This window comes from Streptomyces sp. NRRL WC-3605, from assembly GCF_001509795.1.
Taxonomy (GTDB): domain Bacteria; phylum Actinomycetota; class Actinomycetes; order Streptomycetales; family Streptomycetaceae; genus Streptomyces; species Streptomyces viridochromogenes.
The window spans coordinates 279,184-336,854 of the sequence record NZ_LLZN01000001.1; the positions used below are offsets into that span (position 1 = coordinate 279,184).

44 protein-coding genes and 1 riboswitch (1 of these 45 running past the window's edge) are annotated in these 57,671 nt (G+C 73.2%); of the genes, 26 read left to right on the forward strand and 18 right to left on the reverse strand.

Translation table 11 applies throughout. The features are described from left to right. Positions 1–88 precede the first annotated feature (88 nt). The 6 genes from ADL34_RS01425 to ADL34_RS01450 all read left to right on the forward strand — a co-directional run bounded on the left by ADL34_RS01425 (position 89) and on the right by ADL34_RS01450 (position 11,191). Positions 89–2,596 (forward strand): protein kinase, encoded by a 2,508-nt coding sequence (locus ADL34_RS01425; RefSeq protein ID WP_062664402.1) that lies wholly within the window; start codon positions 89–91, stop codon positions 2,594–2,596. Between the two features lie 163 nt (positions 2,597–2,759). Beyond that, positions 2,760–4,415, forward strand: coding sequence for a serine/threonine-protein kinase (locus ADL34_RS01430; RefSeq protein ID WP_062663953.1), 1,656 nt, complete (start codon positions 2,760–2,762; stop codon positions 4,413–4,415). A gap of 111 nt (positions 4,416–4,526) precedes the next feature. Then, complete coding sequence (locus ADL34_RS01435; protein WP_079033964.1) at positions 4,527–5,723, forward strand: serine/threonine-protein kinase; 1,197 nt, start codon at positions 4,527–4,529, stop codon at positions 5,721–5,723. 80 nt (positions 5,724–5,803) lie between these two features. Next, a complete protein-coding gene (locus tag ADL34_RS01440; RefSeq protein WP_079033963.1) occupies positions 5,804–7,528 on the forward strand; it encodes a serine/threonine-protein kinase in 1,725 nt (574 codons plus the stop codon). 166 nt (positions 7,529–7,694) lie between these two features. Then, the gene (locus tag ADL34_RS01445; protein ID WP_062663950.1) at positions 7,695–9,308 is read left to right on the forward strand and encodes a succinic semialdehyde dehydrogenase; all 1,614 of its coding nucleotides are present in this window, start codon (positions 7,695–7,697) and stop codon (positions 9,306–9,308) included. Positions 9,309–9,382: 74 nt separating this feature from the next. After that, positions 9,383–11,191: a GMC oxidoreductase gene (locus tag ADL34_RS01450; RefSeq protein WP_062663948.1), complete on the forward strand. Its 1,809-nt coding sequence runs from the start codon at positions 9,383–9,385 to the stop codon at positions 11,189–11,191. Between the two features lie 81 nt (positions 11,192–11,272). Here ADL34_RS01450 and ADL34_RS01455 read toward each other — a convergent pair whose 3' ends face one another. After that, the gene (locus ADL34_RS01455; RefSeq protein ID WP_062663946.1) at positions 11,273–12,349 is read right to left on the reverse strand and encodes an LPXTG cell wall anchor domain-containing protein; all 1,077 of its coding nucleotides are present in this window, start codon (positions 12,347–12,349) and stop codon (positions 11,273–11,275) included. Positions 12,350–12,588: 239 nt separating this feature from the next. Between ADL34_RS01455 and ADL34_RS01460 the strand changes: the two genes are divergently transcribed. After that, positions 12,589–13,758, forward strand: a complete 1,170-nt coding sequence (locus ADL34_RS01460) for a hypothetical protein (protein WP_062663944.1) — start codon at positions 12,589–12,591, stop codon at positions 13,756–13,758. Positions 13,759–14,215: 457 nt separating this feature from the next. Here ADL34_RS01460 and ADL34_RS01465 read toward each other — a convergent pair whose 3' ends face one another. Further along, positions 14,216–14,512 carry a chorismate mutase gene (locus tag ADL34_RS01465; RefSeq protein ID WP_179199341.1) on the reverse strand — a complete coding sequence of 99 codons (297 nt, stop codon included), beginning with the start codon at positions 14,510–14,512 and terminating at the stop codon, positions 14,216–14,218. A gap of 316 nt (positions 14,513–14,828) precedes the next feature. Here ADL34_RS01465 and guaA point away from each other — a divergent pair, with 316 nt between their 5' ends. Beyond that, positions 14,829–16,406, forward strand: a complete 1,578-nt coding sequence (gene guaA / locus ADL34_RS01470) for a glutamine-hydrolyzing GMP synthase (protein ID WP_062663943.1) — start codon at positions 14,829–14,831, stop codon at positions 16,404–16,406. A gap of 9 nt (positions 16,407–16,415) precedes the next feature. Here the strand turns inward: guaA and ADL34_RS01475 are convergent, their stop codons facing one another. Continuing rightward, positions 16,416–16,889, reverse strand: a complete 474-nt coding sequence (locus tag ADL34_RS01475) for a pyridoxamine 5'-phosphate oxidase family protein (protein ID WP_062664397.1) — start codon at positions 16,887–16,889, stop codon at positions 16,416–16,418. 113 nt (positions 16,890–17,002) lie between these two features. Further along, positions 17,003–17,629: a hypothetical protein gene (locus ADL34_RS35990; RefSeq protein ID WP_062663941.1), complete on the reverse strand. Its 627-nt coding sequence runs from the start codon at positions 17,627–17,629 to the stop codon at positions 17,003–17,005. Between the two features lie 169 nt (positions 17,630–17,798). Between ADL34_RS35990 and ADL34_RS01485 the strand changes: the two genes are divergently transcribed. Next, positions 17,799–18,605 (forward strand): class II aldolase/adducin family protein, encoded by an 807-nt coding sequence (locus ADL34_RS01485; protein ID WP_062663939.1) that lies wholly within the window; start codon positions 17,799–17,801, stop codon positions 18,603–18,605. A gap of 21 nt (positions 18,606–18,626) precedes the next feature. On the opposite strand, the gene ADL34_RS01490 is transcribed toward ADL34_RS01485, so the two are convergent. Next, the gene (locus ADL34_RS01490; RefSeq protein ID WP_062663937.1) at positions 18,627–19,514 is read right to left on the reverse strand and encodes a DUF4429 domain-containing protein; all 888 of its coding nucleotides are present in this window, start codon (positions 19,512–19,514) and stop codon (positions 18,627–18,629) included. A 224-nt stretch (positions 19,515–19,738) separates the two neighbouring features. Here ADL34_RS01490 and ADL34_RS01495 point away from each other — a divergent pair, with 224 nt between their 5' ends. Both ADL34_RS01495 and ADL34_RS01500 read left to right on the forward strand, forming a co-directional pair. Then, the gene (locus tag ADL34_RS01495) at positions 19,739–21,019 is read left to right on the forward strand and encodes a hypothetical protein (protein WP_079033962.1); all 1,281 of its coding nucleotides are present in this window, start codon (positions 19,739–19,741) and stop codon (positions 21,017–21,019) included. A gap of 153 nt (positions 21,020–21,172) precedes the next feature. After that, on the forward strand, positions 21,173–21,679 hold the full coding sequence (locus tag ADL34_RS01500; protein ID WP_062663934.1) for a DoxX family protein: 507 nt from the start codon (positions 21,173–21,175) through the stop codon (positions 21,677–21,679). Between the two features lie 74 nt (positions 21,680–21,753). Here the strand turns inward: ADL34_RS01500 and ADL34_RS01505 are convergent, their stop codons facing one another. Beyond that, a complete protein-coding gene (locus tag ADL34_RS01505) occupies positions 21,754–21,975 on the reverse strand; it encodes a hypothetical protein (protein WP_062663932.1) in 222 nt (73 codons plus the stop codon). Then, positions 21,962–23,392, reverse strand: a complete 1,431-nt coding sequence (locus tag ADL34_RS01510; RefSeq protein WP_062663930.1) for a PspC domain-containing protein — start codon at positions 23,390–23,392, stop codon at positions 21,962–21,964. Before ADL34_RS01510 ends, ADL34_RS01505 begins: the two co-directional genes overlap by 14 nt. A gap of 178 nt (positions 23,393–23,570) precedes the next feature. On the opposite strand from ADL34_RS01510, the gene ADL34_RS01515 reads away from it, so the two are divergent. Together ADL34_RS01515 and ADL34_RS01520 are read left to right on the forward strand one after the other, a co-directional pair. Then, complete coding sequence (locus ADL34_RS01515) at positions 23,571–24,860, forward strand: ATP-binding protein (protein ID WP_062664395.1); 1,290 nt, start codon at positions 23,571–23,573, stop codon at positions 24,858–24,860. Further along, entirely contained in the window at positions 24,857–25,576 is a 720-nt protein-coding gene (locus ADL34_RS01520; protein ID WP_062663928.1) for a LuxR C-terminal-related transcriptional regulator, read from the forward strand. The genes ADL34_RS01515 and ADL34_RS01520 overlap by 4 nt, the downstream gene beginning before the upstream one ends. A 27-nt stretch (positions 25,577–25,603) precedes the next feature. On the opposite strand, the gene ADL34_RS01525 is transcribed toward ADL34_RS01520, so the two are convergent. Beyond that, complete coding sequence (locus ADL34_RS01525; RefSeq protein ID WP_062663926.1) at positions 25,604–26,662, reverse strand: C40 family peptidase; 1,059 nt, start codon at positions 26,660–26,662, stop codon at positions 25,604–25,606. 539 nt (positions 26,663–27,201) lie between these two features. On the opposite strand from ADL34_RS01525, the gene ADL34_RS01530 reads away from it, so the two are divergent. Beyond that, a complete protein-coding gene (locus tag ADL34_RS01530; protein WP_062663924.1) occupies positions 27,202–27,555 on the forward strand; it encodes a hypothetical protein in 354 nt (117 codons plus the stop codon). Here ADL34_RS01530 and ADL34_RS01535 read toward each other — a convergent pair. The 3 genes from ADL34_RS01535 to ADL34_RS01545 all read right to left on the reverse strand — a co-directional run bounded on the left by ADL34_RS01535 (position 27,533) and on the right by ADL34_RS01545 (position 30,488). Further along, a complete protein-coding gene (locus ADL34_RS01535; RefSeq protein ID WP_062663923.1) occupies positions 27,533–28,537 on the reverse strand; it encodes a tellurite resistance/C4-dicarboxylate transporter family protein in 1,005 nt (334 codons plus the stop codon). The two genes, ADL34_RS01530 and ADL34_RS01535, sit on opposite strands and share 23 nt — an antisense overlap. Before the next feature lie 192 nt (positions 28,538–28,729). After that, a complete protein-coding gene (locus ADL34_RS01540; protein WP_199835507.1) occupies positions 28,730–29,272 on the reverse strand; it encodes an MOSC domain-containing protein in 543 nt (180 codons plus the stop codon). A gap of 58 nt (positions 29,273–29,330) precedes the next feature. Beyond that, complete coding sequence (locus tag ADL34_RS01545; RefSeq protein ID WP_062663922.1) at positions 29,331–30,488, reverse strand: C40 family peptidase; 1,158 nt, start codon at positions 30,486–30,488, stop codon at positions 29,331–29,333. An 8-nt stretch (positions 30,489–30,496) separates the two neighbouring features. Further along, a riboswitch (cyclic di-AMP (ydaO/yuaA leader) is annotated at positions 30,497–30,656 on the reverse strand. Positions 30,657–30,999: 343 nt separating this feature from the next. Here ADL34_RS01545 and pcrA point away from each other — a divergent pair. After that, positions 31,000–33,483: a DNA helicase PcrA gene (gene pcrA / locus ADL34_RS01550; protein WP_062663921.1), complete on the forward strand. Its 2,484-nt coding sequence runs from the start codon at positions 31,000–31,002 to the stop codon at positions 33,481–33,483. A 103-nt stretch (positions 33,484–33,586) separates the two neighbouring features. Here the strand turns inward: pcrA and ADL34_RS01555 are convergent, their stop codons facing one another. Both ADL34_RS01555 and ADL34_RS01560 read right to left on the reverse strand, forming a co-directional pair. Then, entirely contained in the window at positions 33,587–35,110 is a 1,524-nt protein-coding gene (locus ADL34_RS01555; protein WP_234374919.1) for a M23 family metallopeptidase, read from the reverse strand. Positions 35,111–35,408: 298 nt separating this feature from the next. Further along, the gene (locus ADL34_RS01560) at positions 35,409–36,266 is read right to left on the reverse strand and encodes a lipase family alpha/beta hydrolase (protein ID WP_062663919.1); all 858 of its coding nucleotides are present in this window, start codon (positions 36,264–36,266) and stop codon (positions 35,409–35,411) included. 654 nt (positions 36,267–36,920) lie between these two features. On the opposite strand from ADL34_RS01560, the gene ADL34_RS01565 reads away from it, so the two are divergent. Then, entirely contained in the window at positions 36,921–37,337 is a 417-nt protein-coding gene (locus ADL34_RS01565) for a cobalamin B12-binding domain-containing protein (RefSeq protein ID WP_062663918.1), read from the forward strand. A 285-nt stretch (positions 37,338–37,622) separates the two neighbouring features. On the opposite strand, the gene ADL34_RS01570 is transcribed toward ADL34_RS01565, so the two are convergent. After that, entirely contained in the window at positions 37,623–39,236 is a 1,614-nt protein-coding gene (locus tag ADL34_RS01570; protein ID WP_199835511.1) for a DUF5691 domain-containing protein, read from the reverse strand. Between the two features lie 130 nt (positions 39,237–39,366). Then, complete coding sequence (locus tag ADL34_RS01575) at positions 39,367–40,722, reverse strand: SWIM zinc finger family protein (protein ID WP_062663914.1); 1,356 nt, start codon at positions 40,720–40,722, stop codon at positions 39,367–39,369. Positions 40,723–40,867: 145 nt separating this feature from the next. On the opposite strand from ADL34_RS01575, the gene ADL34_RS01580 reads away from it, so the two are divergent. From ADL34_RS01580 to sucD, 7 genes are all read left to right on the forward strand, one after another. Then, positions 40,868–41,998: an ATP-binding protein gene (locus ADL34_RS01580; RefSeq protein WP_062663912.1), complete on the forward strand. Its 1,131-nt coding sequence runs from the start codon at positions 40,868–40,870 to the stop codon at positions 41,996–41,998. A 269-nt stretch (positions 41,999–42,267) separates the two neighbouring features. Then, positions 42,268–44,673, forward strand: coding sequence for a DUF5682 family protein (locus ADL34_RS01585; protein WP_062663911.1), 2,406 nt, complete (start codon positions 42,268–42,270; stop codon positions 44,671–44,673). Next, complete coding sequence (locus ADL34_RS35995; RefSeq protein WP_159038881.1) at positions 44,670–44,837, forward strand: hypothetical protein; 168 nt, start codon at positions 44,670–44,672, stop codon at positions 44,835–44,837. The genes ADL34_RS01585 and ADL34_RS35995 overlap by 4 nt, the downstream gene beginning before the upstream one ends. Positions 44,838–45,076: 239 nt before the next feature. Next, positions 45,077–46,240, forward strand: a complete 1,164-nt coding sequence (locus tag ADL34_RS01590; protein WP_062664391.1) for a VWA domain-containing protein — start codon at positions 45,077–45,079, stop codon at positions 46,238–46,240. A gap of 206 nt (positions 46,241–46,446) precedes the next feature. Next, positions 46,447–47,397, forward strand: a complete 951-nt coding sequence (locus ADL34_RS01595; RefSeq protein ID WP_062663909.1) for a hypothetical protein — start codon at positions 46,447–46,449, stop codon at positions 47,395–47,397. Positions 47,398–48,202: 805 nt separating this feature from the next. Then, positions 48,203–49,384 carry an ADP-forming succinate--CoA ligase subunit beta gene (gene sucC, locus ADL34_RS01600; protein WP_062663907.1) on the forward strand — a complete coding sequence of 394 codons (1,182 nt, stop codon included), beginning with the start codon at positions 48,203–48,205 and terminating at the stop codon, positions 49,382–49,384. Between the two features lie 27 nt (positions 49,385–49,411). Beyond that, the gene (sucD, locus tag ADL34_RS01605) at positions 49,412–50,296 is read left to right on the forward strand and encodes a succinate--CoA ligase subunit alpha (RefSeq protein ID WP_062663905.1); all 885 of its coding nucleotides are present in this window, start codon (positions 49,412–49,414) and stop codon (positions 50,294–50,296) included. Between the two features lie 80 nt (positions 50,297–50,376). On the opposite strand, the gene ADL34_RS01610 is transcribed toward sucD, so the two are convergent. Next, positions 50,377–51,507: a helix-turn-helix domain-containing protein gene (locus ADL34_RS01610; RefSeq protein WP_062663903.1), complete on the reverse strand. Its 1,131-nt coding sequence runs from the start codon at positions 51,505–51,507 to the stop codon at positions 50,377–50,379. 113 nt (positions 51,508–51,620) lie between these two features. On the opposite strand from ADL34_RS01610, the gene ADL34_RS01615 reads away from it, so the two are divergent. Then, positions 51,621–53,666, forward strand: a complete 2,046-nt coding sequence (locus tag ADL34_RS01615) for a DUF6350 family protein (protein ID WP_324610551.1) — start codon at positions 51,621–51,623, stop codon at positions 53,664–53,666. 57 nt (positions 53,667–53,723) lie between these two features. On the opposite strand, the gene ADL34_RS01620 is transcribed toward ADL34_RS01615, so the two are convergent. Continuing rightward, positions 53,724–54,521, reverse strand: coding sequence for a hypothetical protein (locus ADL34_RS01620; RefSeq protein ID WP_062663901.1), 798 nt, complete (start codon positions 54,519–54,521; stop codon positions 53,724–53,726). A gap of 356 nt (positions 54,522–54,877) precedes the next feature. On the opposite strand from ADL34_RS01620, the gene purN reads away from it, so the two are divergent. Then, complete coding sequence (gene purN, locus ADL34_RS01625; RefSeq protein ID WP_062663899.1) at positions 54,878–55,507, forward strand: phosphoribosylglycinamide formyltransferase; 630 nt, start codon at positions 54,878–54,880, stop codon at positions 55,505–55,507. Then, positions 55,504–57,069, forward strand: a complete 1,566-nt coding sequence (gene purH, locus ADL34_RS01630) for a bifunctional phosphoribosylaminoimidazolecarboxamide formyltransferase/IMP cyclohydrolase (protein ID WP_062663897.1) — start codon at positions 55,504–55,506, stop codon at positions 57,067–57,069. Before purN ends, purH begins: the two co-directional genes overlap by 4 nt. A 49-nt stretch (positions 57,070–57,118) precedes the next feature. On the opposite strand, the gene ADL34_RS01635 is transcribed toward purH, so the two are convergent. Further along, positions 57,119–57,671: the 3' portion of an ALF repeat-containing protein gene (locus ADL34_RS01635; protein WP_062664389.1), read on the reverse strand. The gene runs 194 nt beyond the window's last position; the window shows 553 of its 747 coding nt (coding positions 195–747); its start codon lies off the right edge, out of view; its stop codon occupies positions 57,119–57,121.

A 57,671-nucleotide genomic window follows, 5' to 3' on the forward strand; every position in this document is an offset into this window, starting at 1 on the left:
GCTCGCGGACCGTACGCATCCATTCAGACGTCCGGAACGCGACACGAGACGAACGGAATTGACCGACCGGGCGGCCGGGGGAGGCAACGTGGACGACTACGCGGGCCGGGTGCTCGCCGGCCGCTACCGCCTGCCGCGGCCGCCCTCCGACACCTACGAACTCACCGAGAGCCGCGCCTTCGACACCTACAGCGGGCAGGAAGTCCTGGTCCGGCAGGTGCCGTTGCCCGAGGTCGTCGAGGCCGAGGTGCTCGACGCCGAAGGGCTGCCCGACGGTTTCACCGCCCGTGACGCGCGGGCCCGCGACACCGGCCGCCGGCCCGCCGACCCCGCCGTGCGCCGGGCGGTCGACGCCGCCCAGGCCGCGGCCCGCATCCCCGACCACCCCCGTCTGGACCAGGTCTTCGACGTGTTCGCCGAGGGCGGTTCGCTGTGGATAGTGAGCGAGCTGGTGGCGGCCCGGCCGCTCGCCGCGCTGCTCGCCGAGCAGCCGCTGTCGCCGTACCGGGCGGCCGAGGTGGCCGCCGACGTCCTCATGGCGCTGCGCGTCCTGCACGCCCACGGCTGGGTGCACCGCAACATCACCGCCCGTACGGTCATGGTCTGCGACGACGGCCGGGTGATGCTCACCGGGCTCGCGGTCGGCGCCGCCGAGGAGGCGCTGTGCGGCTACGACCCCGTGCCCGCCGAGGACGGTGACGATCCGGGCCCGGCACCCGCCGCGGGTGACGGACCGCCGGGCACCGGCCCCACCGGCTCCGTCCCCCGCCCGGACACCGACCCCGAGGCCGCCCGGCGGGCCGCCATAGAGGCGCGCACGAGCGGGACCCGGCCGGTCCCCGGCGCCGACGGCCCCGGCCCGGCGCCGGGCGGCGCCCTGGAGACCGGCGCCGACATCCGGGCCGCACGGGCCGGAGCGATCGCCGCCTACCGGGCGGGCGCCCGAGCCGCGGCCCGGGTGCAGGAGGCGCAGCAGAGCGAACGCGCCGCCCTGCCCGGTGCCCGCAGCGCCCCGGAGGGCCGGACGCCCCAGCCGTACCTGTCCGGCGGAGGCGGCACACCGCCGGGGCAGATCGCCGACCCGTACGGGGTGCGGGCCGCGTCCTGGCAGGGCGCCGTTCCCCGCCCCGGCACCGGGCGCGCCCCCACCGACACCTCCACCGACGCCACCACCGGCGCCGGCGGCGGCCGTGCCGCGCTCCCGCCCGCGAGCGCCCAGCCGGGCTTCCTTCCCCGGGACGACAGCGCGTCCGCCGCGAACGGCCCGGCCGCCGCGCCCCCGGCGCGTACCGGGACCCGTTGGAACGAACTGGTGTCCGGTTCCGCCGCCCGCAAGGGGCCCAGCACGGCACTCGCCGCCGAGCGGGCCCGGCAGGCCCGGATGGCCGTCGTCGGGCCCGTCACCGAGCGCTGGGCGCCGGAGCAGGCCGGACCCGTGCACGAGAACTGGCAGCTGGCCGCGCCGATCGGGCCCGCGACCGACCTGTGGGCGCTCGGCGCGCTGCTCTTCCGGGCCGTGCAGGGACACGCCCCGTACCCGGAGGAGTCGACGGCCGAGCTGGTGCAGATGGTGTGCGCCGAGCCGCCCGCGTTCGCCGAGGAGTGCGGCCCGCTGCGGCCCGTCGTGGAGTCGCTGCTGCGTCAGGACCCCACCGAACGGCCCGACTTCGAGGAGCTGCGCGGCTGGCTGCGCTCCCTCGTGCGGTCGGCGCCCGAGCCGGAGGCCGGCGCGCACGTCGTCGCCGCCCCGCCTGTCGACCCGAACCGCCTGCCCATCGTGCGGCGGCGCGGCGAGCTGGTGCGCCGACGGCGGGCCGCCCGGCTCCCCGCCCACCAGGGCCGGCACAAGCGGGCCCGGCAGGAGATGCGTTCACCGCGCCGGCTCGGCCGCACCCTGCTGCTCCTCGTCCTGCTCGGCATGGCAGCGGCGGTCGCGTACGCCATGCTGTTCATGCCCAAGGACGACCGGGACACCGGCACCGGCGCCGACGCCGGGCGCACCCCCGCCGCGGGCCAGGCGCCGCCCGAGCGGTCCGCCGAGTCGAGCAGCGAGCCGCGCCCCGAGCAGACCTCACCGTCCCCCGGCGGCGGCTCCTCGGACTCGGCCGGGTCCGAGGAGACGCAGACCACCGGGCCCGACCTCCCCGACGGCTTCACCGTCCGCAAGGACCCGGCCGGTTTCGAGGTCGCCGTCGCCAACGGCTGGAGCCGCAGCGGCGGCAGCGGCCGCGGCCAGGCCGTCTACGCGCACGGCGGCTTCGACCTGATCGTCGTGCCCGGCCGGGACACCGCGCAGCAGTACGGCGGTGACCCGATGGTCTACCAGCGCGAGCACGAGAAGGAGTTGCAGCCGTACCGGGACTCCAGCTGGGCCTCCTCGGGCGGGCTGAAGACCATTCAGGTCGGCGAACGCAAGATGGCCGAGGGGCAGTTCACCTGGACCGACGGCCAGGGACGCGAGCTGTTCGTGCGGAATCTGGCGATCCTCTCCGACGGGCGGTACCACGTGGTCCAGGTGCGCGGGCCGGAGGCCGAGCGGGACGAGGTCACGCGCCTGTTCGAGCAGGCGTCGGCGACCTACCGCATCACCAGCTGAGGCGGCCCGAAAACCGTGTGTGACAACGGCGTTGGGGTTGCTTCGACGAACGGAAGGCGAGAACTGTCACAGTGCGGTCTCCTTGGCACCCCCGCGGTTCCGGTCGCATGCCCCGGTCCCTAACCTGACCCTGTCAAGAACATTGCGGGGCAACGTGAATAAGATGCAGGGCCAGCTCGTCTCGGGCCGTTACCGGCTCACCGAGGCCATCGGCAGCGGCGGTATGGGCCGCGTCTGGCGTGCGCACGATGAAGTGCTCCACCGGGCCGTGGCGATCAAGGAACTCACCGCCGCGCTCTACGTCTCCGAGAGCGACCAGGAGCGCCTCCTGGCCCGGACGCGGGCCGAGGCGCGGGCCGCCGCGCGCATCAACCACTCCGCCGTGGTGACCGTGCACGACGTCCTGGAGCACGACGGGCGCCCGTGGATCGTGATGGAGCTGATCGAGGGGCGCTCGCTGGCCGACGCGGTCAAGGAGGAGGGGCGCGTCGAGCCCGCCGAGGCGGCGCGGGTCGGGCTGTGGGTGCTGCGGGCGCTGCGTGCCGCGCACACCGCCGGCGTCCTGCACCGCGACATCAAGCCCGGCAACGTCCTGCTCGCCGAGGACGGCCGGGTCCTGCTCACCGACTTCGGCATCGCGCAGATCGAGGGCGACACGACGATCACCCGCACCGGAGAGGTCGTCGGCTCCGTCGACTATCTGGCCCCCGAGCGCATCCGGGGACACGACCCGGGCCCGGAGGCCGACCTGTGGGCGCTCGGCGCCACGCTCTTCACGGCGGTCGAGGGCCGCTCGCCCTTCCGCCGCACCTCTCCGCTGAGCACGATGCAGGCGGTCGTCGAGGAGGACGCGGGGGAGCCGCAGCACGCCGGGGCCCTGGGCCCCGTGATCACCGCCCTGCTGCGCAAGGATCCGGTCACCCGGCCCGACGCCGCCGAGGCGGAGCAGCTGCTGGCCGAGGCGGCGGAGGGCCGAAGGCCCAGCGGGGCCCAGGCCTATGTGCCCACCCAGCTGAACCGGTACGAGCCGGAGGCGCGCCCCGCCCCCGACCAGGCCGGCGTCCACAGCGCCACGCCGTACCCGCCGACGACCGGCCCGACGGCGTTCGGCCCGCCCGTGGGGCAGCCCGTCGGGGCTGTCCCGCCCGCCCCCGCGCCCCGGCGGCGCCGGCTGCGCTCGGTCGCCCTGGTCGTCGCCCTCGCCGCCGTCATCGGCGGCGGGACGGCCGTGGTCCTGCAGAAGTGGGGCCCCGGCGGGGGCAGTTCGTCCGTCTCGTCCACGCCTCCGACCTCGCCCGCCCCGAAGGAATCGGCCACCGAGGAGCCGGACGCGGACGTGGGCGGTGTGCCGTCCTCCTGGAGGCGCGTCGACGACCCCCTGGGCTTCAGCCTGTACCTGCCCGAGGGCTGGAAGCGGAAGGTGGTCGGCGAAGAGGTCGACGGGCTTCAGCAGGTCGACTACTCGCCGGACGGCGGGGAGCACTTCGTCCGGATCTCCGTCGACGTCTCGCCCGACTTCGCGACCGCCCACGACCATTTCGTCGACCTGGAGGAGCAGGTCAAGGAGCGGCTGATCGGCTACGAGTTCCTGTCGCTCAAGGAGAACCAGTACCGCGACCGCGCGGGCTCCCAGTGGGAGTACACCTGGGACGCGCAGCCCAAGGACACGCCCTTCCCCGGGCCGCGCCGCGCCATCGACCAGGGGTACATCGACCGGGACGGCACCGAGTACGCGATCTACATGTCCGCGCCGCAGAAGGACTGGGCCGAGGCGCGCGCGCAGTTCTCGGCGGTGCTGCGGGGCTGGCGCACGGGCTGACCCGCGCAGGGAGCCCCGCGCGGTCGGCGGCTTTTGACGTGCTTTGCTGCTGTGCACAGTTGGCCGATCGGTGCCCGGAGCCCGGGCGTCCGGTGGGGCATGATGAGTCGCATGGGGACCGAGGGGGCCAACTTCCGTGTGATCGCGGGGCGTTACCGTCTCGAGGCGAAGGTCGGGCGGGGCGGCATGGGCGTCGTCTGGCAGGCGACCGACCAGTTGCTCGGGCGACGGGTCGCCGTGAAGGAGATCCCGGTCGACGAGACGCTCACCGCGTCCGAGGCACGGCGGCAGCGCGCGCTGTGGCTGCGCGAGGCCCAGGCGGTGGCGCAACTGCGGCACCCGCACGTGATCGTCGTGCACGACGTGATCGAGGAGCACGAACGGCCGTACATCGTCATGGAGCTGATCGACGGCGAGTCGCTCGCCGACCGGCTCGCCGCGCAGGGCCCGCTGGACGCCCGTGAGACCGCCCGGGTCGGCGCCGACCTGCTGGACGCGCTGCGCGCCGCGCACGCCGCCGGTGTGGTGCACCGGGACATCACCCCGGCCAACGTGCTGGTGGAGAGCGGCACCGAGCGGGTCGTCCTCACCGACTTCGGCATCGCCCGGGTGCCCGGCACCGGCACGCTCACCGAGTCGGGGTCGTTCGTGGGGTCGCCCGAGTACACCGCGCCCGAGCGGATGTCGGGGGCGCGGACCGGTCCCGCCTCCGACCTGTGGTCGGTGGGGGCGCTGCTGTGCGCGCTGCTGAGCGGTGAGTCGCCGTTCCGGCGGGACTCGCTCAGCGGCACCGTGCTGGCCGTGGTCTCCGACGACGTACGGCCGCCCGCGCAGGCCACGCCGATCCTGCCCGTCGTCCAGGGCCTGCTGGAGCGGGACCCCGCCGACCGGCTGGACGCGGCGGAGGCGGAGCGGATGCTGCGGGAGTTCCTGGTGACCGGCGAGGACCTCGTGCCGAAACGGTTCAGCAGGCGGGTGGAGCGGCCGTGGACGACCCACAAGGTGGCGGCGGCCGTGGTGCTGGCCGCCGTGGCGGCGGTGGCCGGGGCGTCGGCGGCGGTGCTGCTGGCCGACGGGGGCGGAGGCGGACACGACGTGCCGACCAGCTCGGCGAGCCCGCCCGTCGAGACGGCCGGTACGGTCCCGCCGACCGCTGGTCCCACCGCGTCCGGCGCCTCGCTCTCACCCGCGTCCCCGTCGGGCGACGCGCCGCCGTCCGGTGGCGCACTCCGGTCCGGTGACGCGCCCCCGTCGGGTGACGCACTCCCGTCCGGTGACGCGCCGCCTTCCGGCACGAACCGGAGATAAGGAGCGACCCGCGTCACGGCTCTGTGACCGTGGACACCGCCCCTGGCTCCCCGGCCGCCCGGCGCGATATGGATGGATCCATGAGCAACAACGGGGGATTCCCAGAACGGCCCGACGAGCCGACGAGTTTTGAACTGCAACCTCCGCAGCCGGTGCCGCTCGCCCATGTGCCGCACCCGGACAACCCGTACGCGGCGCCCGCCGCACCCGTGCCGCAGCAGCCCGCCCCCACCACGCAGACCGGCCGGCCCGCCGCGCCGGCACCCTCCGCCCCGCCCGTCGCGCCGGCTCCCTCCGCCCCGCCCGCCGCGTCCCCGCCGGAGCCCGGCGCCGGCCGGCTGATCGCGGGCCGCTACCGGCTGCTCGCCAAGCTCGGGCACGGCGGCATGGGCACCGTCTGGCGCGCCAAGGACGAGACGGTGGACCGCGAGGTCGCCGTGAAGGAACCCCGCGTCCCGGACCACCTTCCCGAGCGGGAACGCGCCAACGCCTACGAGCGGATGCGCCGCGAGGCCCGTGCCGCCGCCCGGCTCGACCACCCGGCCGTCGTGAACGTGCACGACGTCGCCGTCGTGGACGGCCGGCCCTGGATCGTCATGGAGCTGGTGCAGGGCCGCTCGCTCGGCGACGCGTTGCAGGAGGGCACCCTCGGCGCCCGGGACGCGGCGCGGATCGGCCTGGAGGTGCTGGGCGCCCTGGAGGCCGCGCACGCGGCGGGCATCCTGCACCGGGACGTCAAGCCGGACAACGTCATGCTCGGGCGCCACGACCGGGTCGTGCTCACCGACTTCGGGATCGCCCAGATCGAGGGCGAGACCAATCTGACCGACACCGGCGGCTTCGTCGGCTCGCCGGAGTACATCGCGCCCGAGCGGGTGCTCGGCCAGCGTCCGGGACCGGCCAGCGACCTGTGGTCCCTCGGGGTCGTCCTGTACGCGGCGACGGAGGGCGTCTCGCCGTTCCGCCGCAGCAACACCCCGGCGACGCTCCAGTCCGTCCTCAACGCCGAGCCCGCGGCGCCCGCCGCCGCCCGCGGCCCGCTCGCCGAGGCCATCAACGGCCTGCTCCAGAAGGACCCTTCGCGCCGCCCGAACGCCGCGCGGACCCGCGACCTGCTGGAACGCGCGGCCAACCCGCCGGAGCCGGCCCTCACCCAGCCCGCACGGCTCCCCGAGAGCGTGCGGCGGGGGATCGTGCTCGGGCCGAAGACGCTGCTCGGGATCGCGGCGGCGGCGGTCGCGGCCGCGGTGACGGCGTACCTGGTGATCGCCGACCCCTTCGCCGGGTCGCTGCCGAAGGGCTGGAAGACGCACGAGGAGAAGGCCCTCGGCGCGACGCTGCTGGTGCCGGACGAGTACAAGCGGACCGTGCCCGAGAAGACGGACGACGACCACTGGGTCACGTACACCGACCCCAGCGGTGCCGTCTGGATCAGCCTGGAGCTGGAGAAGAAGGCCGAGGACACCGGTAACGAGATCAAGGGGTCCGCCGCCGCCGAGATGTACGACGACGACAGCGACTACCGGCAGAGCGGCGACTACCAGGTCGGCATGCCGCAGAACCCGAAGACGGAGCCCAGGGAGACCACGTACCAGGGCAGGAAGTCCGCCGAGAACACGGTCACCTACACCACCACCGACAGCCAGAACCCCCGGCCGCGCCGACTGCGTGTCTTCTACTACCGGACCTCCGCCGGAGACATGTACAAGCTGGCCGTCGGCTACCCCGGCGCGGGCGACTTCGAGGAGCGTGGACGCGAGGTGGCGCAGACCGCGATCGACCGGCTGGAGATCGACAAGCTCTGACCGCCGGGGCCCGTGACCGACTCGAGACCGGGCGCCCCGGCGCGTCCACGGCAACGCCCTGATCAGCGCGTTTGTTGCCAGTGTCCACTGGCAGTGTGTGAGCAGTCGGTGAATCCCCGTTACCGACGGGTACACAAAGGCCCCGGCGCGGCATACCCTGCGCCTCATGACGGACGCGCAGGCCCCGGCCCAGACCGGCACGAACCCCCTCGCCCCCGCCCCCGAGGGCGCCCGTACCGCGGCGGACGTGGTCACGCCCGAGCTGGTCGCCCAGCTCACCAAGGGCGTGGCCGGGTCCGGCCGTACCGCCAACCACACGCCGTTCACCGGCGAGAAGCTGGCCGACCTGCCCGAGTCGACGCCCGAGGACGTCCGTGAGGCGTTCGAGGCGGCCCGCGCGGCACAGGCCGTCTGGGAGCAGGTCCCGGTGCGCCGGCGCGCCGACGTGCTGCTGCGCTTCCACGACCTGGTGCTGGAACGGCAGGCGGAGGTGCTGGACCTGATCCAGCTGGAGACCGGCAAGGCCCGGCTGCACGCGCACGAGGAGGTGCAGGCCGTCGCCGTCGCGGCCCGCCACTACGGCCGCAAGGCCCCCGCCTACCTCAGGCCCAAGCGGCACACGGGCGCCATCCCCACGCTCACCCGCGTCACCGAACTGCGCCACCCGCGCGGGGTCGTGGGTCAGATCGCCCCCTGGAACTACCCGCTGGAGCTGTCCGTCGGCGACGCGCTCCCCGCGTTCGTGGCGGGCAACGCGGTCGTCATGAAGCCGGACACGGAGACCTGCCTGACCGCGCTGTGGGCGCGGGACCTGCTGATCGAGGCCGGTCTGCCCGCCGACGTCTTCCAGGTCGTGCTCGGCGAGGGCCCCGTCGTCGGCCCGGAGGTCGTCAGGCACGCCGACTACGTCTCCTTCACCGGCTCCACCCGCACCGGCCGCGAGGTCGCGCAGAGCGCCGCCGCCCGCCTGGTCGGCGTCTCGCTCGAACTCGGCGGCAAGAACGCCATGCTGGTCCTGGACGACGCCGACATCGAGAAGGCCGCCGCGGGCGCCGTCCGCGCCTGCTTCTCCTCCGCCGGCCAGCTCTGCATCTCCATCGAGCGGCTGTACGTCCACGAGTCGGTCGCCGACGCCTTCCTGGAGCGCTTCGCGGCCCGCACCAAGGCGATGCGGCTCGGCAGGTCCCTCGCCTACGGCGCCGACATGGGCTCCCTGGTCGGCGAGCGCCAGCTGGAGACGGTCACCCGGCATGTGGAGGAGGCCGTCGCCAAGGGCGCGAAGGTCGTCGCCGGCGGTGTGGCCCGCCCCGACATCGGCCCGTACTTCTTCGAGCCGACCATCCTCGACGGCGTCGAGGCCCCCATGGCCGTCTGCACCGAGGAGACGTTCGGCCCGGTCGTCTCCCTCTACCGCTTCTCCAACGACGACGAGGCGATCGAGCGCGCCAACTCCACGCCGTACGGGCTCAACGCCTCGGTGTGGACGAAGGACGGCCGCCGGGGCCGGGCGGTCGCGGCACGGCTGCGCACCGGCACCGTGAACGTCAACGAGGGCTACGCCCCCGCCTACGGCAGCGTCCAGTCGCCGATGGGCGGCATGAAGGACTCCGGCCTCGGCCGCCGTCACGGCTCCGAGGGCATCCTCAAGTACACCGAGGCCCAGACGGTCGCCCACCAGCGGCTGCTGCCGATGGCGCCCTCGATGGGCATGGACGACGAGACGTACGCGCAGTTCATGAGCCGGAGCCTGCGGGTGATGAAGGCGTTCCGTTTCCGCTAGGCCGTTCCGCCAGGCCGTGTCCCGGGCCCCGCTGTCCGAGGCCGCCGCACCACCGCTTTCGACGAGGAGAGCACGTGTCACAGGAGAACTCTGCCCCCGCGCAGGACGACGGTTCCGGGTACGACTACGACGTCATCGTCGTCGGGTCGGGGTTCGGCGGCTCGGTCACGGCGCTGCGCCTGACCGAGAAGGGCTACCGCGTCGGCGTCCTCGAGGCCGGCCGCCGCTGGACCCGTCAGACCCTGCCGAAGAACTCCTGGGACCTGAAGAACTACCTCTGGGCCCCGAAGCTCGGCATGTACGGCATCCAGCGCATCCATCTGCTCGGCAACGTCATGGTGCTGGCGGGCGCGGGTGTCGGCGGCGGCTCCCTCAACTACGCCAACACGCTGTACGTCCCGCCGAAGCCGTTCTTCGAGGACCCCCAGTGGCGTGACATCACGGACTGGGAGCAGGAGCTGAAGCCGTACTACGACCAGGCCCAGCGCATGCTCGGGGTCCGGCTGAACCCGACGATGACCCCGTCCGACGTGCACCTGAAGGCTGCCGCCGAGAAGATGGGCGTCGGCGACACCTTCCACATGGCGCCGGTCGGCGTGTTCTTCGGCGACGGCAAGGACGCCGAGGGCACGGCGAAGGCCGGTCCCGGCGAGGAGGTGCCCGACCCGTACTTCGGCGGCGAGGGCCCGTCCCGCCGGGCCTGCACGGAGTGCGGCGAGTGCATGACGGGCTGCCGGCACGGCGCGAAGAACACCCTCAACGAGAACTACCTGTACCTGGCCGAGAAGGCGGGCGCGGTCGTGCACCCGCTGACCACGGTCGTCTCGGTCACCGACGACTCCCAGGGCGGCTACGCGATCGCCACCCAGCCGACCGACCGGCGCGGGAAGGACGAGGGGCGGCTGTTCAAGGCCCGCCGCGTGGTCATCGCGGCCGGCACGTACGGCACCCAGACGCTTCTGCACCGCATGAAGGCCGGCGGCCAGCTGCCCCACCTCTCCTCCCGGCTGGGCGAGCTGACCCGCACCAACTCCGAGGCGCTGGTGGGCGCGCAGACCGACAGCCGGCGCTACCGGAAGCTGACGGGCGCCCCGAAGGTCGACTTCACGCGCGGTGTCGCCATCACCTCGTCCATCCACCCGGACGAGAACACCCACATCGAACCGGTCCGCTACGGCAAGGGCTCCAACTCGATGGGCGGCCTGTCCATCCTCCAGGTCCCCTACGCCGAGGGCGGGTCCCGTGTCGGCGCCTGGCTGGCCAACGCGGCCCGGCACCCGCTGCTTGTGCTGCGCTCGCTGTCCAACCGCCGCTGGTCGGAGCGGACCATCATCGGGCTCGTGATGCAGTCGCTGGACAACTCGCTGACGACGCATCTGAAGCCGGACGGCGTCGGCAAGGGGCTGCTGACCGCGCGGCAGGGCCACGGCGCGCCCAACCCCAAGCAGATCAAGGCCGCTTCCGAGGCCGCCTCCGTCCTCGCCGCCGACATCAACGGCTTCCCCGGCTCCAACGTCGGCGAGCTGATGGGCACTCCGCTGACCGCGCACTTCCTGGGCGGCTGCCCGATCGGGGACTCCCCGGAGACCGGTGTGATCGACCCCTACCACCGGCTGTACGGGCACCCCGGGATCTCGGTCGTCGACGGCGCGGCGGTCTCCGCCAACCTGGGCGTCAACCCGTCGCTGACGATCACCGCGCAGGCCGAGCGGGCCATGTCCTTCTGGCCCAACAAGGGCGAGGCCGACCCGCGTCCGGCGCAGGGAGCGGCGTACGAGCGGCTGAAGCCCGTCGAGCCGCAGGCGCCGGTGGTGCCGGCGGAGGCGTTCGGCGCCCTGAAGCTGCCGTTCCTGGGGATGCCGGCGGTGCCCCCGAAGAAGTAGCGCGCCCGCCGCAGACACCGAAGGACCTGCGCCCCCCTCCGAGCGCAGGTCCTTCCGTGTGGTGCGTCAGGTGGTCGAGGCTCAGGCCTCGGCACCGCTCCGACGACGCTTCATCGCGAACATCACGCCGGCACCGGCGAGGATCGCGACACCGCCGACCGTGCCGATGACGGGCAGCTGAGAGCTGGACCCGGTCTCGGCGAGGCTGCCGGTGACGGGCTGCTCGCTGACGCCGCCCTGCGGCTTCTCCGGCGTGGCGGCCGGGGGCTTCTCGGCGCCCGGCTCGGCCTCGCCCGGGTCCTCGTTCGAGCTGCCGGCGGGCAGGACGTCGAAGAACCAGCCGTCGCCGAAGCCCTCGGCGATGCAGTCCTCGCCGTTGATGTTGTCGATGTAGGCACCGGTGCCGAAGTGGTAGGACTCACCGGCGGGGGCACCCTTGTGGATGTTCACCCGCAGGTCGATCTTGTTGTAGTCGTTCGGCTTCATCGTCTCGGTGCCCCAGAAGTAGCCACCGGCCAAGCCGCCCGCGCCCTCGATGCTCTCCCAGGAGTTCGTCGACGGGTTGCGGAACTGCAGGTCGACGTACGGGCTCAGGGTCGGCTCGAGGTTGTCCCAGTACTTGGTGCTCTCGACCTCGGCGTAGAACGCGACGTCCTTGAGCGTGACGTCGGAGGTGTTGGTGACCTTCAGGTTGAAGGAGTGCCAGCCGCTGCCGGCCACGATCTTGCCGGGCAGGGCGCTGACCTCGACCGCGAGGGCCTCCTCGGTGAAGTCCTCGTCGACCTCCTCGCAGTACGGGAGCTCCTCGTCCTCGCCCGGGGTGGTCTCCTCGTCGGTCGGAGCCGTCGTCTCGTCGTCGGGCGCCGGCGTCGTCTCCTCGTCGCCGGGCTCGGTCTCCTCGTCGGTGGGAGCCGTGGTCTCGTCGTCCGCGGGAGCGGTGGTCGTCTCGTCGTCGGCCGGCGCGGTCGTCTCGTCGTCCGCGGGCGTCGTCGTCTCGGTGTCGGCCGGAGGCGTCGTGTCGCCGGCGGCCGGCGTGGTCTCCGTGGTGGCCGGGGCGGTGGTCTCGTCCGTGGCGAACGCGGCCGGCGCGGACAGCAGGGCGATCGGTGCTATGACCGCCGTCGTCGCTGCGGCGGCCAGGGCACGGCGAAGCTTCATGAAGACCTCGAAAGTCCGTTGTGCCGCCGGGCGCGGCACGGGTATCGGGAGGCCTCCGCGTGTGGGGCGCGGGTGTGGCCCTTGGTTCGCAGACTTTGATCATCGAGGGCCGGGAATGGTTGTGCCGGACCTGACAGAATATTTATGTGGCCTGGGTCACATGTCCTGGATCACGGGCCGTCCCCCTGCCGTACTCTCAGCGCCCGTACCGGAGTTCGAGAGAAAGCGTTCACACAGCCATGGCCGGCAGACCGTCCGACGGGACCCCCTCCGCATCCGGCGACGAGGCACAGCCCTCCACGCCCTCCATCTCGGACGAGGAGTGGCAGAAGTTCGTCCAGGACGCCGGACGCGACCGCGCCTCCGCCCCGAAGGAGCCGTCCGCGCGCGCCCGGATGGTCACCGAGCGGCTGCGCCGGCAGGACGCCCGCGGTGAACTGCCTCCCGGCTGGCGCACGGGCCCCGCCTGGCAGGAGATGCACGGGACCACCGCCCGGCGCCGCCGGCTGTGGGCGTTCCTCGGGGTGCCGCTCGCCGTCGCCGTGGCCGTCGTGGCCGTACGGCCCTCCCTGATCCCCGGCGACCCCTTCGGCAGCGCCGCCTCTCCGGTGCAGGACGCCGCCCCCTCGCCGCTGCCCGTCGAGACCGCCGCGCCGACGGCCGCGCCCGCCGAGGCCGACCCGGACACCCCGACCCCGGCCCGGCCGTTCGCCGGATCGCCCGCCGCGCGCTGGGCGGACGGCGAGGCCGGCATCACCACGCCGGCGGCCACCCCGGTCGGCAACCTGTCGAAGGCCCAGGTGGAGCAGGCCCTGCGCCAGACCCGCAGGCTCCTCGTCGACGCCAACCTCGACCCGGCCACCCTGCGCGGCGAGCGCCCCGAGACCGCGCTCGACGTCATCGAGCCGCGCCAGAGGGAACTGGTCGACCTGCTGACCACCGCGCTGCGCAAGCCGGACAAGAAGCACGACCCGCTCTGGATGTTCAGCCGCTTCGACCCCGCCGAGGTGCGGCTCGCCGGGGACGTCGTGAAGACGCGCGGGCGCATGACGTTCGAGAAGGGCGAGAACGCCTCCCTCGTCGTGCACGCCGACTACACCTTCGTCTACCCGCTGGTCCGCGAGGGCTCGGACGAGGTGGCCCGCACCATCGTCCGGCGCGTCCTCGACGTCCGGGTCTCCGATCCCACCCGGTACCAGGTCACCCCGGGGAAGATCATCGTCGTGCGCTTCGACCAGGAGATCGGCAACTCGGCCTGCGACTCCTACGACGGCTATCTGCACCCGCAGTTCGACTCGGCGCCGCCCGCCGGCGCAGCCCCCACCGGCCCGACGACCGACCCGTACGACCGCAGCAAGGGCATCCCCGAGGACCGCCGCGACGAGTGCCGGGTCGTCAGCCGCACCTGACGCCCCGGCGGGCCGCGGGCGGCCGCGGGCATGAGAAGGGCCCCGCGGTGCGGGGCCGCGGGGCCCTTCTGTGGTCAGCACCAGCGTCAGGGCGCGCCGGTGCCTGGGGGAGCGGCGCCGGGGGAGTGCGCCGCCGAAAGGGTCTCTCGCATCGTGCGGGACGGGCGGGGGCGCGGCAACCGCTGGGGGCCGCCCCGTACTCCGTCGGTGTTTCCGCCGGCCGGCCCCGGGCGTCCCCGGAGCCGACCGTTTCTCTTGGGTGACCGGGCTGCTGTCCCCTGCCGTCCGGTCACTTACCCGGAGCGAGGTCCCACGGCGTACGGCGATCCGCACACCACAACGCTCCGGCGAGCCACGCGTGGTTCATTCGGGCCCGCCCCTGGCTGGCACGGACACCGGTACCAACGAAGCGGTCCGGGCGGCGTCACGCTCCGACCGGGTGAGAGGGGGGCCGAACTCAGATGCGACCGCGACACAGTTCGAGCAGCGTCATCGCGAGGGCCGTCCCCGGCCGGCCCAGCGCCTCGCTGTAGTGGCCGAGGACCTCCATCTCGCGGGACAGGTTCACCCGCCGGCCGCCGGAGGTGATCCGGGCCTCCTGGATGACGGCCGACACGGCCATGCGTTCCTGGATCAGCCCGATGATCCGGTCGTCCAGGGCGTCGATGCGTTCACGGGCACCGGTGATCACGTCCGCGGCCTCGGGGGTGCGGGCGCCGGTCGCCTCGGCGGGGGTCACGTGCGTGGCGGTCATCGGGGGCTCCTCGTCGATGGGAGGTGCCCCGGATCGACAGGACCCGGAAACGGCAGGCGCCCCGGGCCTTGTCGGCCCGGGGCGCCTGGGAAGTCGCTTGTCAGTTGCTCAAGCAGCACGACCATGGCAGCCGGCGGGCCGGGTGCCATAGGTAAACAGGAAGGTCGGGTGCGTGAGCATGCCGCCAGTATGCCGCGCTCGCCGAGGGTGTCCAAGCCGGTTCGCATGGTGAGACGGGCTTCGGCCCCGGGGCGGTCGCGCGACGCCCGGTAGACTCGGCCCCACACACACCTCGCTCACCGCCGGAAGGCAACCCGTGTCATCAGCGAACCCAGCCGCCGCCCCCGACACCGTCCTGGTCGTCGACTTCGGCGCGCAGTACGCCCAGCTCATCGCCCGTCGTGTCCGCGAGGCCCGGGTCTACAGCGAGATCGTGCCGAGCACCATGCCGGTCGCCGAGATGCTCGCGAAGAACCCGGCGGCGATCATCCTCTCCGGCGGCCCCTCGTCCGTGTACGAGGAGGGCGCCCCCCGCCTCGACCGTGAGCTGTTCGAGGCCGGTGTGCCGGTCTTCGGCATGTGCTACGGCTTCCAGCTGATGGCGCAGGTCCTCGGCGGCACGGTGGACAACACCGGCGCCCGCGAGTACGGCCGTACCGACCTGCACGTCTCCAAGCCGTCCTCCACCCTCTTCGAGGGCACCCCCGCCGAGCAGCACGTGTGGATGTCCCACGGCGACGCCTGCTCCGCCGCCCCCGAGGGCTTCGCGGTGACGGCCTCCACCGGTGTCGTCCCGGTCGCCGCCTTCGAGAACGACGAGAAGAAGCTCTACGGCGTCCAGTACCACCCCGAGGTCATGCACTCGACGCACGGCCAGCAGGTGCTGGAGCACTTCCTGTACCGGGGCGCCGGCCTGAAGCCCGACTGGACCACCGGCAACGTCATCGACGAGCAGGTCGCCGCGATCCGCGAGCAGGTCGGCGACAAGCGCGCCATCTGCGGCCTGTCCGGCGGCGTCGACTCCGCCGTGGCGGCGGCGCTGGTCCAGAAGGCCGTCGGCTCCCAGCTGACCTGCGTCTACGTCGACCACGGCCTGATGCGCAAGGGCGAGACCGAGCAGGTCGAGAAGGACTTCGTCGCCGCGACCGGCGTGCAGCTGAAGGTCGTGGACGCCGAGGAGCGGTTCCTGAAGGCGCTCGCCGGGGTCTCGGACCCCGAGGAGAAGCGCAAGATCATCGGCCGTGAGTTCATCCGGGTCTTCGAGCAGGCGCAGCTGGAGATCATGCAGGAGGACGGCCCCGAGGTCGCGTTCCTCGTGCAGGGCACGCTCTACCCGGACATCGTCGAGTCCGGTGGCGGCACAGGCACCGCCAACATCAAGTCGCACCACAACGTGGGCGGGCTCCCGGACGACATCGAGTTCGAGCTGGTCGAGCCGCTGCGCCAGCTGTTCAAGGACGAGGTCCGCATGGTCGGCCAGGAGCTCGGCCTGCCGGACGAGATCGTCCATCGCCAGCCCTTCCCTGGCCCGGGCCTCGGCATCCGCATCGTCGGCGAGGTCACCAAGGAGCGCCTGGACCTGCTGCGCGAGGCCGACGCCATCGCCCGCGAGGAGCTGACCGCGGCCGGCCTCGACCGGGAGATCTGGCAGTGCCCCGTGGTCCTGCTCGCGGACGTCCGCAGCGTCGGCGTCCAGGGCGACGGCCGCACCTACGGCCACCCGATCGTGCTGCGCCCGGTGTCCTCCGAGGACGCCATGACCGCCGACTGGTCGCGGCTGCCGTACGACGTCCTCGCGAAGATCTCCACGCGCATCACCAACGAGGTCAAGGACGTCAACCGCGTCGTCCTCGACGTGACCTCGAAGCCGCCGGGCACCATCGAGTGGGAGTGATCCCGGGCCTCAGGTGCGCTTGATCGTGCGCACCGGCTGACCGGGCTTCCAGATCCGGACGACGAGGTACTTCTCGTCCTCCACGTAGGTCCGCACGACCTCCGTCAGCTCGGTACGGAAGAGGTGGAACGGCTCCGGCGGTTCCACCTCTTCCGCGTACGCGGCCTTGCGCGCCGGGTCCTCCACCTCGACCGCGCGCCCCGCGATCCGTACGTCGCCCCCGCCCATCGTCTGCCCCTCCCCGGGGTTCGCCTGGAGCGCGAAGCGCGGGTCCCGGCGCAGATCGAGGGCCTTGAGCGAGTCCGGCATCATGCCGAGCCACAGCTCGCCGTCCAGGAAGCGGATCTCCAGGCCGGAGGTGCGCGGGGAGCCGTCCCGGCGCAGGGTGGCCAGGACGTGGTGCGTGAACGTGCCGAAGCGCTCCTCGACGAGCCGGGCGAAGTCGGGTTCGGCGGTGACGAAGGCGGACCAGTTCGCTGTCATGCCGCCGAGTCTGACGGCGATACCCGCCATCCTCTGTCGGGTTTTGCCGGACGGGCGAGGGATGTCATCCGGTTCGCGGAGCCCGGGTCACGGAGCCCCGCCGCCGGGTGCGGTCAGCCGGCCTGGGGCACCGGGCGTACGTAACGGTCCCGGCCGGCGTCGTCCTGGACCTGGACGCAGCCCGCCGCCGTCAGCCGCCCGGCGATCTTCGCCCGGCGAGCGGCGTTGATCCGCAGCGCCCCTACCAGCATCGCCGGCATCAGTACGGCCAGCGGCAGCAGCACGGCGTACACGCCGGTCGCCAGCGCGAGCAGCAGGAGGACCCCGCCCGAGGCCCAGGCCATCCCCAGCAGCTGCCTGCGGTTGCCGGCCTGTACCAGGGCGTCGTACAGGACGAGGTCGTCGAGCACGGCCACGTCCGCCCGCACCTCCGGGACCGGCGTGAGCGACGCCTGGTACATGCCCGGCACGTTCCCGCCCTGGCCGACCGAGGGGAACGCGGCGAGGTTGGCCGCGGCGCGCTGACGGTCCGCCGGGTCCGGGAAGCGGACGAGGCGCACGTGCAGGTTCTTGTACCGGCCCACGAGCCGGACCCCGGCGTACCGGAAGCCGAAGCACTCGGCCACGTACACCAGCGCGCCGACGTCCTTGCGGCTCGAGGCGGGTGCCACCAGTTCGACGTCGTCCTGGTTCGCGATCAGGCGCATGAGGTACTTGAGATGACGTTCGGCAGCGCTCAACGGGGACTCCGGTGTGACTGAAAACAAGCGGTGGGTCGGTCGTTCCGGAGCACAGACCTCGCACGTCACGAAAGGGTTGTGCACGGCATCGTTACCTCGCAGCCCTGTTGTCCCCGCGCCGACCGAAGGTAACTTCCGCCCCGAACGACCCCACAGTGCCGGAGGACTCATGCACGGGACGCCCGCCGGGCCCACTCCGCCCCCGCCGCTGCCCACCGATCAGCTGCGGTTCGCCATGCCGCCGATGCACGAGTCGGTCGAGGACGAGCGCCGGCATCGCAAGGAACGGCTCGCCGGTGCGCTGCGGATCTTCGGGAGGATGGGCTTCGAGGACGGCGTCTCCGGGCACATCACCGCACGCGACCCCGAATTCACCGACTGCTTCTGGGTCAACCCGTTCGGGATGCCCTTCGGCCATGTCACCGTCAGCGACCTCGTCCTCGCCAACTCCGAGGGCCAGGTCGTCGAGGGCCGCTACCACGTGAACCAGGCCGCCTTCACCGTGCACTCCCAGGTCCACGCCGCCCGTCCCGACGTCGTCGCCGTGGCCCACTGCCACTCCGTCCACGGCCGGGCCCTCGCGGCGCTCGGCGAGCTGCTGGACCCGATCACCCAGGAGAGCTGCGCCTTCTACGAGGACCACGCGCTGTACGACGCCTACAGCGGGGTCGCCGTCGACGCGGCGGAGGGGCGCCGGATCGCCGCCGCCCTCGGCTCCCACAAGGCCCTCGTCCTGCGCAACCACGGCCTGCTCACCGTCGGCGACTCGGTGGACGCGGCCGCCTGGTGGTTCCTGTCCATGGAGCGCTCCTGCCAGGTGCAGCTCACGGCACGTGCCGCGGGTCGGCCGGTCCTGATCGACCACCGCATGGCGGTCGCCACCCGCGAGCAGCTCGGCGGCGACCTGGTGGCCTGGATCAACTACCAGCCGATGTGGCAGGGCGTCACCCGCAGCGAACCCGATCTGCTGAGCTGACGCCGGTCCCGGCCCGGGTGGTCAGAACCCGCGCAGCACCGCCGCCTTCGTCCGGGCGAACTCCTCGTCCGTGAGCACGCCCTCGCGGTGCAGGTCGCCCAACTCGCGCAGCCGGCGCAGCAGGACGTCGTGGTGACCGGGCGGCGCCGGGACCGCGGGCGCCGCGGGCGGGGTCCGGCCACCGGGAGCCGTGCCCTGCCGTGTGGACGGATGCGGGAGGCGTGCCGTGACCGCCGTGGCCACCAGCGCGGTGAGCAGATCGCGGCGGGCGCTGCCCCACAGGTCCAAGGCGTACGGGTCCTTCTCCGGCGGCAGGGCGGAGAACACCGTCTCCCGGGTCACGAACCGCAGACAGCCGTCCTCGGAACCGGAGTTGGGCACCCACTCGACCCGCACCAGGTCGTCGACGTCGATGACCCGCGGGCCCGCCGCCCGCTTGACCCGCTCCGAGGTGTCCGACCAGTCGATGCGCACCCGGCCGCCGTCGAAGGAGACCGTGCCGTCCGACGACCGCACGGAGACCGGCACCGAGGGGCCCGGCAGCAGATAGGCCGCGACCGGCTCCCGCGGAACCCGGTCCAGCAGCAGCGCGCTGCGGATCTCCTCGGCCAGGTACGCGGCCACCCCCGCGCGGTCGGAGTCCACCGCGAGCCGGTACGGGTCCGACGCCTCGGGCAGCCGGCCCCCGGTCGCCTGCAGCAGCGGATCGGCCCCTTCGCGCAGCCGCATCCGCAACCGGCCCCGCCTGCGGTCCGGTTCGAACGCGACGCCCGCGACCGCCTCCAGGGGTACGGCGATCTCGCCGTACGTCCGCCGGAACAGCGGCACGGAACGGTGGAGCCCCGGCGTGATCCGGACGGTCGTGCCGTCGAAGGCCCAGGTCCCGTCACGCTGGATGATCTCGGCCATAAGGGAATTCTCGCAGCCGGGTCAACACGCCGGGACCGCGCTCACCCGTCCCGACCGGGCCTGCCGGGTGGGCGGTGGGTGGGTGGTGGGTCGAGTACGGCACAATTCGTCGTCGTCGGACGGGAGTTGCGCGCCGGGCGCGGGCGGCGCGGCTCTCCCGGAGCACCCCCGTGGCGCCGCAGGGCGGGCGGGGCATGAGGTCGTCGGGAAGGCGGGCGTCGGGCGTGGCGGTGCAGGAGGCTGGGCGGAGCGGCACGGTGGAGCGCCCGCACGGAGGTGGCTGCACGTGCGGGGACTGCCCGCACGGGGCGCGTGCGGGACACCGGCGGGCGGTGGCCGAATTCCTGCTCAAGCGGGACGAGTTCGCCGCCGGACAGGGACTCCCGGCGGCCGTGGCCCACTCGGCCTCGGCGTCCCGCCAGTGGGTGTCCGAGGAGCTGACGCAGTCCGCGGAACAGGTCGCCGAACGCGGCCGGGCCGAGGGCGAGGCCTGGCTCGGACGCCTCTGGTGGCGTACCGCCCGCGTCATCTGGGGACTGGTCGTGGCGCTGCTCCTGGCGCAGGCGCTCACGGCGGTCGGGGCGGGCTGGACACCGGCCCGTACGGCCGGGCTGCTCGCGGCGGTCGTGACGGCGGTGGCGCTCACCGCGGCGTCCTGGTTCCACCGGGCGCGCGGCGGGGCCCTGGCGCCCGTCATCGGCGAGGACAACCGGCTGTCCACCTCGCGCGCCGTCGCCGGGGCATGGGTCCTCTTCGTGGCGTACGCCGTGCTCGTCCTGGCCGGGCGGCTCGCCGCCGCCTCGGGCCACGCGGAGCGCGACGCGCTGATCGAAGGGCTCGAACTGCGGCGTGGCGCCGGGGTGGTGACCGTGCTCGCCGTAGTGTGCGCGATCGCCGTGCTGGTGCGGCGCGTCGTCGGGGTGCGGGTGCTCGGGCAGCGGCTCCAGAAGGTGCCCGCCGACCGGCCCCGGGCCGCGGACCTGCTGACGGACGACTCGGGGCGCGGGACGTTCGCCGACATCCAGTACGTCGTCATCGGCGCCGTGGCCCTGCTGTTCGCCGCGGTACGGCTGGGGAGGCGGCCGGACCAGCTGCCCGACCTGCCGTGGGGCCTGGCGGTCGTCGTGCTGATCTCGGCGGCGACCTATCTGGCCGGCAAGTACGCGGAGGGCGGCCGTCCGGTGATCCTCTCCGTGGTGCGGGCGCGGGAGGCGGGGGACCTCGACGCCCCGATCCGCACCGGCGACGACATCGAGATCCGGGGAGCCGGGTTCGTGCCGCCGGGCGCGCAGCGGGCCGACCGCCTGGCGCGGATGGTCGTGCGCATCGGGGCGGTGCACGTGCATGTGCCGCTGGTGCCGGTGAGCGGCGGGTTCAGCAATCCGACCGACACCGTGCTCACGGTCCCGGTGCCGGCGGACGTGGAGCCGGGCCGGGTCGAGGTGCAGGTCGTGACCGCCGCCGGCGTGGAGACCAACCGTTACGCCATCGACGTCACCGACTGACCACTGCCGTTCGGCCACTTGGCCGTGTTCAGTGATTGAAGTTTTGACCGGATGCGGCGGAGAATGCCGGGGTGCCGCGCGGCTGAGCGCTGCGGCAGTTCCCTCCGTATGGTCGGGCGAGGGATCACGGCGGGCGAGAGGCGGCTACGGGCGATGACTCACGGAACGCACACGGGTACCTCCGGCGGCTGGCGGGACACGGCCACCCGCTACGCACTGCTCCCGCTCCGCATCTTCCTCGGCGTCACCTTCGTCTACGCCGGACTGGACAAGCTGACGGACAGCGCCTTCCTGAAGGACTCCGGGGCCGGGTCCATCGGGGACATGATGCGCGCCGTACGGGACTCGGCGGCGATCCCGGCCATGGTCGACATGGCCCTCGACGCCCCGGAGGCCTTCGGGTACGCCATCGCCTTCGGTGAACTGGCCGTCGGCATCGGCACCCTCGTCGGACTGCTCTCCCGGCTGGCCGCCCTGGGCGGCGCGCTGATCTCGCTGAGCCTGTGGCTCACGGTCAGCTGGGCCTCCGACCCCTACTACTACGGCAACGACCTGGTCTATCTGATGGCCTGGCTGCCGCTCGTGCTGGCGGGCGCGCCCGTGTTCTCCCTCGACGCCCTCCTGCACGCACGGCGACGGGACCGCCTGGAACTGCGGTGACCCGCCGCCGGGTCGCTGGAACTGCGGTGACCCGCCGCCCGGGTCGCTGGAACCGCGGTGACCCGCCGCCCGCGTCAGGGGCGGGACTCCTGGCCCGGCGGGGTGCGGTGACGGCGTGCGGCGCGGGCCAGGAGCCCGACCGCGCCCGCCAGGAACAGCCCCCCGACGACCAGGGGGATCACCGCGAACCACGGCGTCTCCCAGGCGCCCGCCGCGTCCCCCACGAAGACCGCGCCCGCGGCGGTCAGGAAGGCACCGGCGACCAGCCGGCCCGGCTGGAACTCATGACGCAGCACGGCTCACCTCCGCCTGTCCGATCCCGACGCTCAGGTCGAGGTCCAGCGTGCCCGCGTTCTTGATGCCCTTGGCCGGTTCCAGCGTCAGCTCCTTGTGCTTGCCCGGCGCCACGTCCACGTCCCGGCTGTCGTCGCCCGGCAACTGGATGTCGCCCACACCGACGTCCACGCTCAGCTCCACCGTGACCCCTTTCGGGACGATCACCTTCAGCCGGCCCACGCCCACGTCGGCCCGCGTGGTGACTGTCCGGTCCGGCTTGAACGCCACCCCGCTCAGGTCGAGCGTGCCGACACCGGTGCCCAGGTCGTACCCGGGCCGCACGTCCGCGGCCGTCGCAGGGCTCCACGTCGTCTCGACCCAGTGGGTGCCGATGTCCTTCGGCAGGGCCGTCGACGCGGCCAGCAGGCCCGCCGTGACGACCGCCAGGAAGACCGTGCCCGCTCCCGTACGGCCCAGGAACGCGCTGAGCGCGATGCCCACGCCGAACACGAGCAGGGCACACGCCAGCCCGGTCTGCAGGCTCGTGCCGAGCGGCTGCCCGTGCCAGGTCCCGCCACTCCCCAGCGCCCCCGCGAACAGGGCCAGCAGGAACACCCAGCCGCCGATCCGGCGGGGACCGCGCGGCCGGGGCGGGGCCGGGCGGCGCGCGCGTATCTCCTCCCGGCTGCTCCAGGTGCCGCGGCCGATCGCCACCGCCGCCGCCATGTCCCGGTCGTGGGCGTCCCCTGGACCCCACAGATAGCCGGTGCCGCCCTCGTGGGTGCCGTCCTTGACGATCGGGTCCCGCCACCAGGAGGGGTAGGCGGCCGGGACCGGGGGCGCCTGCGCCTCCGGCGGCGCGTCCGCCACCGCCTGCGCGGCGAGCGGGTCCGGGTCGGGGGCGCCCCGGTGCCGCGACCAGTAGCCGGCGCCCGCCAGGAGGAAGGACAGGACGACGGCGAAGGTCAGCACGCCGCCGTTCTTCAGCATCGTCAGGAAGACACCGCAGCCCACCAGCGCGAACAGCACCGCCGTCAGCGCGTGCCCGTCGACGCGGCCGGTGAGCAGCTTGCGCACCTCGTTCTCGTCCTCGTCCTCGTACGGGACGAGGAGCCAGGCGAAACCGTAGAAGATCAGGCCGATGCCGCCGGTCGCGGAGAGCACGGCGAGGGTGATCCGGAAGATCACCGGGTCCATGTCGCACTGCCGCCCCAGACCCGCGCACACGCCGGCCAGCATCTTGTGCGGCCGGTCCCGCCGGAACCGGTGCGGCGGCCCGGACACCGCGGCCGCCTCGCCCTGCGCCTCCCGCGTGCCCGTGCGTGCGCGCGGTCCCTCACCCGCGGCGCCCGCGGACGCCCCGCCGGACGCGGTGCCCGTGGGGGGCACGGCGTCCCGCTCGGGCACCGAGTCCGCGGCGTCCTGGTGATCTGTCATGGGTCCATGGTGACGGGCGGGTCGGCGTGGCGGGAGTCGGGACGACCCTGGTCGGACCCTGATATCGCCCTGAGGCGGTGCGGGGGGAAGCGTTCGAGCCGGCCGGGTCCGAAGATCAGGGGAGTCTAGGGGGCCGACCCTGATGCCCTGATGGGCCGCCCGTGTGACCATCGATGGCATGCCGGAAGCCGCGACAGCGCCACTCGCCGAACCGCGACCTCCGCGCAAGCTCTACCGCAGCAGTGACGGACGCTGGCTCGGGGGCGTGGCGCGGGGGCTCGCCGGGCACCTCGGGCTGCCCGTCATCTGGGTGCGGCTCGTCTTCGTCGGCCTGTTCATGGCGGACGGCCTCGGCGCCCTGCTGTACGCCGCGTTCTGGTTCTTCGTGCCGCTGGGCATCGGCGGCGTCGACGCCCAGCGGCCCTCCCCGTTCACCACCGAGACAGCGTCCGACGGCCGCCGCAGACTCGTCGCCCGCAAGCCGGACAAGGGTCAGATCGTCGCGCTGCTCCTCATGGTCGTGGTGGCCATGGTCTTCGTCGGCAGCGTGGACGTGGGCAACGGCGCCAAGGCGTACCTCCTGCCCGCCGTGCTCGTCGGCGCCGGTGTCGCCCTCGTCTGGCGCCAGGCGGACAACGCCCGCCGGGCCCGCTGGATGGAGGTCGGCCGCCGCCGGCGCACCCTCACCCTGCTGCGCGCCGCCGCCGGAGTCGTCCTCGTCACCACCGGCGTCTCCGGCATCTTCGTGCTCCAGGGCTCCGCCGCCCACCTCGGCTCGATCCTCCAGGCCGCCCTCGCCGTCCTCGTGGGGATAACGCTCCTCGCGGGCCCTTACCTCGTGCGGATGACCCAGGACCTGTCCGAGGAGCGGCTGATGCGCATCCGCGCCCAGGAGCGGGCCGAGGTCGCCGCCCACGTGCACGACTCGGTGCTGCACACCCTGACCCTGATCCAGCGCAACGCGGAGAACGCGAACGAGGTCCGCCGCCTCGCCCGCGCCCAGGAGCGCGACCTGCGCACCTGGCTGTACAAACCCGAGGGCACCGGCAAGGACGAGGCGGACGAACCGACGCACCTCGCCGACGCCGTCCGGCGCAACGCGGCGGAGGTCGAGGACAAGCACGGCGTCCCCATCGAGGTCGTCGTCGTCGGCGACTGCCCCCTCGACGAGAGGACCGCCGCGCAGATGCAGGCCGCGCGCGAGGCGATGGTGAACGCCGCCAAGTACGGTGGCGAGGGCGGCGCCGTGCAGGTCTACGCGGAGGTGGAGGGAAGGACCGTCTTCGTCTCCGTCCGGGACCGCGGCCCGGGCTTCGACCTGGACGCGATACCCGCCGACCGCATGGGCGTCAGAGAATCGATCATCGGCCGCATGGAGCGCAACGGCGGCACGGCCCGGCTGCGGGCGGTGCCCGACGGCGGCACGGAGGTCGAGCTGGAGATGGAGAGGGCGGAGAAGACGTCATGAGCGACCCGACCGAAGCGAGCGAGCCCGTGGAGCCGACCGGGGGGAGCGCGGGGGAGCGGCGGGTGCGCGTGGTCCTCGTCGACGACCACCGCATGTTCCGTACCGGGGTCCAGGCCGAGATCGGCCGGACCGAGGAGACCGGCGTCGAGGTCGTCGGTGAGGCCGCCGACGTCGACCAGGCGGTCACGGTCATCACCGCGACCCGTCCCGAGGTCGTCCTCCTGGACGTGCACCTGCCCGGCGGAGGCGGCGTCGAAGTGCTGCGGCGCTGCGCCCCGTTGATGGCGGACGCCGAGCGGCCCGTCCGCTTCCTCGCGCTGTCCGTCTCGGACGCGGCGGAGGACGTCATCGGCGTGATCCGGGGCGGTGCGCGCGGCTACGTCACCAAGACGATCACCGGCACCGACCTGGTCGACTCGGTCTTCCGCGTCCAGGACGGCGACGCCGTGTTCTCGCCGCGGCTCGCCGGGTTCGTCCTGGACGCCTTCGCGTCGACGGACGCGCCGCCCGTCGACGAGGACCTGGACCGGCTCACCCAGCGCGAGCGGGAGGTCCTGCGGCTGATCGCGCGGGGGTACGCGTACAAGGAGATAGCCAAGCAGCTGTTCATCTCGGTGAAGACGGTCGAGTCCCATGTCTCGGCGGTGCTGCGCAAGCTCCAGCTGTCCAACCGGCACGAGCTGACCCGGTGGGCGACGGCCCGGCGCCTGGTCTGACGCCGGCTGAAGGCGGGCTCCGCCCGGTCACGCCACGCGTGTGGCCCCCGCGAACGGCATCTCGTCGAGCGGGGCCACCCGCACCGGCGCGGACGGGTTGGGGGCGTGGATCATCTGCCCGTTGCCGATGTACAGGCCGACGTGGCTGATGCCGGAGTAGAAGAACACCAGGTCCCCGGGGAGCAGTTCGGACCGGGAGACCCTGCGGCCCGCGCCGATCTGGCTGTAGGTCGTCCGGGGCAGGGAGACACCGGCCGCGCGGTAGGCGGCCTGCGTCAGACCCGAGCAGTCGAAGGCGTTCGGACCGGTCGCCCCCCAGACGTAGGGGCTGCCGAGTTTGGTGTAGGCGTACGACACGGCGGCCGCGGCCCGCGCGTTCGGGGCCTGCGCCGCCGCCGACCCGGGGGCGGCGAGGACGGTGCGGGCGGCGGAGGCGGAGCGGTCGGCGCGGTCGTCCAGGGCGCGTTCACCGCCGGTCAGCCGCGCCAGGTGCGCACGGGCCTCGTCCAGCTTGCCGGTGATCGTCTTCTTGTGCCGCCGGAGTTCCGCCTGGCGTGACGTCAGCGACTTCAGCTCGACGCGTGCGGCGCCGCGCAGTTGCTCGATCTCGCGCAGCTGACGGCGGACCTCGGCGACGGACGCCGCCTGCCGGTTGCCGGCGCGCTCGGCGAACTCCGCCCCGTCGAGATAGCGGTCCGGGTCGGAGGAGAGCGCGAGCTGGAAGGCCGGGTCCACGCCGCCGTCCCGGTACTGGGCCGCCGCCATCGAACCCAGGGCCTCCCGGGCCGCGTTGAGCTTCTGCGTCTTGCGCGCGGCCTCGTCCTGCAGCGCGCGGATCCGCCGGCCGGCCGCCTCCGACTTCTCCCGCGCTCCGTTGTACTTCTCGGTGGCGACCTCCGCCTCCTGGTACAGCTTGTCCACCTTCGCCTTGACCTGGGCCGGGGTCAGCTGCGGCTCCGCGTGTCCGGTCCCGTCGAACCCCGTCGCCGTCGCCGCGCCCGCCAGAGCGATCGTCCAGGCGGTCCGGGCCGTGCGGCCCGCGCCGGCGGCAGTCGTTCTCGAGCGGGGTTTCCGGTGCGCTGCCACGTGGACTGCACGTCCTTCCGTACGGGGGGACTCGCGCGTCCGGCGGCGACCCGCACAGGGGGAGCGGACCGCCGCCGGACCTTTCTCGGCGGTGGTGACCGACGGCCGCCCCTGGCCCGGGCGGCGGTGGGGAGCCGGTCACCTGGGGGAGGACGCTAAACCGCTGTGTGTCGGGACGGTAACGCGTTGTGCGGAAGTGCCGCGAGAGGACCGGGCGTGACCGTAAGTGACCGCGACGCCGGGGAGGCGGCGTCTTGTTCACGCTGTGTGGTGACCGATGTGAGGGTTCGGTGGGCGAGGAGGAGGGCGGAGTGCTATGAGGCGCATATATGCACCCGCCGACTAGCCCGTGTACAGGGACGGCCCAGCCGGTGTGCACGGGCGACCCAGCCGGTGTGCACGGGTGACCCAGCCGATGTGCACGGGTGACCCAGCCGGTGTGCACGGGTGACCCAGCCGGTGTGCACGGGCGGCCGGGCCCGGATCCGCCGTGCACCCGGTGCGGGCGCCGGGCGGGCCGGTCGTTAGGCTCCGGCCCCATGGACGTACTCATCCACCTCTTCGTGGGCCTGCACATCGTCGGGATCGCCGCGCTGCTCGGCGGTTTCCTCACCCAGATGAAGGCGATGGGCCAGGGCACCGCCCGGTTCGTGCCGGCCATGCTGCACGGCGCGCTGACCATGCTGGTCACGGGGGTGGTCCTGGTCGGCCTGAACCAGGCGGACGACCAGTCGGTGAACAACGTCAAGATCGGCGTGAAGCTGGCCCTGCTCGTCGTGATCCTCGGACTCGTCTATGTGAAGCGGGACGAGGAGAAGGTGGACGCGAAGCTGTTCGGCCTGGTGGGTCTGCTGACCCTGGCCAACATCTTCATCGCCGTGCTCTGGACGTGACGCCGGCCGGGGGACCGTCCGCGAGGTGGTGGCGTACGGCGCCGGCGGCGACCGCGACCCACACCGCCACCGCGATCCACAGCAGGACCTCGCCGGGGACCTCCAGCCACGGGACGTCCAGGGTGGCGGAGACGGAGAGCATCGCCGCCGCCGACATCCCCATCGGGAAGACGGTCGACCAGCGGCGCACGTCGTACCGCGGCCTCGGCCGGGCGATCTCGGCGGCGAGCAGGACGACGAACCAGGCCATGTCCAGGGCGACGAGCGCGTAGGTCACCGTGCGCAGCGCGGTGAAGTCGTCGTCGTTCCACAGGTTGGGGACGGGCCCGTCGGCCGCGAGGAGCCGGGCGCCGGCCAGGGCCGAGATCGCGAGCGCGCCGCCCGCCACCCAGTGGTCACCGGGACCGCGGACGACCTCCCGCCGGTCGAAGCGGGTCCAGGCCACGGCGTACAGGAGCAGTCCGAGCCAGAACAGCACCAGGGCCGCGTGCGCGAGCCAGGCCACCTGCGCCGTGGCGGCCAGCGTGGCCGCGAGGACGGCGAGCCCCTGTGTGGCCACGCAGCCCAGGAAGACGGACCCCGGCATTCCGTGACGCCAGTGCCGTACGACCACGTACAGCAGGCCCGGCCAGAGCGCGAAGGCGAGGGCCAGCAGTGCCTCGGCGAGGGTCTGCCGGCCCGCCGCGGCGAAGCGGGTGCCGAGCACCGCGGTCGCGGCGACGGTGCAGAGCGAGACCGGGGTGACCGCCGCCCTCACCCACGCGGAGCGGTGCCACAGGAGCCGGGCGAGGAAGTCGCAGGCTAGGGCCAGCCAGGCGACGCACGCCAGGGCGAGGGCGATCCGGGACAGGATCGCGTGACCCGTCTGGTGCAGGGCCACCGAGAGGATGCCGGTGGCCATGACCGAGGCGCCGGCGGCGGGCGGACGCCGTGACCACCAGGTGGGCAGGGGGGACGCGGGCGCGGGTGTGGCGGCGGGCATGGGCCGATGCTAAGGAGCGCGGCACCGGCGTGCGGGCGGGGGCGCGCGCGGGGGGTGGGTGAATCGACGGCCCCTGCGGCCCGGGAGCCGGACGCGCCGGCTCCTTCACGGAGCGTCGAGGGCGTCGGCTCCCTCCCGGGACCGTCCAGGCGCCGGCTCTCCCGGGACCGTTCAGAGCCCCGAGAGCTTCCCTCAGACCCGGTCCAGGGGCCGGTGCGGCCCCTCCGGCAGCTTCACCTCGATCGTGTCGCCAGGGCGCACCGCACCGCCCTCCACGACGACGCCCATGATCCCCGCCTTGCGCACGACGCGGCCGGCCTCGTCGCGGCCCACCACCCGCTTGAGCAGCCCGTCCTGGAAGTGGTCGATCTGCAGGCAGGGGTTCCGCAGCCCGGTCACCTCGACCACGGCCTCGGCGCCGATGCGCAGCAGCGTGCCCACCGGAAGGCCCAGCAGGTCCAGGCCGCGCGTGGTGACGTTCTCCCCGAGCTCGCCGGGCGCCACCCGGAATCCGGCCTCGGCGAGCTCGGCGAAGAGCTCCTCATGGATGAGGTGCACCTGACGCAGGTTCGGCTGCGTGGGGTCCTGGGCGACCCGCGAGCGGTGCTTCACCGTCACCCCCGCGTGGACGTCCCCGTCCACCCCCAGGCCCTTCAGCAGGGTGATGCCCTCCCGGTTCGGCTTCGTGAACGAGTAGACCTCGTTCCTGCTGACCGCCGTCACTTCCCCGGTCATGGACACGGGCCCCCTCGTTCGTCCGGTTCCTGCCGTTCCCTGCCGTTCCCTGCCGCCGTCACGCCGGGCGGACCACGCTGTGGATCGACGACTCGCCGTCGTAATAGATCGACTCCTCGCGGACGTACGCGCCGGGCTTCGGGGCGTGGATCATCATGCCGTTGCCGATGTAGAGGCCCACGTGCGTGATGTCGTCGTAGAAGAAGACCAGGTCACCGGGCTGGGCGCTGGAGAGAGGGACCGTCGTGCCCGCCTCGACCTGGTCGTAGGTCACGCGCGGGATGTCGACGCCGGCGGCCTTCCAGGCGGCCTGGGTGAGGCCGGAGCAGTCGTAGGAGTCGGGGCCGGTGGCGCCCCAGACGTACGGCTTGCCGATCTGGGTGCGGGCGAAGGCGAGCGCCTTCTCGGCCTTCGTGGCGTACGACCCGTCCGGGGCGGTGCTCCCCTGCTCCTGCTGCCCCTGTTCCTGCTGCTGCGCGGCCTCCTCGCGCTCGCGCTCGCGTTCGGCCTCCGCCTGCTGCCGGGCCAGCTCCTCGGCCTTGCGGGCGGCCTCTTCCTGCTTGCGCTTCTCGATCGCGGCGAGGCGGGCCTTCTCCTGCGCGGTCAGCTCGGAGAGCAGCTGACGCGCGTCCGCGAGCTTCTTCTGGACGGTCGACTTGGCGGTCCGCAGGTCCTTCTGCGACTCGGTGAGCGTCTCGAGGCTCCGGGTGGCCTCCTGGCGCTTCTTCATCGTCGCGGACTGCTCGGTGAAGTACTCGTCCACCGACTGCTTCTGACGTCCCGTCATACGGTTCATCAGCTGGGACTGGTCGAAGTAGTCCTGGGGCGTGTCCGCGAGGAGGAACGTCGCGGTGTCCGGGGCGGCGGCTCCGGTGCGGTACTGGGCGGCGGCGTTGCGGCCCAGCTCCTCGCGCGCGTCGTTGAGCTTCTGCGTGCGCCGGGCGACGTCGTCGAGGAGGGTGTCGACGCGCTTGCGCTGCTTGGTCGTCTTCTCCTTGGCCGCGTTGTACTTCTCGGTGGCCGACTCCGCCTGGCGGTAGAGGTCGTCGACCTTCTTCTCGACCTCTTCGAGGCTCGGCCTGTCGTCGGCGGACGGGTTCGCCTGGGCCGTCTGGGACAGCAGGGCCACGGAGGTGAGGGCCGCGGTGGCCAGCGCGGGGGTCCGTATGCCTGCGACGCGCGTGCCGGAGGGACGCGACTTGCGGTGCGACGCCAAGGGAGGCGACTCCTTCCATGCTCCGCCTACCGAGTTAGCTGTCGGGTTCGGGCGGGTGGTTCGGAAGGGTTGCCCTACGGCCGCTCCCAGGACGGGAGGTCGGGCCGATTCACCCCAAGTTCGGTGGGTCCCCGGCTCCGGAGGCACCGGACTCGGCGGATGGCCGTGCGGCCCGGCGTCGTTCGCCGGTGGGGGTCGTACGGCCTGCCCGGCACGGTAGCCAACCCGTGTGGCCGCTGTGAAGGTTGATGTGCGATATGCCCGATACATTTTCGTGACCTCCGGTCAGGGGAGGGGGGTGAGGGGTGCCGGCCGGGCGGATGGCACCGTTCTGGTGCGCTTGATCCCATTGATCCGTAGTGAGTCGGTTTCCTGCGATCCCGTCGAGCGATGTGTGGCGTGATGGGGTGACTTCGTACGGTGACCGGGCGCCCGGGCCGGCGGACCGGAAGGTGTGATGTTCTCGAGGCGGCGGCCGGTTGTCGGTGGGGCCGCCTAGACTCGGAGAGCGATGAGCAGCCTCTTTGACGACAGCTTCCTGGCGGACCTCCAGGCCCCACGGGCCCACGGGGAAGAGCACCCGCCGCCGCCCGAGGACGATCACATTCCGGAGCCGGTTCCGGACGATCTGTTCGGCGGGAAGTTCGACGTGCCGCCGGACCGCGACGCCTACTACCGCGACGGCGCCCCGCGCCCGGCCCTCGACGCAGCCGCGCTGCTGGAGGGGCTCAACGAGAACCAGCGCGCGGCCGTCGTCCACTCCGGCACCCCGCTGCTCATCGTGGCCGGAGCCGGGTCCGGCAAGACCCGCGTGCTCACGCACCGCATCGCCCACCTCCTCGGCGAGCGGAACGTCCACCCGGGCCAGATCCTGGCGATCACCTTCACCAACAAGGCCGCCGGCGAGATGAAGGAGCGCGTCGAGCAGCTCGTCGGACCGCGGGCGAACGCGATGTGGGTGATGACCTTCCACAGCGCCTGCGTCCGCATCCTGCGCCGGGAGAGCAAGAAGCTCGGGTTCACCTCGTCGTTCTCGATCTACGACGCCGCCGACAGCAAGCGGTTGATGGCGCTCGTCTGCCGGGATCTCGACCTCGACCCCAAGCGGTTCCCGCCGAAGTCGTTCAGCGCCAAGATCAGCAACCTGAAGAACGAGCTGATCGACGAGGAGGACTTCGCAGCCCAGGCCACCGACGGCTTCGAGAAGACCCTCGCCCAGGCGTACGCGCTGTACCAGTCGCGGCTGCGGGAGGCCAACGCCCTCGACTTCGACGACCTGATCATGACGACGGTCAATCTGCTGCGCGCCTTCCCGGACGTCGCCGAGCACTACCGCCGCCGGTTCCGGCACGTGCTCGTCGACGAGTACCAGGACACCAACCACGCGCAGTACGCGCTGGTGCGCGAGCTGGTCGGCACGTCCGAGCACCCCGTCGACGTACCGCCCGAGGCCGAGGTCCCGCCCGCCGAGCTGTGCGTGGTGGGTGACGCCGACCAGTCGATCTACGCCTTCCGCGGCGCCACCATCCGCAACATCCTCCAGTTCGAGGAGGACTACCCCGACGCGACGACGATCCTGCTGGAGCAGAACTACCGCTCCACGCAGACCATCCTCAGCGCCGCCAACGCCGTCATCGAACGCAACGAGTCCCGCCGGCCGAAGAACCTGTGGACCAACGCGGGCGCGGGCGCGCGCATCACCGGCTACGTCGCGGACACCGAGCACGACGAGGCGCAGTTCGTCGCCGACGAGATAGACCGCCTGACCGACGCCGGGGAGGCGAAGGCCGGAGACGTCGCCGTCTTCTACCGTACGAACGCCCAGTCCCGTGTCTTCGAGGAAGTCTTCATCCGCGTCGGGCTGCCCTACAAGGTCGTCGGCGGTGTGCGCTTCTACGAGCGCAAGGAGGTCCGGGACGTCCTGGCCTACCTGCGGGTCCTGGCCAACCCCGAGGACTCCGTACCGCTGCGCCGCATCCTGAACGTCCCCAAGCGCGGCATCGGCGATCGCGCCGAGGCCATGATCGACGCCCTGTCGCAGCGGGAGAAGATCAGCTTCCCGCAGGCCCTGCGGCGCGTCGACGAGGCGTACGGCATGGCCGCGCGGTCGACGAACGCCGTCAAGCGGTTCAACACGCTGATGGAGGAGCTCCGCACGATCGTCGAGTCCGGCGCGGGCCCGGCGACGGTCCTGGAGGCCGTCCTGGAACGGACCGGCTACCTCGCCGAGTTGCAGGCCTCCACCGACCCGCAGGACGAGACCCGGATCGAGAACCTCCAGGAACTCGCGGCCGTCGCCCTGGAGTTCGAGCAGGAGTCGGCGGAGGGCGAGGAGTCCGGCGGGCTCGCCGCCTTCCTGGAGCGGGTCGCGCTCGTCGCCGACTCCGACCAGATCCCGGACGAGGAGGAGGACGGCTCCGGAGTCATCACCCTGATGACCCTCCACACCGCCAAGGGCCTGGAGTTCCCGGTCGTCTTCCTCACCGGCATGGAGGACGGCGTCTTCCCGCACATGCGCGCCCTCGGCCAGACCAAGGAGCTGGAGGAGGAGCGGCGGCTCGCGTACGTCGGCATCACGCGTGCGCGGGAGCGGCTGTACCTGACGCGCTCGGCGATGCGCAGCGCCTGGGGCCAGCCGTCGTACAACCCGCCCTCCCGGTTCCTGGAGGAGATCCCGCCCACGCACGTGGACTGGAAGCGCACGGGCGGGAGTTCACCCCTGTCGTCCGGCCCCGCCTCCGGTGTGGCGGCGTCCCTGTCCTCGTCCCGCTCGCGCTCCTCGGCGTCGGGCGCGTCCGGGTTCGCGACGCGGCGCACCTCGGAGAAGCCGATCCCGCAGCTGGCGGTGGGGGACCGGGTCACCCACGACCAGTTCGGCCTCGGCACCGTGATGGCCGTGAAGGGCACGGGCGCGAACGCCGAGGCGACGATCGACTTCGGCGACGTCAAGCCGAAGCGGCTGCTGCTCCGGTACGCGCCGGTGGAGAAGCTCTAGCTTCGTCGTCGGTGGACACGAGACGGCCCCCGTCGCCGGAAGGCGCGGGGGCCGGTGTCTGGTTCGCTTTGCTTTGCTTCGGTTTGCTTCCCTGCTCGGTGTCCTACGAGGGGTCCAGGCCGTGGCTGCGCAGCCAGGACAGGGGGTCTATCGCCGAGCCGCCGCCGGGCCGGACCTCGAAGTGCAGGTGCGGGCCCGTGGAGTTGCCCGAGTTGCCGGAGTACGCGATCGGGTCCCCGGCCTTGACGGTCGTACCGGAGGCGACGCGGTAGGTGGAGAGGTGGCAGTACCACGTCTCCGTGCCGTCCTTCGCGGTCACGATCATCATGTTGCCGTAGGCGCTGTTCCACTGCGTGCGGACGGTGCCGTCGGTCGCGGCCAGCACCGTGGTGCCGTACGAGACCGGGAAGTCGATGCCCGAGTGGACCGACATCCAGTTGATGCCGGCCTGGCCGAAGTAGGCGCTGAGGCCGTGCTGCGCGACGGGGACCGCGAACTTCGGGCGCAGCCGCTCCTTGCGGGCCGCCTCCTCGGCGGCCTTCCGCTTCTCGGCCGCCTGCTGGGCCTTGAGGTCGATGCGCTCCTGAGTCCGGCTGGCCCGGTCGGCGAAGTCGTCGGCGCCGGCGGAGAGGCTCTCGAGCTGGCTGTCCAGCTTGTTGTTCGCCGCGGACGGCTTCACCGGGTCGCCCTCGGCGGCCAGCGTGGTGGGTTCCTTCTCGTCGGTGAAGTCACCGACGGACGCGGCGGCGATGCCCGCCACTCCCATCACACACGCCGACGGCACGGCGATCGTCAGCAGCGCGGAGCGCTTCGGAGGCGTACGGCGACGGGAGCGCGCCCCGCCGCGGGAGGCGGCACGCGGCGCGGGGGCCGGAGTGATCTCCTCCTGGTCGTCCAGAAGCCTTTCGACGACGGGGAGTTGACCCGTCGAGGCCGGGTCGGAGGCGTCCTGGGCCTGCTCGTCGTAGCCGGACTCGTCCTCGTACGCCGCCGGGTCCTGGTACGTGGCCTGCTCGTCGTAGGCGGCCGGGTCGTAGGACGCGTGCTCGACCTGTTCGAAATGCGCGGTCGTCTGCTGGTCGAAGGATTCTGCTGCCGGCTCGTACTCGTCGGAGGCCGGTGCCGCGCCGCCGTCGGAGTTCCACTGGGTGGCGTCGTACGCGCCGGTGTCGTAGGACTGCGTGCCCCACTCCCACTGCTGGGTGGGGTCGGCGGGGGCGGCGGACGGGTCGGGCTGGAGCCAGGCGTGCGCGTCCCACTGCCCGGACGCGTCATGGCCGTTGGCCTGCTGCGGGACGAAGTCGAGACGCTCGTGCTCGGCGGTCCAGGCGCCGGTGTCGTACGCGCCGGTGCCGTACGCGGTGTGCTGCTGCTCGCCCGCGTAGGTGTCGTAGTGCGCGGTGTGGGTACCGGTGGACCACTGAGTGGCGTCGTAGGCGCCCGTGCCGTCACCGGGGAGGCTGCCGAAGAGGGGATCCGCGTCGAACGTCGTGGTCGCGTGGCCGGCGGCATAGCCGGTGGCGTCGTAGGTGCCGTACGCGCTCGCGTCACCGTAGGGCGCTTCCTGAGTGCCGTACGACGCGTACTGCGCCGAGGCGGCATCGGAGGCCGAGACCGGGGAGGTCATGGTCCCCGACGGGTGACGATCGTTCACCAACTTCTCTCTCGCCTCGACAACAGGGGCTGCCAGAGCAGTGCGGCGACTGTACCCGGCGGTATGCGGGCGCGACAATCTTCGGCAGGTTTTGGGCGCGCAGGAAACGGGCATTCGGCCGTGTTTTGGCGGTCAGTGGGCGCGACTTTGGCCTTGTGTTCGAAGGCTGTTCGAAGTCGAGTGGGTGTTTCCGTGGGTCTGAGTGCGGTCCTGGGGCGACTGAGGCGGACGCCGACGCTCCACGCAGGGTGATCGCGCGGCGCCGGACCGCTCACGCCACCGTCAGGCCGCCGGCCTCCTCAGGCGTCCCCGCGTCCGCGTGGGCGGTGTCGAGGACCTGCCGTATGCCCGTCGCCACGGCCGGGTGGACCGGCAGCGCGAGGTGGCCGATGCCCGTGACGCGCAGGTTCTGCGCCATCAGGTCGGGATGGTCGATGCAGGCCGTCTCCAGCGGGACCATCAGATGGTCCAGGTCGCTCCAGAAGCTCACGAAGTGCGTACGGCAGCCGGGCGCGGGCCGGGCCAGCTCCTCGAGGACGGCCGAGCCGGGGCGCATCTGACGCACGATCGGGTGGGCGTTGGCCAGCGGGACCACGCTGGTGCCGGAGTGCGGTGTGCCGAGCGTGACGAGTGTGCGGACCCGGAGGTCGCCGCCGAGCCGCTGCACGTAGTAGCGCGCGATCAGCCCGCCGAGGCTGTGCCCCACGATGTCCACCCGGTCGCTGCCGGTCCGCTCGCAGATGCCCTCGATGTGCCGTCCGAGCAGCTCTGCTGCGGTGCGGATGTCGCAGGTCAGCGGGGAGTAGTTGAGCGACTCGACCTGATGCCTGCCGTGCTGGGCGAGGCTGCGGCGCAGCAGGACGAACACCGAACGGTTGTCGATGAAGCCGTGCAGCAGGACGACGGGTGGTGCCGCCTCGGCCGGCAGCCGGGCGGTGTCCCGTGCGGGCGGCGCGCCGGGCGAGCGGCGCTCCTGGGCGATGCCGGATGGATACAGCAGTACATGGCCGGTCAGGATCGCGATCTCCAGGGCGGTCGCCTTCAGCAGGGTGAGGGAGAGGCCGGCGAGCCCGCTGGGGAGCAGGCGTCGGCAGAGGGGGAGAAAGGGGAGTGCCCCGGTGACCTTCATGGCCGACCTCCTTGCGGCACGCAGGAGACGGCTCCGGCCCCCGTGTGCCCTCGTGGGAAGTCGCGGCGGAGGCAGCCGGCGGGCGGGCAGCGGAAGGGAAAGCGGTGTGAGCGAGGCGTGAGAGGTGCGCCGGCCCGGGCGGCCGTGCGGCGCCGATGACCTGAGGGGGCTTGCTGCCGGTGGGCGACGAGCTCCCGTTGTCGTGCCTTACCTGCCCTGTGTGCCCTTCGTGCCACCGCCGACGTGTCGCATCACCACGGCGCGCCGTCCGATGGCGCGGTGGTGCGACGACCTCGTTGCGGCTCCTTGTGCGCGGGATCCCGCTCCGCGACGCGCGCACCGCTCATGGACGCGGCGCGTGTGCCGCGATGAGTGGAACCTGCGCGGCGAACGTGTCCCACGTGTGATTTCCCCCTCGGTCAGCACCGCGAAACTGCCGGTTGCGGGATGCTCGGGATAACGTGCGTTCACTTCCGGGCGGTGTGGCCCGGGCGTCCGTGCGTTCGTCGCACGTCCGGCGCGGTGAGCGCCGAAGCGAGTGGCGGACAGTGCGATACGTGCACCATGTATGACAAGTAGGCCGAGAGCGGCATACCTCATATATGAGCGGTGCTTGTCGGTACGGATGGATGTAGTCGCTTCATGGAGGCAGTGATGGGTGTGGCAGCCGGTCCGATCCGCGTGGTGGTCGCCAAGCCGGGGCTCGACGGCCACGATCGCGGGGCGAAGGTGATCGCGCGGGCGCTGCGCGACGCCGGTATGGAGGTCATCTACACCGGCCTCCACCAGACTCCGGAACAGATCGTCGACACGGCGATCCAGGAGGACGCCGACGCGATCGGCCTGTCCATCCTCTCCGGCGCCCACAACACGCTCTTCGCCGCGGTGATCGACCTGCTGAAGGAGCGCGAGGCGGAGGACATCCTCGTCTTCGGCGGCGGCATCATCCCCGAGGCGGACATCGCCCCGCTGAAGGAGAAGGGCGTCGCGGAGATCTTCACCCCGGGTGCCACGACGCAGTCGATCGTGGACTGGGTCCGCGAGAACGTACGGCAGCCGGCCGGGGCGTAGGCGCCGGCGCCGGCCCGGAGGGCGGACCCGCAGGGGCCCGGGGCCCCGGGGGCCAGCCAGGGGGCTGTCGCCGGTGTGCGGACGGAGACCGGGGGCGCGTCGCCGAGTCGCCTCCCCAGGGCCGGCCCCCCGGGGGCGTGGCTCGGGCCCGCCTGTTCCGGACCCGTCCTCCTCTTCGGCCGGTTCACCGGCCCGAGTCCGTCGAGGGGCAGCCGTACGGGCCACGCCGGGCACAACCTCCCCCACCTGTTGCTCGTCTCCGGCCGGGGTGGTGCCATGCGCCCCTCAGCCCTGGGGCGGCTCCCTGCCGTCCAGTTCGGCGATCATCGTGGCGCGTAGCCGTAGCGTCGTGACCAGGCGCTGGAAGCTTTCCGCCCAGTAACCGGTCGCTCCGGGGGACGCGTCCTCCGGTTCGTCCGGTATCGCCAGGAGGCCGTCGAGGCGGGCGGCCTCCGACGGGTCGAGGCAGCGCTCGGCCAGGCCCATGACCCCGCTGAACGACCACGGGTAACTCCCGGCGTCCCGCGCGATGTTGAGCGCGTCGACCACGGCTCGTCCGAGCGGTCCGCGCCACGGCACCGCGCACACGCCCAGCAGCTGGAACGCCTCCGACAGGCCGTGCGTCGCGATGAAACCGGCCACCCACTCGGACCGTTCGTCCACGTCCAGCGTGGCCAGGAGCTTCGCGCGCTCCGCCAGGGACACCGCTCCCGGACCGCCCGCCTCCGGCGCCGCCGGAGATCCGAGCAACGCCCGCGCCCACGTGGCGTCCCGCTGCCGTACCGCCGCCCGGCACCAGGCCGCGTGCAACTCGCCCTGCCAGTCGTCCGCCACGGGCAGGGCGACGATCTCCTCCGGTGTCCGCCCGCCGAGCCGTCCGGCCCACGTGCCCAGCGGGGCCGCCTCCACCAACTGGCCGAACCACCAAGACCGTTCACCCCGGCCCGCCGGTGCCTTGGCCACGACACCGTCACGTTCCATGGCCGCGTCGCACTCGTGCGGTGCCTCCACGGTGAGCGTCGGCGCGTCCCCCGTGTGGTCCACGGCCACGCACGCCCCGGCCCGGACCGCCATCCTGGCCGCGAGCGCCGATCCCGGCAGAGCCGACAGCAACTCGGCCGCCGTGGATCGGACGTTGCGGCTGCGGTCGCCGAGCGCCTGCTCCAGGAACGGCTCGTCCTGCGGGCCCAGCCCGGTCCGCAGCGAGTCCAGGAACATCAGCCGGTCCTCCGCACGCTCCGTCGCCCACGTCGTGGTCAGCAGCTCGCGCGCGGCCGACGGCTCCCGCGCGCGGATCGCGGCGAGCAGAGCGACCCGCTCCGCGAACAGCCCCTCCTGCCACAGCTGCTCCACCTGCTGCGGGTCCTCCAGCGACGGCAGTGCGGTGCCCCCGCCCGGCGCCGTGCGCAGCGCGAACCGCCAGTCCGGGTTCAGCCGGGCCAGCCACACCGCGCGCGGGCCCGCGAAGGTCAACGCCGCCGGCCGCAGATCGGTGCGCCCCCGGGCGGCGTCCAGCAGGGCGGGCAGCGCCTGAGCGGGAGGGGTGAAGCCCCGCTCGTTGGCCGCGGCCAGCCACTGCGGCAGCAGTTCCATCAGGTCCGGTGTCGAGCCTCGGCGGCCGCCGCCCGCACCCGGACGGTCCGCCAGCAGCAGCGCCAGCCGGCGGGCCGCCGCCGGAGGAAGCGCCGGTCGCGGATCCTCGGGGGCCGGCCTCGGACGCTCCGCCGCGCGCGCCGGACGCAGCCCTGCCCGTCTGCGGACGGTCTCCACGGCCGCCCGGTCCAGCAGCGCGACCGGAGCCTCCTGACCGGGCGGGCAGCCCGGCGGGGTGCGCCGGTCCGTGCCGAGCAGCGCCGCCGTGACGAGTTCCTCCCAGGGGTCCGGCGCCGGGGAGTCCATGGGAAGGGAGTCCACGGGAAGGGAAGGGCTGGTCATGTCGTTCGTCCCTCTCTGCCGTCGCTGTTGCCGTTGCCGTCATGGCCGACGCGGGGTGATGGGCGCTCGTCGCGGGACGGGCTCCGACGTGCGGTCACCACAGGCGCACCGCCTCTCCCGTCCCTTCCGCCCAGGCCGTGAGCGGTGTGAAACCGCGGTGGCCGCACTCGCCGAACACCGTGACCGGTGCGCCGCCGGACAGTGCGACGAGCCGCCACAGCCCGGGCCGGGAACGGGCGGCTGCGGCGAGCGGCAGCGCGGAGTCCGCGTCGGCGTCGGCCAGTTGCCATCCGTCGCCGTCCGGGACCGGCACCACCCGGTCGAGCGTGACGGGCACCGAGTCCAGCCAGGGATCGTGGCGCAGCGCCTCGCCGTACCGGGCTGCAGCCTCCGCCGTCGTCACCCCCGGCGGCCGGACGGTCGTAGGCGCCGGTGGTGCGAACTGATCGCCCAGGACCGCCCGCACCTGCCTGGCACCCCCGTACGCCGCGACCTCCGCGTCCAGCGCGAGCCCCACCGGAAGGGACAGCTCCGGGGCGCGGCCCGCCGCACCGTAGGAGAGGAGGAGCGCGGTACGGCCCGAGTCGGCGCCGTGCAGCCAGATCCGGCGCGTCGTGAGTTTCACGTCCGCCGTGTCGTACTGGGCGAGCACCAGCCAGCGGTCCCGCAGCGGTGGACCGTCCGCCGAGGACGGCAGGCCGATACGGGAGCGCACCGTCTCCGCCAGCTCGTCGGGCAGGCGCTCACGGCCCAGCCAGCCCTGGTCGAGGAGGTGCACCAGCGCGCACTCCTCCAGCAGCCGCACCGGCCAGCCGGGACCCGACGCCGGTATCGCCCCCAGCTCCCGCACCCGCGCCGCCAGCCCCGGCGCCTGGGCGTCGACCATCCGGGCGGCCGTCTCCTCCCACAGCCCGTACCCGGCCTGTTCCGCGCCCGCGAGCCCGCCGCGCAGCAGGTCGGCGAGCCGCTGCTCCAGCTCCGTCGCCCCCGCGGTGACCCGCAGCGCCCGGCGCTCGGCCCGGCGCCGCGCCGCCTCCGGATCGGCGGCGGCCGCGGAGGAGCCGGCCGGCCCCGCCGCCCGCTTCTCCTGGGCGCGCTGCCGCCGGCCCGCCAGCCACTGCTCCGCCCAGTCCGGCGCCTGCCCGTCCGGCACGGCCCCGTCCCCGCCCGCCCAGAGCAGCAGCAGTCCGAGCGCGTGCTTGCACGGGAACTTACGGCTGGGGCAACTGCACTTGTACGCGGGCCCGGACGCGTCCGCCAGGTCGATCACCGTCTGATACGGCTTGCTGCCACTGCCCTTGCACAGTCCCCACACCGTCCCCTCGTCGGAACTCCCCGCCTCGGACCACGGCCCGGCCGCCCCGAGTTTGCTTCCCGCTTTGCGTGATGCGGCGTCAGGTGCCAGTGCCAGCACCTGGTCCGCGGTCCAGCGCACCCCCTGCTGAGTCATGTCTCCGAAACTAGATCCTGCCACTGACAATCGGGCCGGCCCAGCGGCCCGCGTCCGTGTTCTCGCAGGTCAGGACGCGTTGTCAGTGTGGTGGTGCAGGGTGGGACCCAGATCCGAACCGGCTGAGCTGGAGGGGGACTTTGCCATGATTGTGTCCGTTGAGCCGACGTCCGTCGACACCGGGGCGACGGAGGAGGCCCAGGCGTTGCGACCGCACGCCGAGGACGCCTTCGCCCACGAACTGGCCGCGCTGGCCGCGCAGGACGACCGTCCGCGCCCGGCCCGTTGGAAGCTGTCGCCGTGGGCCGTGGCCACGTATCTGCTCGGCGGCACCCTCCCGGACGGCACGGTGATCACCCCGAAGTACGTGGGCCCGCGCCGCATCGTCGAGGTCGCCGTCACCACGCTCGCCACGGACCGCGCCCTGCTCCTGCTCGGCGTGCCCGGCACCGCGAAGACGTGGGTCTCCGAGCACCTGGCCGCCGCGGTCAGCGGCGACTCGACGCTGCTCGTCCAGGGCACGGCCGGCACGCCGGAGGAGGCCATCCGCTACGGCTGGAACTACGCGCGGCTGCTCGCGCACGGCCCCAGCCGGGACGCGCTGGTGCCCAGCCCGGTCATGCGGGCCATGGCGGAGGGCATGACGGCGCGGGTCGAGGAGCTGACCCGTATCCCGGCGGACGTGCAGGACACGCTGATCACGATCCTGTCGGAGAAGACGCTCCCCATACCGGAGCTGGGGCAGGAGGTGCAGGCCGTCCGCGGGTTCAACCTGATCGCCACCGCCAACGACCGGGACCGCGGGGTCAACGACCTGTCGAGCGCGCTGCGCCGCCGTTTCAACACGGTCGTGCTGCCGCTGCCGGAGAGCGCCGACGCGGAGGTGGACATCGTGTCCCGCCGCGTCGACCAGATCGGACGCTCCCTCGATCTGCCGGCGTCGCCCAACGGCATCGACGAGATCCGCCGGGTGGTGACCGTGTTCCGCGAGCTGCGCGACGGGATCACGGCCGACGGCCGGACGAAGCTGAAGTCGCCGAGCGGCACGCTCTCGACGGCCGAGGCGATCTCCGTCGTCACCAACGGCCTCGCCCTGGCCGCCCACTTCGGCGACGGGGTGCTGCGCCCGGGCGACGTCGCCGCCGGCATCCTCGGCGCCGTCGTCCGCGATCCGGCCGCCGACCGGGTCATCTGGCAGGAGTACCTGGAGGCGGTCGTCCGGGAGCGGGACGGCTGGACGGACTTCTACCGCGCCTGCCGCGAGGTGAGCGCGTGAGCGACGACCTCGGATGGGGCCGCCCCGGCGGCGGATCGAAAACGGGAGGCGCGTCCGGCCGGCCGGGATCCGGCGGTCGCCGTGCGGCGGCGCGAGGGGCGACGCCGCGAGCCGCACAGGCCGGGTGAGGGGCGGCCCGGCGGCGAGGGGCCGGGTGGGGTGTGAACCGGCCGCGGCTAAGGGCCGGGTGGGGTGTGAACGGGGGACAGACGGGTGCACGGAGCGAGGGGGTCGATGTGACAGGCGTTGAGGAGACCACGAGCGACGGCATGGGGGCGGGCTCCGGGGCCCGGCCCGCCGGGCCGCTGCTGCTCGGGGTACGGCACCACGGGCCGGGGTCGGCGCGGGCGGTCCGCGCGGCCCTGGACGCGGCGCGGCCCCGCACGGTGCTGATCGAAGGGCCGCCCGAGGCCGACGCGCTGGTGCCGCTCGCCGGGGACGAGGCCATGCGGCCGCCGGTCGCCCTCCTCGCCCACGCCGTGGACGAACCCGGCCGGTCGGCGTTCTGGCCGCTCGCCGAGTTCTCCCCGGAGTGGGTGGCCCTCCGCTGGGCCCTGGAGCACCGGGTACCGGCCCGCTTCATCGACCTGCCCGCCACGCACACCCTGGCGTGGAGCAGGGACGGCGAGACGGAGTCCGAACCGACCGCCCAGCAGGAGGACGGGGAGGACGGGAAGGACGCTGAGGGTACGGAGGATGCCGGGGCCACCGCGGCCGACGTCCGTGTCGACCCCCTGGCCGTGCTCGCCGAGACCGCCGGATACGACGATCCCGAGCGCTGGTGGGAGGACGTCGTCGAGCACCGGGGCACGGCCGGCGGGGACGTGTACGCACCCTTCCAAGGGCTGGAGGAGGCCATGGCCGCCCTGCGGGAGGTGTACGGCAGCGGCGGGCACGACCGGGACCTGGTGCGCGAGGCGTACATGCGGCTCCAGTTGCGCGCCGCTCAGCGGGAGTTCGGGGACGACGTGGCCGTCGTGTGCGGGGCGTGGCACGTGCCCGCGCTACGGCGGAAGAGCACGGTCACCGCCGACAAGGCGCTGCTGAAGGGGCTGCCGAAGGTCAAGGCCGAGATGACCTGGGTGCCGTGGACGCACCGGAGGCTGGCCCGCGCCAGCGGCTACGGCGCGGGCATCGACTCGCCGGGGTGGTACGGGCATCTGTTCGGCGCGCCCGACCGGCCCGTGGAGCGCTGGATGACGAAGGTGGCCGGCCTGCTGCGCGAGGAGGACCGCATCGTCTCCTCGGCACACGTCATCGAGGCGGTCCGCCTCGCGGAGACACTGGCGGCGATGCGCGGCCGCCCGCTGCCGGGGCTGAGCGAGACCACCGACGCGATCCGTGCGGTCATGTGCGAGGGCTCCGACGTGCCGCTGGCGCTGATCCGGGACCAGCTGGTCGTCGGGGACGTGCTGGGGGAGGTGCCGGAGTCGGCACCGGCAGTGCCGCTCCAGCGGGACCTCGACCGGACCCAGCGCCGACTGCGGATCAGGCCGGAGGCGCTGGAGCGGGAGCTCGAGCTCGACCTGCGCAAGGAGAACGACGCCGAGCGCAGCAGGCTGCTGCACCGGTTGGGGCTGCTCGGCGTGGCCTGGGGCGAGCCGGTCGTGTCGCGGGGGAGCACCGGGACGTTCCGGGAGACATGGCGGCTGCGCTGGGAGCCGGAGCTGGCGGTGCGGGTGGCCGAGGCCGGCGTGTGGGGGACCACCGTGCTCGCCGCGGCCACCGCCAAGGCCGAGGCCGACGCCGTCGCCGCGCAGGGACTCGCCGACGTCACGGCGCTGGCCGAGCGCTGCCTGCTGGCCGAACTGCCGGACGCGCTGCCCGTGGTGATGGGCGTCCTGGCCGACCGGGCGGCGCTCGACGCGGACGTCGGGCATCTCGCGCAGGCCCTGCCGGCGCTGGTGCGCTCCCTGCGGTACGGCGACGTACGCGGCACCGACACCGGCGCGCTGGCGGAGGTGGCGGCCGGACTCGCCGAGCGGGTCTTCGTCGGCCTGCCCCCGGCCTGCGTCGGGCTGGACGCGGACGCGGCGGACGAGATGCGCCGCCACGTGGACGCGGTGCACGGCGCCCTGGGGCTGCTCGGGGACGCGGTCACCGGGATGCGGCCCCGTTGGCACGGGGTGCTGCGGGTGCTGTCCGGCCGGGACACCGTGCCCGGCGTCATCAGGGGGCGCGCGGTGCGGCTGCTCCTGGACGACGGTGAGCTGCGGCAGGAGGACGCCGCGCGGCTGATGGGGCTGGCGTTGTCGCCGGGGACCCCGCCGGCGGAGGCGGCGGCCTGGATCGAGGGCTTTGTCGGCGGCGGATCCGGCGGCGGGATGCTTCTCGTGCACGACGAGCGGCTGCTCGGCCTGGTCGACACCTGGCTGACGGGCGTCCCGGCGGAGGCGTTCACCGACGTGCTGCCGCTGCTGCGGCGCACCTTCTCGGCGTACGAGCCGGGTGTCCGGCGCACGCTCGGCGAGCTGGTGCGGCGGGGACCGGGGGAGCGGCAGGGGGTGGGCACCGCCGGGGGCGGGATACCCGGCTTCGCCGACGAGCTGGACATCGAGCGGGCGGACGCGGTGGTGCCGGTCGTACGCCTGCTGCTGGGACTGGACGGGACGGAGGACGGGGCCGCCGGGCGCGGCCGCCCCGCCGCCGGCGACCTTGTGGGGGCGAGCGGATGACGACCGAGGGACTGCTGGAGCGCGGGGATCACGCCGGCACCGGAACGCCTGCTACCACGCGGCAACCGCGCCGCACCCCGGCCAACGGCAAGGCGGCGACGCCCCGCACCGTGCCGGTGATGCCCCTGTGGGAGCGGCGGCGCCACGAGGGGGTGTGGCGGTGAGGCAGGTGGCGGCGCACGGTGTCCACGAGGGGGCGTGGAAGTGAGGCGAGTGGCGGCGCACGGTGTCCACGAAGCGGGCGTGGCGGTGAGGCGGGTGTCTACGCGCGGGATCCAGGAAGGGGCCTGGCGGTGAGGCAGGCGGAGACGCAGGCGGTGGTGACGCACAGGGTCCGCGAGGGGAGCACGCGGACGAACCGGACGAACCCGTGGCGGGAACGGTGTCGAAGGGGGACACGCTGATGACGACCGAACTGAGGGACCCGGCGAGCGAGCGGCTGCGCCGCTGGCGGCTGGTACTGGGGGGAAACGACGCCGACGGCACCGGATGCGCGCTCTCCGGCAAGGACGCCGCGATGGACGGAGCGCTCACCGCCCTCTACGGCAGAGGGGACAAGAAGCAGACGGGCAAGGACCGTTCGGCGGGGCTCGGGGCCTCGGCGCCGTCCGTGGCCCGCTGGCTGGGGGACATCCGGACCTACTTCCCCTCCTCCGTCGTGCAGGTCATGCAGCGGGACGCCATCGACCGGCTCGGGCTGTCCACGCTCCTGCTGGAACCGGAGATGCTGGAGGCCGTCGAGGCCGACGTGCACCTCGTCGGCACGCTCCTCTCGCTCAACCGGGCCATGCCGGAGACCACGAAGGAGACGGCGCGGGCCGTCGTGCGCAAGGTCGTCGAGGACCTGGAGAAGCGGCTCGCCACCCGCACCCGCGCCACCCTCACCGGCGCCCTCGACCGCAGCGCCCGGATCAACCGGCCGCGCCATCACGACATCGACTGGAACCGCACGATCGCGGCCAACCTCAAGCACTACCTGCCCGAGTACCGCACGATCGTGCCGGAGCGGCTCATCGGCTACGGGCGGGCCTCGCAGTCGGTGAAGAAGGAGGTCGTGCTCTGCATCGACCAGTCCGGGTCGATGGCGGCGTCCGTGGTGTACGCCTCGGTGTTCGGGGCCGTGCTGGCGTCCATGCGGTCCATCGACACCCGGCTCGTCGTCTTCGACACGGCGGTCGTCGATCTGACCGACCAGCTGGACGATCCCGTCGACGTCCTCTTCGGCACCCAGCTCGGCGGTGGCACCGACATCAACCGGGCGCTCGCGTACTGCCAGTCGCAGATCACCCGTCCCGCCGAGACGGTGGTGGTGCTGATCAGCGACCTGTACGAGGGCGGCATACGCGACGAGATGCTCAAGCGGGTCGCGGCGATGAAGGCGTCGGGAGTGCAGTTCGTGGCCCTGCTGGCGCTGTCCGACGAGGGGGCGCCCGCCTACGACCGTGAACACGCGGCGGCGCTCGCGGCGTTGGGTGCGCCGGCCTTCGCCTGCACGCCCGACCTGTTCCCGGAGGTGATGGCGGCGGCCATCGAGAAGCGGCCGATCCCGGTGCCGGACATGCCCTGACGGGCCGTCGCCGGTCAGGTGACGGCCCACTGCTCCCGGACCCCGGGCAGGAAAACGGACATGAGTGCCCATCGGTCACAGAGGGCTTGCGCGACCTCGGGAGGGGCGTGCGAGGATCGGCGTTCCGCCAGCGGTGTGGTGTGTTCCGTAAGCGCATACACCCCGGCTCCCCGTCCTTCGCCCACCCCCACGGGAGGACCCCCGCCGTGTCCCGGCCCGCCGCCTCACCGGGTGCCGTACCGCGCGTGCTCCAGCTGGTGCTGCTCCTCGGCGGACTCTTCGTGCTCGGACTCCTCTGGGGGGAACGGGCCGACGCGGCGGAGCGTGTGGGGGACGACGTGCCGTCACCGGCGGCGAGCCGGGATGTGGCTCCGCGTGAGACGTCGCCGGTTCTGCCGTCGGTGGTCCCGCCCGTGCGCGACCTCGTCCGGAGCGTGACCGAGGACGTGACGCGGACCGTCGGGGAGACGGTCTCCGGAGCACTCACCGAGGTGCGGGAGCAGCTGCCCCCGGCCCCGGTGCCGCCGGTCGCGTCACCGGCACCGACACCGCCCGGGATGCCTGACTGGCCCGGTGCGGAGGTGCCCGGCCTGCCGGACCCGCCTGCCGCCGAACCGCCGGTCCTGCCGGATCTCCCCGATCTCCCCGATCTCCCTCAGGTCCCTGATCTCCCCGATCTCACCGACGTCTCGGGCCTGCCCGTACCGCCCGCCCCCGAAGAGGCCGCTGAGACCGCGCCGGCGCACGAGACCGCCGCGGAGGAGCCGGGGCTTCACCGGGACCACACGGGACGTACCGCTGACGGGCGGACCGGTGCGTACGGCCCCTGGGGCGATCCGCGCGGTGCCCAGTCACTCCCCGCCGCCGTCCGGACCGGGGCGGACGACACGGCGCCCGCCGCCATGGAAGCCGTTGCCGCCCAGCCGGACGCACGGTTCGGATACGGCCCCGTGCGGCAAGGGCCGGCGGATCATCCGGCCGGTGTGCCGGGCAACCGTTCGAGCGGTGACAACAACGGCCCCCGGTGCGCGGACGCCCACGCGGTGTCCGTGGAGTACGACCGGGTGCCGGTGCGACTGGTGCCCGGCGTCGCCGTCCGCGCGGAGGTGGACGAGACGCGGGACCGGGACGGGGACGTCCCGGTCTCGCCCGCCTAGCCGCCGTACGGACCGCCGGCCCGGCGGGGTCCCCCGGTCGACCGCGCCGCCTCACAGCCCGCAGCCCGCAGCCCGCAGGCCAGGCAACCGCCCCGCTTCACAGCCCGCAGCCCGCAGCCCGCAGCTGGCGGCCCGCGGCCCGCGGCCCCGGTCGCCGGGTCGGCGCCACCTCGTCCGCGCTCCGGCCCCGCCACACCGGCGGCGACCGGCGCCCGTGACGCGCCCGCCCCCGGCACCAGTGCCCCCGGCATCAGTGCCCCCGGCATCAGTGCCCCCGGCACCAGTGCCGCCAGCCCGCACCAGCGCCCCGCCCGCCATGCCGCACAGCACCCCGGCGTCATCTGAAACGCCGGCCATCAGACTCGCGGGTGGACGGACCCGGACGGCTGAAAGCCGTCGGTCGTTCGGGTCCGGACCCCGCGGACCGGCCGTGGTGATCCCCATTGGGGTGGGGGTCACCCCGGCCAGGGCCTGCCGAAGCGGCTTTCTTCCGCCGCTTCCGGGCTGTTCAGGGCGCCGCATCGGGTCAACCCCAGCCCGATGCGGCGCCTCCCCTTCGTCCACGCGTTCGGCACGGCGTGCCAGTGATATCCACCGATCGCGGCATCATGTGACAGGTATCACCGCTCACGTGTGAGATGCGATTTAGAGAGGTCCGCCCGGCGGCGATAACCTGCGAGACGGACATGCCGCGCGCTCGGACACCGTGTGCGCCTCCCTTGTGACAGAGCGGACGTCACGTTGCCCTTCGCGGCACGCCCACGCATCCAACGAACCGCGAGATCACTGATAGGGACGGAAGCGCGTGGACCTGTTCGAGTACCAGGCGAGGGACCTCTTCGCCAAGCACGATGTACCGGTGCTGGCCGGTGAAGTCATCGACACGCCTGAGGCGGCCCGCGCAGCCACTGAGCGTCTCGGTGGCAAGTCCGTCGTCAAGGCCCAGGTGAAGGTCGGTGGCCGCGGCAAGGCCGGCGGCGTGAAGCTGGCCGCGAGCGCGGACGAGGCCGTGGCCCGTGCGACCGACATCCTCGGCATGGACATCAAGGGCCACACGGTCCACAAGGTGATGATCGCCGAGACGGCCCCGGAGATCCTGGAGGAGTACTACGTCTCCTTCCTCCTCGACCGTGCCAACCGCACCTTCCTCTCCATCGCGTCCGTCGAGGGCGGCATGGAGATCGAGGAGGTGGCGGCCACCCGTCCGGACGCCGTCGCCAAGATCGCGATCGACGCCATCGACGGCGTGGACGAGGCCAAGGCCCGCGAGATCGTCGAGGCCGCCAAGTTCCCGGCCGAGGTCGCGGACAAGGTCGCCAACGTCCTGATCAGGCTGTGGGACACCTTCATCAAGTCGGACGCCCTCCTCGTCGAGGTCAACCCGCTCGCGAAGGTCGCCTCCGGTGACGTCATCGCCCTGGACGGCAAGGTGTCGCTCGACGACAACGCCGAGTTCCGTCACCCCGAGTACGAGGAGCTCCACGACAAGGCCGCGGCGAACCCGCTCGAGGCCGCTGCCAAGGAGAAGAACCTCAACTACGTCAAGCTCGACGGCGAGGTCGGCATCATCGGCAACGGCGCGGGTCTCGTCATGAGCACCCTGGACGTCGTCGCGTACGCCGGTGAGAAGCACGGCAACGTCAAGCCAGCCAACTTCCTGGACATCGGCGGTGGCGCCTCCGCCCAGGTCATGGCCAACGGCCTCGAGATCATCCTCGGCGACCCGGACGTCAAGTCCGTCTTCGTCAACGTCTTCGGTGGCATCACCGCCTGTGACGAGGTCGCCAACGGCATCGTCCAGGCCCTGAAGCTGCTCGAGGACCGCGGCGAGAACGTCACCAAGCCGCTCGTCGTCCGCCTCGACGGCAACAACGCCGAGCTCGGCCGGCAGATCCTCACCGACGCCAACCACCCGCTGGTGCAGCGCGTCGACACCATGGACGGCGCGGCCGACAAGGCCGCCGAGCTGGCCCACGCCGCCAAGTAAGCACTCAGGACGAGGACACAACACACCATGGCTATCTGGCTCAACAAGGACAGCAAGGTCATCGTCCAGGGCATGACCGGCGCCACGGGCATGAAGCACACCAAGCTCATGCTCGGTGACGGCACCAACGTCGTGGGCGGCGTGAACCCGCGCAAGGCGGGTCAGACCGTGGACTTCGACGGCACCGAGGTACCCGTCTTCGGGACCGTCAAGGAGGCCATCGAGAAGACCGGCGCCAACGTCTCCGTCATCTTCGTGCCGGAGAAGTTCACCAAGGACGCGGTCGTCGAGGCCATCGACGCCGAGATCCCGCTGGCCGTCGTCATCACCGAGGGCATCGCCGTGCACGACTCGGCGTCGTTCTGGGCGTACGCCGGCAAGAAGGGCAACAAGACCCGGATCATCGGCCCGAACTGCCCCGGCATCATCACCCCGGGCGGCTCGAACGTCGGCATCATCCCCGGCGACATCACGAAGCCGGGCCGCATCGGCCTGGTCTCGAAGTCCGGCACGCTGACGTACCAGATGATGTACGAGCTGCGTGACATCGGCTTCTCGACCGCCGTCGGCATCGGTGGCGACCCGATCATCGGCACCACGCACATCGACGCGCTCGCCGCGTTCGAGGCCGACCCCGACACCGACCTGATCGTGATGATCGGTGAGATCGGCGGCGACGCCGAGGAGCGCGCCGCGGACTTCATCGCGAAGAACGTGAGCAAGCCGGTCGTCGGCTACGTCGCGGGCTTCACCGCGCCCGAGGGCAAGACCATGGGCCACGCCGGCGCCATCGTCTCCGGTTCGTCCGGCACCGCCCAGGCGAAGAAGGAGGCCCTGGAGGCCGCGGGCGTCAAGGTCGGCAAGACGCCGACCGAGACGGCGAAGCTCGCCCGCGAGATCCTGGGCGGCTGAGGCAGTCTCCGGCACAGCGCCGACGTCGGTGGGCCCGTCCCCGGGTTGGGGGCGGGCCCACCGACGTTTCAGCACGGCTTCTAGAACGGCTGGGGTGCGAGCCGCTCCGGGCCGGCGTGCGGCTCCGAGCGGAGCTTGTCGCGCAGCTTCTGCTCCTTGTGCGACAACGGCCCCGGCGCCACCGGCGGCGGTACCCCGTGCACGGTCGCCCCGGGCGGCACCGGCGGCTCGTACCGGGTGGGGGCGGTCCGCAGCGTCAGCGCGGTCGTGCCGATCAGCACCACGGTGAAGGCGATCGCCGCGCGCGTCCAGAAGCGGGCCCGGCGTTCGCCGCCCTCGCGGACGGCCGGGGCGGCGGAGGCCCGCAGACGTTCCGCCGAAGCCAGTTCAGCCAGCCGGCGGTGGAGGTCGTCCGGGTCGGACAGGGTGGGCATCCGGGTGGCGACGGCGGCCCGGGCGTGCAGGATGCGGTTGGCGGCGGCCGGTGTGGTCGCCTCGGTCTCGGCGGCCGTCTCGGGCAGGTCGAGCCCGACACCGTCGTACAGCAGCAGGGTGCGGCGCTGCGACGGGGTGAGGCCGAGCAGGACGTCGAGCAGGAGCCGGTCGGCGGTGTCGGCCGGCGGGGGCTCGGGGTGCCGGTAGCGGGGGCGGAACCGGTGCCAGGGCGACAGGGCGAAGTCGTACGCCGTCGCCCGCACCCAGCCCGCCGGGTCGGGGTCCCGTGCGACCTCGGGCCAGCGCTGCCAGGCGATCTCGAAGGCCCGCTCGACGGACTCCCGCGCCAGCTCCCGCCGCCCGGTGAGCAGATAGGTCTGCCGTACGAGGGCGGGGGCGCAGAAGGCGTAGAGCGCGTCGAAGGCCTGGGCGGGGGTGAGGGGCCGGCCGGTCCGCCCGGCGGGGTCGGCAGCAGCTGCGGCCGCGTCCCCGTCGAGCCCGTCGCCCTCGGTCTCGGCCTCCGCATGACGTTCCGTCACGTCGACGTCGGCGGAACGTTCCTGATCCCTCCTCCGTTCCTCGAGGGACCTCAGCAGATCCAGGTACGCCTCGCCCTCCCGGCCCCGCGGAGCCGCCCGGCCGGTCTCCCAGGCGCGCACCGTCCGGCGGCTGACGCCGACCCGTTCCGCGACCTGAGCCTGCGTCAAGGACCCGGCCTCGCGCAGGCGTCGGCGCTCCGTGGGCGGGGGAAGCGGGGTTGCCGGGCTCTGCGTCACAGTGCACCCCTCCGTGTGAAAAAGTACATAAACGTATATTGGGCGACACTTCGGAGGTTCGCCTGTTGCGAGGGTTGAGCGCGTGTCGTTGGGAGCATGGCCGCGTGATCGAGATGACCGCTCGCCGAACGCCCCTGTCGTCCCTGCTCACACGGCTGCGCCATCGCACCCCGGGGCTGAGCGCCAGCCTTCTCAACGGGGCCGTCGCCGCCGCCCTCGGCCTCGGGGCCCTGGTGGTCCTGGTGATGGTGCTGTGGGTCGTCTCGCCGTATCCGGACAGCGGGCCCGGCGGCGCCCTGCGGATCGCCGCCGTCCTGTGGCTCCTCGGCCACGGCGCCGAACTGGTCCGGGCCGACACCCTCTCGGGCGCCTCCGTACCGGTCGGGGTCACCCCGCTGCTCCTCTTCGTGCTGCCGGTCTGCCTGGTGCACCGGGCGGCCCGGGACGCGGCGGCGGACGGCGGGGAGGATGCCCCGCCCGTGCACGGGCCCACGGCCTGGGCAGGGGTCGTGCTCGGATACCTCGGGGTGGCGACGGCGGCGGCGCTGTACGCGGCCGGCGGCGTCCTGAAGCCGTCCTGGCCGTCGGCCGTGCTCTGCGTGCCCCTCGTCGTGATGGTGGTCGCCGGGGTGGGCGTGTGGACGGCGTGCGAGCGCCGTCCCGAGGCGGCGCACGGGCTGCTCGGCGCGCTGCCCGGCCGCGCGCGGCGGCTCGCGCAGGAACCGGACACGCCGGCCCGGCTCGCGGCGGCGGCCCGCGCGGCCGGGGCGGGTGCGGCGGCGCTCGTCGGCGGCGGGGCGCTGCTGGTCGCCGTGTCCCTGGTCTGGCACGGCGTGGACGCCCGCCAGACCTTCGCCGGACTGACCCAGGGCTGGTCGGGCCGGATCGGCGTCCTGCTGCTGTGCGCCTCGATGGTGCCGAACGCGGCCGTGTGGGCGGCGAGCTACGCCCTCGGCCCCGGTTTCGTGCTCGGCGCCGGGCATGTGGTGGCCCCGCTGGCCTCGGCACCGCCACCGCCTCTGCCGCCCTTCCCGCTGCTGGACGCCGTGCCGTCGACCGGGATCGTCGGGCCCCTCCAGTGGGCGGTGGCGGCGGTTCCGGTGGTGGCCGGTGTGGTCCTGGGCCGGGGGGCGGCCCGATGGGGCTCCGGCGCCGACCCCGGCATGCGGGGTGACTCGGCGACCGGGACGGGCGGCACCCGGGGCGGGCGAGCGCAGTCCGGGCCCTGGACACAGGGCGGGAGGGGCGCACCGTCCGCATCCCGGCAGCCGGTGTCCCCGTCCCGGCAGCCGGCGGCACCGACCTGGTCGCCGCTGCGGACGGCCGCGGCCGCCCTGCTGGCGTCCGTCATGTGCGCGTGCGTGGTCGCCGTGCTGGCCGGGCTGTCGGGCGGGCCGCTCGGCCGGGGAGCCCTGGCGGAGTTCGGGCCGGTGTGGTGGCAGGCCGGTGCGGCGACGCTGGTGTGGGTCGCGCTCGTGGGCGTCCCGGTGGCCGTGGTCGTGCGCGGCTGGCGGTGCCTGGCGCACGCCACCCGGCGGGACGCGGAGTCGCGGGGTACGGCGATCGGTTCGCCCCGCGCGGCGGCTACGTCGACCGGCGCCCGCAAGCAAGCCCCGGCGGGTGAGCGGAAGGGCCCGTTTACGGCCCTGGTGAAGGACCAGCCGGTACCGCAGCAGAGCGACGGCCTGCCCGGTGCCACCGTCGCGGCAGCCCGGTACGACGGGGACGACGCCTACGGGTCGGGAGAGGAAGTGCCGTACGGGGCGTACGACCACGACACGACCTTCGAGCCGGACGACTTCGAGCCCGCCGGCCCCACACCGAGGGGGCCGGACCCGAAGGCCCCCGACACGGACAGGGGCACGGACACGGGCACGGAAAGGGGATCGACCCCCGACGAGGCCACGACGAACCCCGACGCCCCGAAGAACATCCAGCGGGCGCACCCGGCCCCGGACTCCCCGCCGGCAGACGCGAAGCCGACGGACACGAAGCCGGCAGACGCGAAGCCGACGGACACGAAGCCATCGGACACGAAGCCGGCAGACGCGAACCCGACCGACGCCGGACCGGCATCAGAAGCCACCAGCGAACCCGACACCGCCGCCACCCCCCAGACGCCGTCCGACCGCCCACACCCGGACGACGCCGAGTCCTGACGGGCCGGGACGGGCCGGGCCGGTACGCGGCGTAATCGCGGACCGCCCCGCGACGGGTCACTCGGTGCTGCCGAGCACCCCTCGCAGCTCCTCCGGGAGCAATTGCTTGCAGGACTGCTCGGCCTCGCTGGTGAGCGCGTCGCTGCGGCAGGTGTAGTAGTCGCTGTAGACCACCTGCGCGGTGAACCCGGCGGCGACCACCGCGAGCGCGAGGGACGCCGTGACCAGGCCGCTCACCGCGGCCGTCGTCTGGGGACGGCCGCCGGTCCGGGCGGGGGCCGGGTTGTCGGGGTCGGGAGTGCGGGGCTTGGCGCGCAGGCTGCTGATCCCCCAGTACAGGGAGAGCGCGCCCAGGAGCAGGGCCACGTAGGGCCAGCTGAACAGGGCGAAGAAGAAGGCCCACATACCGGAGAGCAGCGCGTAGCGGGCGCGGCGCTGCGCCGGGTCCGTCGGGTCCCAGCGCATGTTCGAGCCCTGGGAGCCGCCCTGGCCGGGGCCCTCGGGCCCGCCGCCGCGAGGGCGCTCGCCGAAGCCGCCCCCGGAGGCGCGGCCGGGCTGGCGGTCGCTCCACTGGCTGCCCCACGGGGGCTCGCCGCCGTCGCCCCGACCCTGCGCGTCGTCGTCGCCCGAGGGGTGACGGGGCTGCCAGGGCTGGTCCGGGGTGCCCTCGGGGGGCGGCGCGAAGGGATTGTCGTCCTGCTTCCGGCCGTCGCCCCGCTCGTCGCCGCCCTGGCCGCCGGAGGGCGCGTCGGGCGGTGAGGAGGGGCGCTCCCGCAGCAGCACGCCGCTGTGCGCCCCTCCCTGCACCGGATGCGGGGGGAGGAGCGTGTGGAGTCGCAGGCTGCGGTCCGGCATCAAATCGAGCGTCTTCCCTGTGGTCGGCTGGACGAGGCGGTGGTCCGGGGCGGTACGGGCTGTGCTGTGCGGGTTGTGCGGTGCGGGCGGTCCGGATGATCCGGGCTGTCTGAGCTGTCACTTCGTGAACGCACCGGACACCGTGCGCGTTCCCGGGCCGCCCCAGCAGAGACGCTACCTCCCGGCCGGGCCCCCGTCCCATGGGGGCCGCACCCGGGGTGCCGGTATCGTTGCTGCCGGTCGGCTGCTTCGTAGACTTCCCCGTATCCCGGGGCGCGACGCATTCGTATGAACGCACAAGCGGTGCTCGTCGTGCCGCCGGCCGCGAAGAACGCACCCCCGAGAAAGGGCTCATCGTGGCCGCCAAGCCCGTGGCCAAGCGCCTCGTCGTGCTGGTCTCCGGATCCGGCACCAACCTCCAGGCGCTGCTCGACGAGATCGCCGCCGTCGGATCCGAGGCGTACGGCGCCGAGATCGTGGCCGTGGGCGCCGACCGCGAGGGCATCGAGGGGCTCGCCCGGGCCGAGCGCGCCGGGCTGCCGACCTTCGTCCGCAAGGTGAAGGACCACGCCACCCGTGAGGAGTGGGACGCCGCGCTCGCCGAGGCCGTCGCCGCGTACGAGCCCGACCTCGTGGTCTCCGCCGGTTTCATGAAGATCGTGGGCAAGGAGTTCCTGGCGCGCTTCGGCGGCCGGTTCATCAACACCCACCCCGCCCTGCTGCCCAGTTTTCCCGGCGCCCACGGCGTCCGCGACGCCCTCGCGTACGGAGCCAGGGTCACCGGCTGCACCGTCCACTTCGTCGACGACGGCGTCGACACCGGACCGATCATCGCCCAGGGCGTGGTCGAGATCCGGGACGAGGACGACGAGAGCGCTCTTCACGAGCGCATCAAGGAAGTCGAGCGAAGGCTGCTCGTCGAGGTCGTGGGGCGGATCGCCCGCAACGGCTATCGCATTGAGGGACGAAAGGTAGTTATCCAGTGACCGCCGAGAGCAACAAGCGGGCCATTCGACGGGCGCTCGTCAGCGTCTACGACAAGACCGGTCTGGAAGACCTCGCGCGCGGCCTGCACGAGGCGGGTGTCGAGCTCGTCTCCACCGGTTCCACGGCCGCGAAGATCGCCGCGGCCGGGGTCCCCGTGACCAAGGTCGAGGAGCTCACCGGCTTCCCCGAGTGCCTGGACGGCCGGGTGAAGACGCTGCACCCGCGCGTGCACGCCGGCATCCTCGCCGACCTGCGTCTGGACAGCCATCGCGAGCAGCTGGCCGAGCTGGGCGTCGAGCCGTTCGACCTGGTCGTCGTCAACCTCTACCCGTTCCGCGAGACCGTGGCCTCCGGGGCGTCGCCCGACGAGTGCGTCGAGCAGATCGACATCGGCGGGCCGTCGATGGTGCGCGCGGCCGCCAAGAACCACCCGTCGGTCGCCGTCGTCACCAGCCCCGACCGGTACGCCGACGTCCTCGGCGCCGTCCGCGGCGGAGGCTTCGACCTGGCCACCCGCAAGCGGCTGGCGGCCGAGGCGTTCCAGCACACGGCGGCCTACGACGTGGCCGTGGCGAGCTGGTTCGCGTCCTCGTACGCCCCTGTCGACGACTCGCGGTTCCCCGACTTCCTCGGCGCCACCTGGGAGCGTGAGAACACCCTCCGCTACGGCGAGAACCCGCACCAGCCGGCCGCGCTGTACGTCGACGGCACCGGCAGCGGCCTGGCCAAGGCCGAGCAGCTGCACGGCAAGGAGATGTCGTACAACAACTACACCGACACGGACGCCGCGCGCCGTGCCGCGTACGACCACGCCGAGCCCTGCGTCGCGATCATCAAGCACGCCAACCCGTGTGGCATCGCGATCGGCGCGGACGTCGCCGAGGCGCACCGCAAGGCCCACGCCTGCGACCCGCTGTCGGCGTTCGGCGGTGTGATCGCCGTGAACCGGCCGGTCAGCAAGGAGATGGCCGAGCAGGTCGCCGAGATCTTCACCGAGGTCATCGTCGCGCCCGGCTACGAGGACGGCGCCCTCGAGGCCCTCGCGAAGAAGAAGAACATCCGCGTGCTGCGCTGCCCCGAGCGCCCCGGCAACCCGGTCGAGGTCAAGCCCATCGACGGCGGTGCCCTCCTCCAGGTCACCGACCGCCTGCAGGCCGAGGGCGACGACCCGGCGCACTGGACCCTGGCGACCGGCGAGGCGCTCTCCGCCGAGGAGCTGGCCGAGCTCGCGTTCGCGTGGAAGGCGTGCCGGGCCGTGAAGTCCAACGCCATCCTGCTGGCCAAGGACGGGGCCTCGGTCGGCGTCGGCATGGGTCAGGTCAACCGCGTCGACTCCGCGAAGCTGGCGGTGGAGCGGGCCGGTGCCGAGCGCGCGCAGGGCTCGTACGCCGCGTCCGACGCCTTCTTCCCCTTCCCGGACGGCCTGGAGATCCTGGTCGAGGCCGGCGTGAAGGCCGTGGTCCAGCCCGGCGGTTCGGTCCGTGACGAGCTGGTCGTCGAGGCCGCGAAGAAGGCGGGCGTGACGATGTACTTCACCGGCACGCGCCACTTCTTCCACTGACGGGTCCGTCCGCCCGGCCACCGATACGGTCGGCCGGGCGGACGGAGTCCTACTTGTCCACCTCGTACTGCCCGGTCGCCAGGAAGTACCGCAGCTCCTCCGGCGTGCCGTCGATGACGTCCTCGGCCGCCGCACGCAGGGCGGCGCTGATCGTCGGATCGGCGAGGATGCGGGCCACGGCGACGCGGTCGTCCTCGGCCTGGGCGAGCCGGTAGCCGGTCTCGAGCCAGGTGCGGAGCTTTTCGGGCGTGGGTGCGTCGAGGAGTGCGTTGATCTCCTGCGTGACCCGCCTTCCGGCGTAGGGCTTGCCGAGGATGGTGACGACGGCGACCTTGTCGTCCTCGAACTGCGCGAGCCGGTAGCCGGTCTCGAGCCAGGTGCGGAGCTTTTCGGGCGTGGGTGCGTCGAGGAGTGCGTAGATCTCCTGCTTGACGCGCTTTCCGGCGTAGGGCTTGCCGAGGATGGTGACGACGGCGACCTTGTCGTCCTCGTACTGCGCGAGCCGGTAGCCGGTCTTGAGGAACTCGCGCATGTCCTCCACGGTGCCGCCGAGGGCCTCGTTCGCCTCCCGTTCCACGCCCCTTCCGGAGTCCGGGTCGGCC

Excerpts from the sequence above, each read along its gene's own strand:
- ADL34_RS01430 (WP_062663953.1), top strand. The coding sequence starts at position 2,760 with ATGCAGGGCCAGCTCGTCTCGGGCCGTTACCGGCTCACCGAGGCCATC.
- ADL34_RS01435 (WP_079033964.1), top strand. The coding sequence starts at position 4,527 with ATGGGGACCGAGGGGGCCAACTTCCGTGTGATCGCGGGGCGTTACCGT.
- ADL34_RS01440 (WP_079033963.1), top strand. The coding sequence starts at position 5,804 with ATGAGCAACAACGGGGGATTCCCAGAACGGCCCGACGAGCCGACGAGT.
- ADL34_RS01445 (WP_062663950.1), top strand. The coding sequence starts at position 7,695 with ATGACGGACGCGCAGGCCCCGGCCCAGACCGGCACGAACCCCCTCGCC.
- ADL34_RS01455 (WP_062663946.1), bottom strand. The coding sequence starts at position 12,349 with ATGAAGCTTCGCCGTGCCCTGGCCGCCGCAGCGACGACGGCGGTCATA.
- ADL34_RS01460 (WP_062663944.1), top strand. The coding sequence starts at position 12,589 with ATGGCCGGCAGACCGTCCGACGGGACCCCCTCCGCATCCGGCGACGAG.
- ADL34_RS01465 (WP_179199341.1), bottom strand. The coding sequence starts at position 14,512 with ATGACCGCCACGCACGTGACCCCCGCCGAGGCGACCGGCGCCCGCACC.
- ADL34_RS01475 (WP_062664397.1), bottom strand. The coding sequence starts at position 16,889 with ATGACAGCGAACTGGTCCGCCTTCGTCACCGCCGAACCCGACTTCGCC.
- ADL34_RS01485 (WP_062663939.1), top strand. The coding sequence starts at position 17,799 with ATGCACGGGACGCCCGCCGGGCCCACTCCGCCCCCGCCGCTGCCCACC.
- ADL34_RS01490 (WP_062663937.1), bottom strand. The coding sequence starts at position 19,514 with ATGGCCGAGATCATCCAGCGTGACGGGACCTGGGCCTTCGACGGCACG.
- ADL34_RS01500 (WP_062663934.1), top strand. The coding sequence starts at position 21,173 with ATGACTCACGGAACGCACACGGGTACCTCCGGCGGCTGGCGGGACACG.
- ADL34_RS01510 (WP_062663930.1), bottom strand. The coding sequence starts at position 23,392 with ATGACAGATCACCAGGACGCCGCGGACTCGGTGCCCGAGCGGGACGCC.
- ADL34_RS01515 (WP_062664395.1), top strand. The coding sequence starts at position 23,571 with ATGCCGGAAGCCGCGACAGCGCCACTCGCCGAACCGCGACCTCCGCGC.
- ADL34_RS01520 (WP_062663928.1), top strand. The coding sequence starts at position 24,857 with ATGAGCGACCCGACCGAAGCGAGCGAGCCCGTGGAGCCGACCGGGGGG.
- ADL34_RS01530 (WP_062663924.1), top strand. The coding sequence starts at position 27,202 with ATGGACGTACTCATCCACCTCTTCGTGGGCCTGCACATCGTCGGGATC.
- ADL34_RS01535 (WP_062663923.1), bottom strand. The coding sequence starts at position 28,537 with ATGCCCGCCGCCACACCCGCGCCCGCGTCCCCCCTGCCCACCTGGTGG.
- ADL34_RS01540 (WP_199835507.1), bottom strand. The coding sequence starts at position 29,272 with ATGACCGGGGAAGTGACGGCGGTCAGCAGGAACGAGGTCTACTCGTTC.
- pcrA (WP_062663921.1), top strand. The coding sequence starts at position 31,000 with ATGAGCAGCCTCTTTGACGACAGCTTCCTGGCGGACCTCCAGGCCCCA.
- ADL34_RS01555 (WP_234374919.1), bottom strand. The coding sequence starts at position 35,110 with ATGACCTCCCCGGTCTCGGCCTCCGATGCCGCCTCGGCGCAGTACGCG.
- ADL34_RS01560 (WP_062663919.1), bottom strand. The coding sequence starts at position 36,266 with ATGAAGGTCACCGGGGCACTCCCCTTTCTCCCCCTCTGCCGACGCCTG.
- ADL34_RS01565 (WP_062663918.1), top strand. The coding sequence starts at position 36,921 with ATGGGTGTGGCAGCCGGTCCGATCCGCGTGGTGGTCGCCAAGCCGGGG.
- ADL34_RS01570 (WP_199835511.1), bottom strand. The coding sequence starts at position 39,236 with ATGGACTCCCCGGCGCCGGACCCCTGGGAGGAACTCGTCACGGCGGCG.
- ADL34_RS01575 (WP_062663914.1), bottom strand. The coding sequence starts at position 40,722 with ATGACTCAGCAGGGGGTGCGCTGGACCGCGGACCAGGTGCTGGCACTG.
- ADL34_RS01580 (WP_062663912.1), top strand. The coding sequence starts at position 40,868 with ATGATTGTGTCCGTTGAGCCGACGTCCGTCGACACCGGGGCGACGGAG.
- ADL34_RS01585 (WP_062663911.1), top strand. The coding sequence starts at position 42,268 with ATGGGGGCGGGCTCCGGGGCCCGGCCCGCCGGGCCGCTGCTGCTCGGG.
- ADL34_RS35995 (WP_159038881.1), top strand. The coding sequence starts at position 44,670 with ATGACGACCGAGGGACTGCTGGAGCGCGGGGATCACGCCGGCACCGGA.
- ADL34_RS01590 (WP_062664391.1), top strand. The coding sequence starts at position 45,077 with ATGACGACCGAACTGAGGGACCCGGCGAGCGAGCGGCTGCGCCGCTGG.
- sucD (WP_062663905.1), top strand. The coding sequence starts at position 49,412 with ATGGCTATCTGGCTCAACAAGGACAGCAAGGTCATCGTCCAGGGCATG.
- ADL34_RS01615 (WP_324610551.1), top strand. The coding sequence starts at position 51,621 with ATGACCGCTCGCCGAACGCCCCTGTCGTCCCTGCTCACACGGCTGCGC.
- ADL34_RS01620 (WP_062663901.1), bottom strand. The coding sequence starts at position 54,521 with ATGCCGGACCGCAGCCTGCGACTCCACACGCTCCTCCCCCCGCATCCG.